The sequence below is a fragment of the Kaistia nematophila genome (genome assembly GCF_026343855.1).
GTDB classification, from domain to species: Bacteria; Pseudomonadota; Alphaproteobacteria; order Rhizobiales; family Kaistiaceae; genus Kaistia; species Kaistia nematophila.
In genome coordinates this window covers 626204-682696 of the sequence record NZ_JAPKNK010000001.1, presented here as the reverse complement: position 1 = coordinate 682696, position 56493 = coordinate 626204, and the positions used below count along the sequence as shown (strand labels likewise).

Below are 56493 nucleotides of genomic sequence, written 5' to 3'. Positions count from 1 at the left end.
TCCCTCGGGCTCGCACCAACTGAGAAACGCGTTTTCACCTATCGCGCCGATGTCCCGCTGTGCCATCGCCGTCACGTCTCGATCGTGATCGGCACAGCGATGGCCGCTTCCACGGGTGTGAATATGTCGACGGCTGCGCCAGGTGCCCTGATGGTCACGATCAATGCGTAGCGCGTAACGGCGTCGAACCGTTCCAGGTATGGCTTCTCCTTCCACCAACCGCCGACCGGGAAGATGCCGATCGCGTCTCGCTCGGCGAGGTCTGCCGCGCTGCCGGACCAGAAGTCGCTATGCAGCGAGCCACGATCGCGAAATGTGCCGAGCAGCCATTCCTCTCCGCCACCGGCCGGGGATCCCTCCTCTTCCTCGCGCGCGGCCAGGTTGATGCGGGCCCTGAACTCATCGACGGTTTCGGTCGCGGACTTCACCCGGAATCGGAGGCCGTGCGAGGCGTAACGATGTCGGCGCGTCCAGCCACGTTCGCCGGGGTTGGGTTCGATGTAGTACGACAGCGTCGCGCGAAGCTCGACCTGTGCCGCGCCGAGGGCGGCCAGCTCCTCCTTCGGCCAAGGCAGGCGATGCAACGCCATGTCGCGCGTTCTTGCACTGGCCCCAGCCTCTCGACGAAATGGCTGCAATTCGTCTTCGACGATGAGCGTGAGATCATTCACCGTCGACAAGAGCGCACGCCCGAGATCTGGCACGCCGTAGCCGTAGCGCCGCACCAACGCCTGAATTTGCCCCTTCGCTCCATGGCAGGCGTCAATCCGGGCGCGCATCGCTTGTGTCCACTCAGCCGAATGGACGATCAGGCCCCGGACTGTCTCAGGCCACAGTCCGGGCCGCGCTGCCAGGATTTGCCCCGCCATTCGCGCTGCGTGCGCGGTCGCGGCGCTGGTATCGCCGATGGTGGTGAAGTGGCGGAGGTCTGGACGGTAGAACGTCGTTAGAATCTGCAGATCGTCAATGGGCTCCCCCGGCAACGCTCCGTCATGGCCGAGATTGCCGCCCTCGAACACGACGTCGGGTTTCACCGGCCACTGCCTGTCCCATAAAACCGAAGTCCGACTGCGTGGGGAGAGCTCACCGGCCGGCGCGATTGGCGCATAGCCGGCAAAGGCTGCGTCGATGATATCGACCTTCTCCGTGAAGGCCCCGACCGTCAGCGCGTTCCAGGCCTGGGCAGGATCATCCACGGCCTCCAAATCGTTGCGCGTCAGATGATCGGCCGGCATCAGGTCGTCCCCGATGTTGCCGGCCGAGAGGATTATCAGCCGTCGTTGGTCCTCGTCGAAACAGAGCTGGTCGACTGCCGCGGACCATGAGGTCGGTCTTCCGCGTGCCGGATTTGCGCTGGTAACAGCCATTGCGATCGCGCGGCGCCGGTTCGGCGCCTGGATTTCAACGCGGGCTATCGCTTCGCCGGTGATCGCGCCATAGAGCTCCGGATCGTTCGCGTGGTCCGCGGGCGGAAGAATGCGAACACTTTCCAGCCGGAAGGGCAATGGAACAGGATCGCCACCGGCCAGAACGGGGACCAGATCTCCGTAGAGGCCCACACCCGCCATGCGCGTGCCGTGGCCATTCCAGGCCGGCGTGTCGTCGCTACCCCAAGCGGGTCGGATTGTGTGCCAGTCCTCGGCGGCGAGCGCAGGTTCGATCAGCGGATGCGTCCGCCTCACGCCACTGTCGAGGATACAGACGGCGACGTCAGCCTTCGGCGGCGTCACGCGCTCCAGAAGTTCGGCGCTCCAATCCCGTTGCTCCGCACCGCCCACGCCCATGAAGAAGGACGGTACGTCTTTGGCGCGTCGTAGCTCTGCGACGACGTCACTGTGCGCGACCAGCCGATCGAGCATCGCCGCGCTAGCGAGGGCCAACATGACAGTACGCTCCGGAAACCTGACGGCATGCGCCCTCACGGTCAGGTTCATGGCCTGGGCAATGCGCTCGAAGTCCTCGCGCCGGTCCTCGCGTAACCAGACCTCCCACCAGACCTGCTCGTCGGCGGCTTCAGGAAACAGCACGGCGTCATCGGTAAAAAGGGACCGCGCCGTCGCCAGACGCACAGTCTCCATGCGCGAGACGAGCGGTTCGTTCCGGGGACGGCCGCGGTCCGTGTCATCGTCCCGGTACGCCTCCACCTTCCGCTGATAGTAGGCTTCCGCGCGTTGGGGCACGAACACGGACGCTGTGATCGGCGCGCCGGGTCGGACGGGCTCGTGGACGGCAACAAGCTCCATATGCTGTCGACGATCAGCCAGTTGGTCGAGGCCGGCCCGCTCCGACGACGGCAAGTCGATCTCAAGGTAAAAGCCAGGAATGCCAACCGCCAGCTCTGCATCGCGTCCGGCAATCTGCTGGCGCGCACTTTCAACCGCCTGTTCGATCGATTGTAACAGGGCGGCGGCGTGGCCTGCCCGGTCACGCACAGGAAGCGGCGATGGCTCGATGCGCTGGTTCGGCCGCCCGTACGCTTCCCGGACGCCGTTGTTGAGGAGGTGGATGTGGGGGCGGTCGCGTGGAAAGTCGTCTGCCATTATGACCTATGCCGTCGTTAATCAGACAGCGAGGCCTGCCGGCGTTCCGTCAGCGCTTCGAGAAGCGCTTCCGTCGTGATCCGCTTCCCGCCCCGCAATATGATTGTTTTTGCTGCATCATCCGCTGCGCGGGTGATCTCCGCCTGGGACAATTTCTCGGCCTGCGTGATCGCATTGCTCCAGCCAAGCCCCCTGGTGTCGAAGCGATCGAGGCGGGCCCGCAGAAGCGCCTCAATGAGCTGCCGGTCAGGGACAGTATATTCCATGACGTCGTCGAAGCGGCGAAACAAGGCTCTGTCGAGGAGCTCGGGGTGGTTCGTTGCTGCGATGATCAAGCTCTGGCTATAGTCCTGCTCCAAGAACTGCAGGAACGAGTTCAGCACGCGACGGATTTCGCCGACATCCTGGCGTTCTCCCCTACGCGCGCCGATGGCGTCGAACTCGTCGAAAAAGTAGACGCCTCGCGTCGTCTGGATCGCGTCAAACACGAGGCGCAGTTTGCCGGCGGTCTCACCCATGAATTTGGTGATGAGCCCATCGAGCACGATCGTGAAGAGCGGCAGATGAAGCTCCCCGGCCAGCGCCGAAGCCGTCATCGTCTTGCCGGATCCGGGGGGGCCGACCAGCAGAAGCTTGCGGCGGGGCAAGAGACCGTGCTCACGCAAGCCGGCTTGCTGGCGCTGCTCGCCAAGCACGCGCTGCAGGCGACCCCGCAGGCCATCCGGCAGGACCATGTCGGTCAATCGCAGGTCTGGATAACGTGCATGCAGAAGAGCAGCGAGTTCACCCTTCGGCTGAATGAGGGGAACCGGCCGCGCGCTCTTGGTGATCCCCGCATCCCGGCTCTTGGCCGCGTCAACTAGGTCCTTGAGCTCCTGAGCGAGCTTGCCATGGCCCTGACGCGCCTCATGCGCAGCGAGCTGCATTGCGGTCGAGAGGAAGCGGTCCTCATCGCCGGCAATATGGCTCTTGAGCAACGTCACAATGTGGCGGGCGGTGGTCATAGGCTCTTCTTCTCAGGTCTCCGTCTGCGCGCCCAAGGGCTCGTCACGTTAAACTTTCCAACCGCGATTTGTATCGCGTAATCGTATTTTTTTCCCTTGTCGCTTTCTCCAAGATTGGTTTTACCCCCCTTGAGCGCCTCACGGTCTCTCAGCCACCCGGGGCGACTGACTTCCGTACCGATCGCGGATCGCCGCGACCTCGCGCAGCATCGCCGCCAGCCGGCGCGGTTAAGCAACGGTGAAGCCCATCGGCTTCCGCTTGAAGAGCGCGAATCACACCTCGTTCGGATCGTGCCTGAAAGATAGGCGATGCCGTCTGGCCGCTCGGGATGAGCCCAGAGCGCGTCCAGCCACGACCCGCAAGGCTCGGAAGTGCCAGTAGAGACGGTAAGTCGATTCGTGATGCCTCGCCCGGGAGAGGTCCACTCGTCTAGCTGTGCGGAACGTCCGGAATGGGGCCGTAAGCGGACAGTCGATTGTGGGGTAGCAAACTCCGTTTAGCTGCCCTTCTGTCCCCAACCCCGATTCGACTGTTCAGTGACACCGAGCATTTTCCTAGAAGCGGACATGAAAGCACCCGCGGCTGCGTATTTTCTGACCTAAGCACTCGGGCCAAAGAAGACAGCGCTTAGATTTTGGTGCTGGTCCGACCTCCGATCTGAACGAGGTAGTAGGTGACGACCGCCGGCAAGGCGAGCACGCCTCCCCAGTGCAGGAAAAATGGTGCGACGGAGTCGGCGAAGTCCCAGAATTCCAAGCTGTAGTTCCAGGTCAACTTCGTGATCAGGTTTAGCACGCCGCAACTCCAGAGCCCGAAGGCGGCAAAAGCAGTGGCCACCATCCGCAGAATCCAAGCTCGTAGCCCACTCTCACCGCGTATGCGGAGAATGGATCTGGTCATGGCCATCACGCGAGACCAATGAAGGCCGACATGGACGCCGACCGTCATCACCAGCCAGTAGGCTGAGACCCAATGCAGGTCCCGAACGGTCACTGTCTCGCGGATCGGAAGCCAGGCGAATACAGACTGTGAGATGGCAAGGCTGGTCGCCTGCAGGACGAGCATGTTGGCGATGAACATCAGGTGCAGCCCCGATACCAGGCGCCGCTTCACCCCGCCTCGCCTGCGAAACATGTTCAGCAGCGACACCCGGTTGACATAGACGTGACGACCGACGAGGGCGAACATGGCCACGCCAGCCAGTTCGTGAACGAGATTTGTCTGCCACCAATAGGCAAGGGCGAGTAGCAGGCAAAGGCTCGCTCCCGCCGTCAGCGCCAACCGACGGACCGGTTTCCATTTGATCATGCGCGGGCCTACTCGCCGTAGCCCACTGCGCCGCTATGGGTGAACATGAACTGATTGGCTTCGCGGGAGCGATGACAGGCGTAGCACTGGGCAGTGCGCTCGTCGGCTTTGATTGTGCCGTCGGGCCAAAACCATTGGTAACCCCAATCGGCTGCTCCATCACCGAGCTTTTGGGCAATGAGGTAGCGGTAGAGGTCTCCGCTCTGGAAGTCCTGAAGAACCACATGGGTACCCGTCGGCACAGGGGTGCCTGCCTTGATGGCGGCGAGGGCCTCCGGCGTGGTCAGCATGTGTTCGACGGTGACACCACGCTCGACGGTAGTGTAGTGCGTCAGCGTATTGATTTCCGGAAAAGTGACGCCGTTCTGCTCAGCTTCCGCCTGCCATACGGCAAGGCCCATTCCGGCGAGAACAACGGCAAATCCTATTGATTTAGTCACTAGGCCCACGGGCATCTCCTTGGCGTGTAGTCAGGCTTTCCTGCGATGCGGATCTTGTTGACCCGCTCGTCATCGCTCTGGAGAAGGTGGTTCTTGGCTAGCCCGGCGATTAGCCCCGCAACTCCGCACGCGCCTATCGGGAAGGCGGCATAATGGCTTCCTCGAACTCTATTCAGCCTATCGAAAATACGATATTATCGATGCCGGTTATGCTGAATTCGTCATAAATAAAAACGAAAGGGAAGCTGTTGGCGCGCGAGGACTTCAACGACTACCTGGCATTCTTAGCGGTCGCACAGGAGCGCAGTTTCACCAAAGCCGCCGCCAAGCTTGGCGTCTCCCAGTCTACCCTGAGCCACATCATCCGGCGCCTCGAGGAGCGTTTGGGCCTGCGCCTGCTCATGCGCACGACCCGTAGCGTGGCCCCGACGGAAGTCGGCGAGAAGCTCATGTCGTCACTGCAGCCTCGAATCGAGGAGATCGAGGCAGACATCACTTCGCTGCTTCTTCTTCGCGATACACCCGCCGGTACAGTGCGTTTGACTGTCTCGGACAACGGCATTCATGAATGCGTCTGGCCCAAGCTTGCGCCCGTCCTGAAGAATTACCCCGACCTCAAGGTCGAGCTGGCGCAAGAAAACGCCTTGGTCAATGTCGTCGAGGGGCGCTACGATGGCGGTGTGAGACTAGGCGAGAGCGTCGAGAAGGACATGATTTCCGTCAGGATTGGTCCGGATTGGCGCCTTGTGGTGGTGGGGTCGCCCGATTATCTCGCCAAGGCCGGCGTGCCGCAGCATCCCAGCGAACTGGTCAACCACCAATGCATCAATATGCGACATCCCGGATCCGGCACGATCTATGCCTGGGAACTTGAAAAAGACGGTCAAGCCATTCGGGTCCGAACCGACGGGCAATTGACCTTCAACAGCGTCTATCCGATGTTTGCCGCCGTGGCGGATGGCTACGGCCTCGCGTTCCTGCAGGAGACGCTTGTTGCCGAGGGAGTGAAAGAAGGCCGCTACCAGATCGTCCTCGACGATTGGTGCCCATTTTTCGCTGGCTACCACCTCTATTACCCGAGCCGCCGCCAAATGTCCTCGGCGATGGCCGTCGTCGTCAATGCCTTGCGACATCGTGGACCTGTCCGGGCGATGTAGCCATGGGCAGGGCAGGCGGCTCTAGCCGCCTTTAGGTGCCCATGCCCAGAAGTGAGACTGTGTCAGTCCGCTAGACGTGGTTTGCCTTCGCTGGGGTAGCGAATGCGGCAGTCCCGGCAGAGGCGGTCAGCAGAAGTGTTGCTAGCGCGAATGGAGCCCACCATCCGACGGCGTCGAAGAGAAGGCCACCGCCAAACGCGCCCGTAGTGATCGCGAACTGGATGAGCGCAACCTGAAGCCCACCGCCGGCTTCAAGATCGTCGGGAATAACGCGTGCCATCCAGGTGTTCCAGGCGACCGGGATAGGGTTGGCGAAAAGGCCCCACAGGATGAGCATAACGACTGTTGCGAACGGAACGTGGCCGAAAGTGATCAAGAGAAGAGAAAGCACCGCGAGCCCTGTAGGTAGTCCAATCACCGCAATGGCCAGATGAGAGCGAAGCACAAATCCAATAACAGCAGTACCGAGCAGACCGGCTAGCCCCAAACCCAAAAGCGTCAGCGATAGGGCATTAACGTCGAACCCGGTGACGACCTCTAGGAACGGCCGCAAATAGGTCGATAGGGCGAACTGTCCCATGAATGCCAGCGTGGTCGCGACGATGCCGATCGCAAAAGTGTGGTTGCGCATGAGCCCGAACATGTAGCCAACCGAGACGCTGCGCTCGGCGGGCAATTTCGGGATGACCGCGAGTTGCCAGATGAGCCCGATCAGCCCCACCGGCACCACGGTGAAGAAGGCGCCTCGCCAGCCAATCAGACCGCCAAGGAAGCTGCCCATCGGCGGTGCAATCACCGTGGCGAACGCGGTACCGCCCTGAAGCATGGCGATCGCCTTGGCCAGGTCGCGAGTGGGGACGATACGGGCAAGGATCGCAGTCGACAGCGACCAGAAACCTCCGATGGCGACACCGATCAGCGCACGGCCGATCATGAACACTGCGTAATTGGGCGCGAAGGTCACGACCAGACCGGAGACGATGGTGAGGCCGGTGTAGAGCAGGACTGCCGAGCGACGGTCAAGCGACGACAGGAGCGAATTGCCGAATAGGCTGGCTACGACCGCGAAGATACCGGAGATCGCGATGGCTTGGCCGGCCTGGCCTTCGGTAATCGCGAGATCGTTGGCGATAGGCGTCAGCAGGCTGACCGGCATAAATTCTGAGGCCACCAAGGCAAAGCACAAGAGGCTGAGACAGAAGACGGTGCTCCAGCTGGATCCAGTTGGCGCACGCGTGCCGGTTCCCGAGGTTGCAGGGAAGTCCATGAACTGATCTTTCAATTGGGATTGCGGCGCGAATGCTCGCTGCCAGCGAACGGGAAACTTAAGCCGTCGAGTGTGGGGTGACTTTGCAAAATATCCGCATGGACTTATGGCGTATTGCTCATAATCCGGGCTCTGCTTGGCGCTTTCGGGCGAATATTATGCCGGAATCTCCATAAGCGCATACGGGATTGTGGATCTAATCGCATCTCCGGTTGCGTCCTACTTCATGGCCATCATCAACCATGAGGTAAAAGTCATGAGCGACCAGAACCAAAACGACACGACGGCAGGCGCAAACCGCCGCGACCTCCTTAAAATGGCTGGGATCGGCGCGACAGCGCTCGGCCTGGCCTCTGTTTCCGGAACATCCGCTTCCGCTCAGCCCTCTTCGGAATGGGACAAAGTCTTCCCGCGCAATGACGCCATCGGCCATGAGAAGGTCAGCTTCACCAATCGCTACGGGGTCACACTGGTCGGCGACCTCTATACGCCAGAGGGCGCAGCCGCCCGTGGGATGCCCGCGATTGCGGTGTGCGGTCCTTTTGGTGCCGTCAAGGAGCAGTCTTCGGGTCTCTATGCCCAGACGATGGCCGAGCGTGGCTTCATCGCCTTGGCCTTTGACCCGTCCTATACTGGCGAAAGCGGTGGCGAAGTCCGCAAGGTGGCATCGCCGGACATCAATACCGAGGACTTCAGTGCTGCCGTCGATTTCCTCGGTCTGCACCCGGCCGTCGACCGCGAGCGCATCGGCATTATCGGTATTTGCGGCTTTGCCGGCATGGCCCTGAATGCCGTGGCCGCTGACAAGCGCGTCAAGGCCGTGGCCACGACCAGCATGTATGACATGTCCCGTGTGAATGCCCGTGGCTACTACGACGCCATGACGCTTGAGCAGCGCACCGCCCTGCTGACGGATCTCAGCCGTCAGCGCTGGGCCGATGCCGAAGCCGGTACTGCCGCCCTGGCGGGTGGTGTTCCCGAAACTCTCGACGGGATCGATGACCCGGTCGTCCAGATGTACTGGCACTACTATCGGACCAAGCGGGGCTTTCACGAGCGCTCGGTGAACTCGACGACGGGTTGGGCAAGGACCAGTGCCCTCTCGCTGATGAACATGCCGATCCTGACCTACATCAAGGAAATCTCCCCACGTCCGATGCTGGTCATCGCCGGCGAGAAAGCCCATTCGCGCTACTTCACCGAAGATGCCTACAAGGCAGCGGCCGAGCCGAAGGAGATCATGATCATCCCAGACGCAGACCACGTCGACCTATACGACCAGATGGACAAGATCCCCTTCGATCGCCTGCAGTCGTTCTTCGGAGAGCACCTCAGCGCCTAATTCCAAGACACGATGCGCCCTAGCGGGGCGCATCCCCCTTTGGAGAGAGAACTGAAATGATCAAGGATAAAGTAGTCATCATCACCGGCGCATCCTCGGGCATCGGCGCGGCCTCAGCCAAGTCACTCGCCGCCAAGGGCGCCAAGGTCGTGCTCGGCGCGCGCCGGACTGATAACCTCAAGCGGATCGCCGCCGATATCGAACGCGCTGGCGGCTATGCCGTCTTCCAGGAACTGGACGTCACCAAGCAGTCGGACAACGACGAGATCGTCGAGTTGGCCAAGGCCACCTACGGTCGCGTGGACGTCATCTTTCTAAATGCCGGAGTCATGCCAAATGCCATGCTCTCGGCGATGAAGACCGACGAATGGCACCAGATGGTCGACGTCAACATCAAAGGCGTCCTCAACGGTGTTGCCGCAGTCTTGCCAACCTTCACGGCGCAGAAATCCGGCCATGTGATTACCACCTCTTCCGTGGCCGGCCTGAAGGCCTATCCGGGTGGCGCCGTCTATGGCGGCACCAAGTGGTTCGTGCGTGACTTCATGGAAGTGCTGCGCATGGAGTCTGCGATGGAAGGAACGAACATCCGCGCCACGACCATCTATCCTGCGGCCATCAACACCGAGTTGCTCACCACCATCTCGGACCACGCTGTCGCCGATACGATGCAGGGCATCTACGACAAATATGGCATCTCTGCCGAGCGCATCGCTTCCGTAGTGGACTTTGCGATCGACCAGCCCGAAGACACTGTCATCAATGAGTTCACCGTCGGCCCCGCCAACCAGCCCTGGTAAACCCTGACCAATGGTATGGGAGGGAGAGCGGATTGGGCCGCTCTCCCTTTCCGACAAATGGCCTTGATCGCGCTGGTCCCCCGAGGGGTGAATCGCAACAATGGCTGCTGTTTCCAGCCAACGTCGTGAAGGCTGACTGTCCGCCTTCCACCCCAAGACTGACAGACAGGCAGTATAGCCTGCACATCGAAGCGGTCATCCGCGATGAGACGGATAACCGCTTGAATTCAGATTTCGGTTCGCTCCGCCAGGAGCAGCGCATCCTCGACGTCGACACCAAGGTATCGGACCGTGTTCTCTATCTTGGAGTGGCCGAGCAATATCTGGATCGCACGGATATTACCCGTCGCCCTGTAGATCATGGATGCCTTCGTGCGGCGAAGTGAGTGAGTTCCGTATTCCTCAGGGTGCAGACCGATCGCAGTCACCCACTCGTCAACGAGGCGTGCATACTGCCTCGTACTCATGTGCTTTGCGTGATCGACTCGGCTCGGGAATACATAGTCATCGACTGAGCCGCCTCGCCGTTCCAGCCAGGCCAAGAGGCTGGCTCTCACGTCGCTTGTGATCTCGAATTGGACGGGACGACCCGTCTTCTGCTGAATGACAATAGCCCGGGTTCTGATTTCCGATCCTGCGACGACGTCACGGATCATGATTTTGACTAGGTCGCAGCCGCGGAGCTTGCTGTCTATCGCAAGATCGAACAGAGCGCGGTCACGAATGCGGCGCTCACGATCAAGAAAGAATCGAACGGCCCAAATCTGCTTCTGCGTGAGCGGACGTTTCGTCCCCACTTTCTTGCCAGCGTTCCACGCTGCGCGCTCGCGGCTGGCATCATCATATTGAGAATGGCCCATGTGAGTTCTCCTCGGCCTTGATTGGCCGAGTATGAAACGCACGACTCACAACCGTTCGGGGGCCGGGAGCGGAATGGCGGCTGTCTAGCATCCGCCCAAGAGAAGCTGACATCGCAGTTTAGGCGTCGCCGATATACGCAGCGGGCTCGGTAGGTGACCATCCACTCTTAGCCACCCAATTATGATAGCTCTTGTTCGGCGAGCTATTGCCCGGTGTCGGGTCTCGACCCGTGTTGGTCCATGGCGCTTATTTACCTTAGCGAGGACGTCTGGCCAAAGCGGCTAACTAGCTCCGTGTTCGTTGGCACAACTCAAAGCCAGATCTTGAAGTCATGCGTGAGAGGGTGACCCGAAGATCTACTTGTGCGCACCATAGCCCGTTGCCAACGCAAATGCCGCTGACTCGCGTATTGCCAAACTCAGCGCTGGCAACCCACTCGGGAAACTGCGTGGACAACGGCCCCAGAAATGGATCCCTCAGTGTGGGAGGATAAAGTCCGGCCAAAGAGACTCGTCGGGGAGCAAGGAGACCGGTATCCATGTCGCGGACTGCGGATGCTCTGACGCGGATAGCGCTATGAGTGCCGCATCGCCAGCCGTCAGGCTGTCTTCGACGCGCGTAAGGCCGGTGCCGCGGGTCACGACGATGCTCGCTCCGCCGCCTTTGATGGCAATGCGCGTCACGTTGGACCCGAGCTCCGTAGCAATGAGATCGGGACGACTGGAGGGGCGCAGATCAGCATCGTCACTAGCCCCTCTCCCGGACAAAATGGCTTGATAGAGTTCGAGAAGCTCCGGTCCCTCGCTCTCCTGTGGCCAGAGCACGGCATCGGCAATTCCGCGCTTGCGGGTCATCAGCCGCTGCAGCAGGCAATCGAAAGAGTTCGGGCCGAGGCGTGGGTGTACGGCAAGCGGGATATGGATTGTAACCGGCTTGCCCTGACCGATGCGATGGGTGCGATCATTGCACTGCTCCTCCACCGCCGGGTTCCACCAGCGCGTCAGGTGGATGACGTGATTGGCCGCCGTCAGGGTAAGTCCGGTGCCAGCCGCACGCGGCCCCATCACGAGCACATCGAAGCCCTGGTCATCGATCAGATGCCGCTGAAACCGATCCGTAATGTCCTTTCGCAGGTCTATGGACGTGTCACCGTTGATGACGGGAACCCGCTCCAGCCCGAACTCGATCTTGATGAGTTCAGCGAACCAAGCCTGAACATCACGGTTTTCGATGAAGACCAGCGCGCGCTCACGGCGCGATTTGATGTGCGCCAGAATATCCATCGCTGCGGCGAGACGAGCCGATGCCGCCGTGAAGGTCTCCGGCACCTCTCCCTCGACGAGGCCGGGATGAAGCGAGGTGCGGCGAATATGGTGCAGGAGCGCGAACATGCCGCCGCCCTTGCCGCGGATCTCGTCATACCGGATCGCCTGTACCTCGGGCATGATGCGTGGGTGAAGGATGCGAACCTTGGGCGGCAGGTCGGAGGCAGCGTCCTTCTTTAGCCGGCGCAGGACGAGCGGGGAACGACCGAATTGACCCGAGAAAAGCGCGGCATGGAGTTGTTTCATGCGCTCTTCCCTCGGCTCGTCGAAAACCCGCCGAAATTCGGCGAGCGGGCCGAGTGCCAGCGGGAAGAGCTGATCCATGATCGCCCAGATGTCGCGGGTGGCGTTCTCCACCGGCGTCCCGGTGAGGCCGATGCGGAAATCGGCAAGGACCGCCCGAGCCGCCTCCGAGCGCATGGCGAACGGGTTCTTCAGGTTCTGGATCTCGTCGAACACGGCGACAGCGAAACGCGTCTGCGAGAAGGAGACGGCATAATTGGCGACCGTCTGGTAGGTGGCAATCACGAGACAGGGCGTATTCTCGATCGGGGAGAGGTCAAGCCGGGCCACGCCGTCGTCGATGTCCCGACCACGATGCGCCCGGCTCTTCCATCGCTGGAGGCCTTGGCCGTAGAGCCGGACCGGCTCGCCCCAGAAATCCGGATCGACATGGGTTGCACATTCCGCCTCCCAGTTTCGCAACAGGGAGGTCGGCGCGACGATGAGGAAGGGCTGGGAGGGCATGGCGCCCTCAATCATCCTCTGACGCAGCCAGGTGAGGAAGCTCAATGTCTGCAGGGTCTTGCCGAGGCCCTGCTCATCCGCGTTCAAGATGCCGGGCAATCCGGCCGTCCATGCCTCCACCTGCCATTCGAAGGCCTGAACCTGATAAGGACGAAGCGTGGTCGAGACTTGCGGCGGGAGGCTGAACGCCTCGATCGGCCGGCGCGGGGTGATCTTGGCCCCGAAATCATTGTCCCAGAAATTGCTGTGCGTGAGCGGCAGAAACACCGTCTGGGGGTCACCCGGCGCGGGGGCATCCTTGCGGTTGCGCAGCATCTCCAGCCGCCGCGCCAACGCCTCGATCACCTCGGCGATGGCGGGGATCGGGCCTACCCGGTGCGGCACGATGTCCAGGCTCGCGGCTCTCGCCTCGACGAGGGCGCGCAGCAGGGGCTCGACCTCCTCATCGAGCAGCATGCCGAGCCGCTCGCCGAGTTCCTCGGTCATCGTGGCCGGTAGCCAGTTGGTGCCTGAGCCGTCCATCATGGCGGGAGCGGGGCGCGCCCATTCCGCGATGGCGATGACCCGTGACGTCCATGTGGAGGTCTCGGTCCACGCGCCGGATACGGCCCGCTCCAGCGCCTCCTGATAGCCGGCAGGGCTCATCAACTCGTTCAGTCGGCCGTCATCTCGTGCCTGTCGTTCGACGGCTTCAGTGATGACACGCTCGGCATCGCGAATGAAGGCGCGGCGGCCCTCTGCGTCCTGCCGGCCGGCAGCGGCAATCGCTTCCACCACCGGCATGGCCGAGCGATCCAAAATAAGGAATTTCGTCGCCCCGATCCGGTAGGCCGGCTGGGCTCCGCGCGCCATGGCCTGCCGCTGGAATTCAGCCAGTTCCCCGGCCTGCACGGCGGAATGCGCCGCCTCGACGGGAGAGTCTGTTGCCAGGCTGGCGCCGACAAAAGGAAGCGGCACGAATTGGCTATCGTCCGCATCGTCGACATCGAGACCGACCCGATCGCAAGTGACGATCTCGATCTGACCGAGCGCACCCTCAAGACCCATCGGCACATTCCCGGCATCCTCAACGCCTAGTGCGCGACGGAATGCGCCGAGCGCCAGCCAATGGGCCTGCAGCGAGGCACCCGGGTCGAAGCCCTCCGCAATCTCGATCGCCTCGAAGATCGGCGCCGCGATCCTGAGCAAGCCGGTATCATCACGGAGGAAGGCTCCAGTCCTCTGCAGGGGCACGCGGCGGCCGCCCTTTTCCCACCACCAGTCGAGGCGGAAATCCGAACTTCCGAGGGATCCGCGCATCGCTGCCTTGAAGGCATAGCTCGTATTCAGCCCCGGCAAGCCGAGTGTCCGCGCTGAGCCACTGTCCAGCGCGGCGACGAGACGATGCGACAAGCGGATGCGCTCGCCCTCGATCGCATGTTCGCGTCGGTCGCGATCGAGCACGCGCAGCCGCGCCAGAGCCATGGCCACCGACCGTTCCTCGCGCGGAAGGGCGTCGAGGTCATACTGCCGCCGAGACCCGAGAAAGGACAGCAGACCACGCTTCGGCTGCACGACGGACAGGATGCAGCCCTCCGCATCAGGGAGGCATGTGAAGCTCAGGCTCATCGTATCTTCTCGCGGACCCAGTTCATCCAGTTGCCGACGTGCCGTCGCGCATCGGGGTGAGGATCGGGCAACATGAAATTATCGACGTCATATCGGAGCTGGTATAGCGCAAGCGGCATGTTTTCACGGTGGTGGAAGACATGCACACGGAAGTTGTGCGAACCCTCGACCACGATGTGCGGTCCAACCCGCATGATCAGCAATGACGTGTTCTTGCGCGAGAGCTGCCGGCCATAGGCCGAATAGGTGAGGTCGCCCGTCGTTCGCGCGAGTTGGTCCGCGATGGCCTGCGCGTCGGTGCCATAGGAGGGCCACGCCTCGTCGATCCGTCCTTCTTCATAGAGCCCCATCCAGAACCGCCGCCGGGCGGGCCACTGGTCACCCGCCTCCAGCTTTTCTTCCGAACGCGACACGACGTCGAGGAAGGCTTCCATGCGCTGGCCGGCCAGCCAGCGCAGCATGGTCCGTTTGCCGTCCTCCCCCACCTGCGCCCAGAAATGTTCGTTTTCGCGACGGGGATCGCCGCGATTCCGGATAAGCTCATCGAGCAGAAGCGTGCGAAGCGGCTTCGGGGGCATGGTATTGGCCCACGGACGCAGGAGACGCGCAACCACCGCTGTCGCCCGATCCCCCTCCAGCTTGGGAACGCCGGGCGGGTGTATCCAGGCCAGCATCCTCCTGATCGTCGTCTCGTCCCTGGGTTCCGGCAGCGCTGCCAGCCAGGCGCCGTGAACCTCCGACATGAAGCCCGGACCGTGAGGGGTGACGATGCCGCGTTCGATGACGGCACGATAGGGAGCGGACTGTACGGCCAGCCAGCGGCCGAGGCGGACAGCTCCCTCATTGGTATCGAGGCTCTCAGGGGTGGCTCGAAACACGATCTGCCAGGATTTCGGCAGCCAGGCCGCGCGGTCCTGAATGATATGGGCAAGCTCCGCGGTCCGGGCGTTTTGCGTGACCCACCCGATAAAATAGCCGTCACACAGTGCGCCGAGTAGGGACCGACGCGTGCTGCGGCCAAGCTCGCGCAGGAGAAAGTCCTCCACATCCGCCGCGACACGAACAAGGCGGCTCGCCCAGGCCCGCACGACCTGCGCGATCTCCCCTTCGGTCAGCCGGCTCCAATCCCACTGCCGGATCGCCTGCGTCAACCGGTCGACGAGCACATCGAGGGCGTCCGGCTTCACCGGCCGCCGGTCGCCGAAACGCTGCCGGATGCGCTCTGCCGCCTTCACCAGCCGTTCGGGCAAGCCCGGCGAGGACGGTGCGGAGGGCAAGCGTGCAAGGCGGTCGATGAGGCTCATGGGCAGGCCTATGGCACGGGACCGGCAACAAGGAGTTGCCTCAGACGGGGCAGATCCTCGATCCGCTGCGGCACGAACTGCTCCTCCGGCGGCGCGAACATGATGAAGCGCAGGTCGATGCGGCGATTGGCATCGCGAGAGAGGTCGGAGTCATTGTCACGGATTGGCCGCCCCTTGCCATATCCCGCAACCGAGACGATGGGCTGATTCCTGAGGTTGCGGAAACCGAGCAGGTCCGGGCTTGCCGTCACCATGATGGCATAGATGGAGGTTCCCCGTCGCGAGCTGAGGTCCATGTTCAGGACATCCGTACCGGTGCTGTCGGTATGACCTTCGACCTGGAGAGCGTCGATCAAGGCGACCGCCGGATTGCAGGCGGACGTAAGTGTCGAGCGTTCGCCCAGCGAGAAACACCGGAGCTCGTCCCTCAGGATTCCGGCGATAATCTCCATCTTGCGGCGGCCCGTTACGCTCGGCGCGTCGCTGCCCGATCCGAACAGACCGTCGCCCTTGAATTCGAGGGCATCGCCGTTGCGGCTGATGGAGACGTCGATGGAGGTATCGGCCGCCTTGATGCGCTTCTGGATACGGTCGAGCATCTTGCCGCGCAGTTCGGCGGACTGGAAATTGTATCGCTCGATCGGGTTGCCATCCTGCGCGCTCACCAGGCGCCGAAGCCGCTGGTTTTCCGCCTCCAACGCCTGCACCTGCTTTTCCAATTCCGTGAGCTTGCTGGCCTGTATCTCAAAGCGTTCGCGCGACTTAGGAGCGATCTGGGTGGCGAAGAAGGCGAGCAGGATGATGATGATGAACAGGAAGCTCACCATCAGGTCGGTCATCGAGACGAAGGCGGATTCCTCCTCCTCCTCGGCCCGCCGCGGGCGCCGCGCGGCCCTCATGCCGTCAATCGTCCTCGCGGCGGATCGCTCTCGGGCACGAAAGTGCGGGCGTTATCGATGACAGCCTGCAGCACCTGAAGTGCGTCGGCATAGCGGTCGTGCACGCCATCGCTGTGCTGCCGCAGCTCGCCTAGAGTGCGCTGGACTTGTTCCACGTAAGTCGAAAACGCCTTCTCCAGCTGGCCATCATAGGCTTTGGCACGGGTCTCGAACGTGCGGATCAGTTCCTCGATCGACTGGGCGGAGGCAACCACGATTGTCCGTTCCGCATCGATTGCCCCCTTCGCCGCATCGACGAGGCTTCGTGTTCCGTCAGCCATCGCGCGGGCCTGGTCCGCGGTCGCGCGGGCACTTTCTAGAACAGGAGTGGACGCTTCGTTCATGCTGTCAGCCGAGGCCGCCAATTGTCCCGCCGCAGCCTCGACACGCTGGATGAGCATATCGAGGCTCAAAGCCGAACGATCAAGCGTTGCGCGGAACTGCTCGGATGTCGCGCCAAGGGCGGAAGATAGCTCCGCCAGCTTGTCCGCCGCGCCGTCGATCCGCTCCGCCACCTTGTCGAGGGAAGCGCCGATGCGGGCGGTAAGGGTCTGTCCGAGTTCATGGACCATACCCCCGATAGCTTCCGTCCCCGTCGCCGTCATGCGCTCCAGCGGCTTGCTCAATTCAGCGATGAGCTGGGTATTCAGCAATTGCTGCTGGGCAGTCTGCTCCTTGATTGCAGCCAGCTGCTCATCGGCCAGGGCCTCGAGGCTGACGAATGCCATCTTCGTTTCCAGCTCGTGTGCAAGACCTGCAACGGACCGCTCGAGAAAACCGCTCCACGAGCGGTAGGCAAAGGTGAAGAGGATGGAGCAGAACAGCCCTGTCACCGACATGATGAATTTGGCCGACGCTGTGCGGAGCAACCCTTCGAGGGCGGCCATCATCTGCGCTTGGTCACCGCCGCCAGCCTGCAAGCTGGCCTGGGTCTGGGCAAGTGCAGCAATCAGGCCGAGAAAGGTGCAGAGCAGGCCTATCGAGACGAACAAGCCGGGCCACATTCGCCAGCCGCCCAGGCCCATATGCAGATCATCCAGATTAAAGTACGTGGAAGGCCGCACGGAATTGCGTACTGGGCCTCCGCCGTGATGCGCCGGCTCAATCAGCGTCTCGCGATATTCAGCGAAGCTCTCGGCGAGATGCCTGCCGGCGGCCCCACCGCCACGCCGGATATCGCGCTGGATCTCATTTAGCTGCCTCTGGAACCCAGCCGAATCGCCAGCGTACTCGACACGCCGCCTCGCTTGGCCAATCAGTCTCAAGCGCCGCAACGCAACGATGCTCATGAAGCCGAGCAGCACCACCAGAAGCGCGAGCAGGACGAGGCTGATAAGGCCGGGGACAAAATCCCAGGTGATGAGCTGCGCGACGAAAAGAATGCCGTCTTTGACCCGAGTCCCCCAGATGGCTCCGTCCATAGCTCCCCCACGCAGTCCACGCGTAGAAATTGGACGATTATATCGATGCAATCAAGCTAGGGGCTATAATCGCAGCCAGCTCATCGGCAGACGTCAAGGCAGGTCTAGTATTCTCCGCCGGCCGACGCGCCTTCGTTTGCATCTGACGAAGAGACGCTACCCATGTTCAAAACACCACTCTTTGGGCTTCTGTGCATGAGCATTCGAGACTGGTATGAAGAAATGACCGGCGAGCAGTTGAGTGAACCGAAGACCCCTACGGTTCAGTGGTGGTTGAAGCTAAGGGGCGTAGTGTCTGTAACAGCCCTCGGTGATGTTGTTCGCTTTGATGCGAATACTGCGGCCATCAGGCAGCAGTAGGGACCTGTGGGCTGCCCACCTTCACCTGAAGTCTCCAATGGCAGCTTTTGGGCACAGTGCCCAAGAACCTGAACGACTGGAATGAGGGCGCAAAGCCGCCGTTGAACCCTGAGGCAATGACAGGTAGGCGAAGCCGTGTCGCCCCGACTGGTCACGAAAGCACCACGGCTCCCGGATCTCCATAAGCACCAGCGCCCGAGGGCGCTGGTTCCATTTTATTCGCCCCTGCAAGGCGTGTCGTGGCGAGCTACGCCCGCGAGAGAAGGTGCAGCACTGAGTCCCGCGTCTTCGGAGGCGCCCGCCGGAACAACATGAGCATTTCCTGCTCTGCGCGCACCGTCAGATCGGTCCGCACGAGGCTCTGCATGAGGTCGGTCTGCCGGTTGGTGTCGAGCTTGCCGTAGTGGACCATCGAGGTGTCCAGCTTCTCATGACCAAGATTCTGGCTCCACGCCTTGAGCTCCTCCCAGGTCGCGCACATCTCGAGACCCAGCAGCATCAGCGTGTCGCGGACAGAGTGAGGATTGATGTAGTCGATGCCTGCGGCCTGGCAGGCTTCCTGAAAGACCTCGCGCACGGGCTCGGAGGTTTTCCAGAACGCGTCCTTCTCCGGGGTCTCATCCCCCGGCAGCCGATAGCGAGGCTTGGCCGGGAACAAAGGGGCGTCAGGCTTCGCACCACTCTCGAGGCGCTCCTTGACCCAGGCGACCACGATATGCTCGATGTCATCGCCAACCGGGAACCAGCTGGTGAGCATATTCTTGCCGAACTTGGTGTTCACCTCTCGCGCGTCTTGCATGACCTGCCGATCCGCGAGCTTCACATGCTTGCACCGCAGCGAGATGACGGCACCCACGCGCATGCCGGTCAGAAAGATGAACGCGACCAGCGCCCTGTCACGCCGCTCTATCACCGTCTGATCGTCCATGGCGGCGAGCACCCGCCGGATGTGATCTGGGGTGGGCGGCGCCTTGTCTGGCTGCGTCCTGAGCCCCATCAGCACCCTCCGGGAGGGCGTAAGCCGGGCTACAGCCTCGAGATCGACCTTCCGGTTCTTGATGGTGGTGAGCCAGCCATAGAACGCCCTCAGATCGGACAGCGTATGGACGATGGACGAGTCCGAAAGCGTCTCGGCGCCAGCCTTGGACGGGCGCTGATGGACGCGCTCCGAGAACGCCTTGGCCTCAGACTTGGTGAGGCGCTCAAAGTCGTTGCCATCCAGGAACCGTTCAAGCTCGCTCAGGTGGCGCATGGCGGCGTCGATGGTCTTGTCGCTGTACTTCTTGGCGTCGCGCAGATGCTCGATATAGGCGTGCCGCAGCCGTTCATTCGACGGGTTCATGGATGACCTCAGATTTGGGGGTGATTTGCACAACCTCACCGGGGCGGCGAGAAGGAGAGTAGTCGTCTTCGACGGAGGTCAGGTTGACTCCCTGCTCTTCAAGAATCCGGACCTGAGAGCGGGACTGGAAGGTCTCGTTCGGCTTGCTGCAGGTGGGGCGGGGGCAGAACCAGCGGAGCGTGCATGTATGGTCGCTGTGCCAATGGACCTCCGCCGCTGCCCCTTTCAGCGAGGACACCTTCTTGCAGTGAAAGCAGAGGAACTCGCCCGGAGAACAGTTCCTCCGCGCCCCAGCACGTCGTGCCTCGTGAAACGTGTTCAAATCTTCGCCACGGAACAGGACCGGATGACCGGGTACTGTGACCAGTCCCTCCTTCATCCAGTTGGTCACCGTATTCCGGCCGACACCATAGAGATCCATGACGTCGGCACGGTTATAGGTCCTATCCTGCTTGGCCTTGCGCGGATGGAAAATCTTGAAGGGCTTTCGGGCTCCTTTCCCCGACTTTGCTGTCGCCGGCGCCGACGCCGCAGGAGCAGATCCGCTGCTCACTTCCGGCGGATTGTTGAGAACGGGCAGGCCGAACAGATCCGCGATCGGCGAAGTATCGTCCCGCTTGCTGCGCTGCTTCGTCATCGCGCAAGAGGCTCCAGGATCGCGGGCGTGAGCTTGCCGGCCATGAGGAGACACTGAAGTTCATCGAGATCACCCGGAAAGACACTCCGCTCCAGCAGCCAGACGCGCGCTGCGTCCGGATCGGAAATGGCGGGATAGGGAATCTGGTCGCCAGCCTGAGCCGAACGGGAAGCCTCGCCATCGCGCGGCAACGCATCAGGCTTAAGCCCGGCCGAAGCCAGGCTTACAGCCTGGCTTGTGTCGAGGCCTACAGCCTGCCTTGTAGCCAGGGCAGAAGCCAGGCTTGCATTGGGCTTGGCCTTGCCCTGCGTTCGCCCGCCCTTCCGGCCTGCCTTTGACAGCAGCGCGCGGGTGGCAGAAGCTTTCTCATGAGCCTGCTGAGTAACCTCGTGAAGCCAGTTCGGACCAAACCGCGACCGGATCTCCGCCGAGACGGCAGGCCACCGATCGGTGGCCACATGGGCAATCCGTGCCAGCCGATCCTCATCGGTGGGGAGCGCCCCATACTCCCACTGGTACAGGCGAAGCAGGATACAGGCGCCGTATTCTTCCGCGGTCAGAGCCGTGGCTGCGGCCAACTCCTCAGGGGCCGAGATCGACATGCGGGGCGAGCCACTCACGAGAGCGCTCCCCCTACGATGCCTGTCACGCCGGAGGACATGCCGGCGCCATCGGTCGTCAACCCGCCGCGGACGCAGGGCGAGGAGCAGACGGAATGGCGGGTGAGAAGCCGCGCGCGCACGGCTTTACTCCGCGCGACCATCGTAGGGCGGCAGCGCGTCCAGATAGGCCTGGAGATCTGTCTCCAGGACGATCGTCTTGCTGCCGATCTTGCGAGCCTTCAACCTGCCGGCATTGATCTCCTGATAGAATTTTGTGCGGCTGATGCCGACACGGCGCAGCACGTCCGCCACCGTGTTGGCCACAGGCCGAGAACCGTTCGCACTCATGGATCGCCTCATTCGCTGCGACACTTAGGGATGTGTCTGAACGAACGAGACATCGGCGACGACAGCGACTGGAAATAGCCGCGTCGATTAAAATGGTGCGTCGATTAGGCCTGCGTTGATTTCCCTTTGCGCCCAGCCTGGCCCCTCGGATGGAGGTCAGCCGCGTGACGCGCCTCTGGCCAGATCTCGGTCTCGAAGCGCCGACTGCGGACCGGCCAGCCGACAAGCTCAGCCGCGGCCGCTTTCGACATGCCCGGATCTTGGCGCAGTGCCCGAGCGAGAACCCGGATCGCTTCTTTGGTCTTGAGCTGATCCTGGGCACTGGCTGCGTTCAGGACGGAGGGATAGGTGACCTTCAAAAATCGCAGGAATGAGACTCGCTCTACGACGACGTCGCGATAGGACACATAGCGGCCCTCTGCCGATGCCTCGTCATAGTCAGGCTCTGAGGCCTCTGGCCCGATGGCAGAGATGCAGCTGTCCTCGTCAAAATCCCGATCCACGCTGAAATAGGCGGCCAGAATGTCCTGTGGCAGGGATCCGAATGTGCTCGGTTCCAAGGTCCACGGTCCATCGACGGGGATTCCCATGAAGCGCACATCGCCGGATCGGGCTGCCATATTCAGCTTGCTGTAGAACCCCGTCTGTCTTCGGGCGATCTCAGCCCTCCAGAACGGAGCGATGGCATCGGGATCGTGTCGGCGAGGGGAAGGCGCAAGCGCCAGATCCGCCTGCCTATCTACCGGCTGCTCTGCCAGCCACTTCCGGTGACGTTCCAGGCGCGCAATGTACTTTTGTTCGAGTTCGGCGCTCCTGGTAGGATCAGGCTCCGAGTTGTCCTCGATATCGAACAGAATCGCGCCAGGCCTAGCGACGTTGACGCATCGCGGCCCGAGAACCCGTCCATGCTCCGTGTCTAGGAGCCATGTGCCTTGCGCAATGGAAAGCATCCCGTCCTCGATGGCAGAGGACGGAATGGAGCCCTCGTAGCGGATCGAGAGCACGCCGCCATATAGCGCCAAGTTTAGCGCGTCGGACAGTTTTACGAATTCGGCCCGCGGCAAGTCGCTGAGTGTGAATTCGAATCGGTGTTCGGATACTTCCTGCATGCCAGCCTCCCCTATCGGAAGCCTAGCTGAAGTCTGGCCGCAGCTCACTAGCTAGCACTATGCTCGAGCCTCGGAGGCAGCCATGCTATCCCGTGCCAGCCCGTCATTTGCGCCGGAATCCGTCAGACACCAGCGGGCAGGCCACAGGACAAGTAACTACCTGCGATTTCCGTACGACTTTCGTACGAAACGCGGCCAAGACATCTAAGCCCTTGAAAAAATTGGCGCACCCGAAGGGATTCGAACCCCTGGCCTCTGCCTTCGGAGGGCAGCGCTCTATCCAGCTGAGCTACGGGTGCATGCCGGAGGCGGCCAAGGCCGCGTGCCGGTCTTCTTAAACGAAGGACCGCCATGCAGCAATGGCGAAAGCCCGCCTTTCACCGAAGAGTTCGTCGCGCCCCGAACCCGCCTCCCTGCCGCGCCGCATGGGGCGGATTCCGAAGACGGTGCAAGCGGGCGCGACAGCCGGGCGGACTGTGCGCCCGGCCGGGAGCGGTGGCGGTGTCCGGCGGCCAGGGCCGGCTGCGCCAGCGGGCGGGCGCGGCGCGGCGGCCGAGCCGCATCGGCGAGATGGGCAGCCGTGGCCGACAGGGAGCCGCGGCGGTGTCAGGCGGCCAGGGCCGGCTGCGCCAGCGGGCGGGCGCGGCGCGGCGGGCGGGCGGCGTCGGCGAGATGGGCGACGAACCAGAGCAGCAGCAACCCGCCGCCGAGGAAGCCGATATCGAACCAGGCGCTGCTGCGCACCGTGCTGACCAGCACCTGGCCGAGCGCCGAGAGCACCGAGAGCAGCGCGAAGATCAGGAGGCCGTGCCGGCCGATCGTCGCCAGCGGCGCGAACACCGGCAGACGGCGGCAGAGCGCGCTCAGCCTCAGCGCATAGACGAGATAGGCGAGCGCCAGGAAATGGCTGAGCCGGGTCAGGCCGAGCATCGACTTGTCGGTATCGAGATGGCCGTTGGCGGCGATCCAGCTGCGGGTCGCCTCCGGCGCATAGGGCGACATCAGGAAGCCGATCGCGACGACGATGGCGGCGAGCGCCACCATCGGCCGCGTCACCGGGATCTCGCCGCGCTCCTTCAGCGCCAGCCCGGCGGCGAGGCCGATCGCCATGACGAATTGCCAGGCGAGCGGGTTCAGGAACCAGCCGCCCTGGGCCGGCCAGTTCGGCAGGTTCCAGCCGGTATAGCGGGTGACGGCATAGAGGAGCGCCGAGACGGCCAGCATCAGCGCGACGTCGATGCGGGCCAGCCAGAGCAGCACCGGCACCGCCACGATCAGCGCCATGTAGAGCGGCAGGATGTTGAAATAGCCGAGCTGGTGGCCGAGCGAGACGATGCCGATCAGACAGGTCCAGGCGTCCTTCACATAGAGCGAGCGGCCATGCGACATCAGAAGCTCCGGCTGGCGCCAGTAGAGCGCGCCGGCGGAGAAGATGGCGATCGCGGCGAAGGAGAGCGCGACATGCACGCCATAGAGCTTCAGCACGCGGCGCAGCATGGCGACCATGACGCCGACCCGCTCGCCCGGGCGGAAGCGGTGGCCATAGGCGAGCGCCAGCGAGACGCCGGAGAGGAAGACGAACGCCTCGGCCGAATCCGAGACGCCGAAATTCCGATGCGTGATCGCCTCGAGGATATTGCCGGGCACATGGTTGATCAGGATGGTGCAGAGCACGAGGCCGCGCCAGAAATCGATGCCGTCGAGGCGGGCGCTCGCCTGGGCGCGGCTCTCCGCCCGGAGGGCGCGCCGGTCGCGGCTCAACGCGGCGCGCGTCCATTCGCTGAGGCCGACGACGCTGGCGCAGACCAGCGCATAGAGCACCAGCGGCGGCACCTGCTGCGGCGACAGGCGGAAGGTGTAGATCGGCTCGATCCAGAAGAAGACGGCGATCACCGCCGTCAGCACGGTGGCGAGGATGGCGGGGCCGCGGCCGAACAGGGCGGCGCCGAGCACGACGGCCGGCGCGAACAGGAAGAAGGAGAAGCTGTGCCACGGCCAATGCAGGCGCAGCGCGAAGCAGGGCAGCACGAAGAGGAGCGTCAGCGCGTATTGCGCAGGCGTCGTAAAACGCTGCCCGAATGGAGCAATCACAGCTGTCCTCCCGGCCGTCGACCAGCCTTCAATCGGCGGCAGCCCAAAGGATGCCTGACAATCGATCTAAACCACGGATCGGACGGCTTTGAAACGGCAATAGCCAGCGTTCCCGCCATTTCGATACGATCTTTCGACATTCCCCGGCCCCGCCCCCGCGGTGCGCCGCCTTATGACCCCGGCGACGGCCGGAGCTAAGCGAGGGGAGATGGCAAAATTGCGCCGGCTGCGCAAACACGGACCGGAAAGCCGGGTCTTTCGCGCGGCGCCTTCGCGCCCTGCCGGCGCGATCATCCGGCAGGCCCCGCGGCAGAACTCCGCCGGCAAGGCGACATCGGCGGGCTAGTCGGCGACGCGCGCGAGCGTGCCGAGATGGTTGTCGTCGAGGAACTCGATCGTCACCGACTCGGCCCTTCCGTCGGGACCGATCGCGAAGCGGACGGCGCTGGGCGTGTCCGGCATTTCCGCCGTCGGATAGACGAGGAAGCAGTCGCGGTCGAAGTGCGTCAGCCTATAGGACTGCTCGCCCTTCGGCCCGAGCTCCAGCGTCAGAGCCGCGTACTTGTCGCTGATCACGACATCACCGACATAGTCGTTGCGATAGCGCCCGGCATAGGCGGCGAGCGGCAAGGCCGGGCTCGGCGCCGGCTTCGGGGCATAGGTGGCCTTAGCCATGGTGCCCGCCGGACCGAACAGGGCGCCGTACATTCCGTCCCACGCGGCCAGCCAGTCCTGCCGCTGGCGCCCCTCGAACACCCAGTCGAAATAGCTGTCGGCCAACCCTTCCGGCGCGCCGCTTGGAAAGGCGTTGGCGAGGACGACGATGCCGATCGACGATTCCGGATAAAGCTGGACCAGCGTGCGGGCGCCGGCGCTGAAGGCACCGGCATGACCCCAGCTCAGGCCGTGCCGGCCGAATTCGATATTCCAGCCGAGGCCATAGAACGAAGCGTCGCCGGTGACCGGGTTCGTGCCCCGCGCCATCAAGGGCTCGTGCGTCGCGGCGAGCGCCTCGGCGCTGATCAGCCTCTTGCCGCCGATCTGGCCCTTTGCCAGCTCCAGGCGCATCCATTGCGCAAGGTCGCGCGCGCTGGAGCTGACGCCGCCGGCCGGCGCCTGGACGTCGGCGTTGCGCTGCACCCTCGCTTCCCAGCCACTGCCGACATCGACATGCAGCGCCGCGCGATCGGAGCGGGAGATGAAATCGACCGCGCGCGCTGGTCGACGCCATGCCGAGCGGCTTGAACAGCCGCGTCTCGGCGACGTCTTCCCAGGCCTGCCCCGTCGGACGGGCCGCCGCGAGCGCGCCCGCGGTCAGGCCGGCGTTGCTGTAGGAATAGCCGGCGCGAAAGCTCGACGATGGCGGCACGAGACGAAGCCGGTGCATCACGGTCTCGCGGTCGAAGCCGATCGCCTCCAGGTCGTTGCCGGCGCTGCCCGGCAGGCCGCTGCGATGGGCGAAGAGGTCGCGCACCGTCACCTCGGCGCTCGGATAGGGGTCGTGCAGGCGGAAGGCGGGATCGAGATCCGCGATCCTTGATTCCCAGTCGACGACGCCGGCGCTGACCAGGGCCGCGACGACCGTGGCCGAAACCGGCTTGGAGAGCGAGGCGATCTGGAACACGGTGTCCGGGTCGACGGCGCCGACCTTGCCCATCTCGCGCAGGCCGAAACCCTTCAGGAAGACCACCTGGTCGTTATGCACCACCGCGATGGCAAGGCCCGGAACGCTGCGATCGGCAACCAGTTGCTGCGCCATGGCGTCGAGCCTGGGCAGCGCCGCCATCACCTTGTCGCGGTCGACCGGTTCCGCCGGCGCCGAGCCACAGCTCAAACAGAAGGCGGCAGTGACCGCCGCATATCGCCAGGCCATGACCATGCCGCCCCTCCCGCTACGGCAATTAGTTTGCCAGAGCCCCGCCCAAGAACAAGAGGCAAAAGCGGACCCGGCGCCGCCGTGGGCAAGGCCGGCGCCGCCCGGCGCTGCCCGCCAAAAGAACGGTGACGACGGTGGCCCGACTTGGCTATCGTGGCCGCCAACGAAGCGGCCGGCGCATCAAGCCGTCGCGCCCATACGGGGGAACCATCGCGATGACCAGCAAGACCCTGCTCTATGTCGGCGGCTGCAACCGGCCGACGCCCTATTTCGCCTCGGCCCATGGTCGCGGCATCGCGATCTTCGGCTTCGACGGGGCGACGACGACGCCGCTCGGCGTGCAGGGCGGGATCGAGAACCCGACCTTCCTGACGGCCGCGCCCGATGGCGGCACGCTCTATGCGACGAGCGAAGTGCCGGAGTGGAACGAGGGCCTCGTCAGCGCCTACCGGATCGACCCGGAGACCGGTTCGCTGACCTATCTGAACCGCCAGTCGACTCTCGGCAGCATCACCGCGCATTCGAGCCTCGACCGGGCCGCGCGCTTCGTGCTCGTCGCAAACTACATGGGCATGCCCGAGAGCGAGCGACCGAACCAGTCGGTGGTCGTCTTCCCGCGCCGCGCCGATGGCGGCCTCGATCCGGCCACCGCCTCGGCGGCGCATCCGGGCCACGGCCCCGATGCAGGCCGGCAGGACCGCTCGCATGCGCATTGCGTCCAGGCGACGCCGGACAACCGCCACATCGTCGTCAGCGATCTCGGTATCGACCGGCTGGTCAGCTACCGCTTCGACGCCGAAACCGGCGCCATCACCAGGGTCGGCGAGACGGAGCTGCCGCCCGGCTCCGGCCCGCGCCATTTCGCCTTTCATCCGGCAAAGGCCTTCGCCTATGTCGTCAATGAGCTCGCCTCGACCGTCGCCTCGCTTTCCTTCGACGCGGAAAGCGGCGGCTTCACCGTGCTCGATGTCGCGCCGACGCTCGACGACACGACCGGCAATCACTGCTCGGAGATCAAGCTTGGACCGGACGGGCGCTTCCTCTATGTCGCCAATCGCGGTGACGACAGCCTGTCGATCTTCGCGATCGGCGAGGACGGCATCGCCCGGCGGCGCGAGGCGGTGCCCTCGGGCGGCAAGACGCCCCGCCATTTCGCCTTCTCGCCGGACGGGCGCCTCCTCGCCGTCGCCAACCAGGACAGCGACGTCGTTACGCTGTTCGCCGTCGATCCGGCCGATGGCTCGCTGACCCGGCTCGACCGCGACATCGCCGTCGGCACGCCGACCGCGATCTGCTTCGTGACGGTGGGGTAGATCGCGAGGCAGAGAAGCAAGCCGCCGATCGTGGCAGCCGAAACAAGGACGGGATATTGGTCGAACCACATGCCGTGTTATAGCTCTCGCTTCAACGGAGCCGCACGCATGCTCACCTTCCTGCCTTCGCTATCGGTCTTCCTCGCCTATCTGGCCGCTGTCATTGCGCTCACTCTGACGCCGGGGCCGGACATGACGCTGTTTCTCGGCAAGGCGATCGGGCAATCGCGAATGGCGGGCGTCGCCGCCTTCGCCGGTGCCTCGACCGGGCTGGTGGTGCACACGGTGCTGGTCGCGGTCGGCCTCTCGGCGCTGCTCGCCGCCTCGACCACGGCCTTTACCATCCTCAAGGTGGTCGGCGCCGGCTATCTCGTCTATCTCGCCTTCCAGGCGATCCGGCACGGCTCGGCGCTTTCGGTCGGCGGCAAGGGTTCCAGCGATCCGATCGGCAAGGTCTATCTGAAGGGTTTGATGGTCAATCTGCTCAACCCGAAGATCATCGTCTTCTTCGTGACCTTCCTGCCGCAATTCGTGACGCCGACCGACCCGCATGCCGCGGGCAAGCTGCTGTTCCTCGGGCTGATGTTCGTCGTCGTCGCCACACCGATCAGCATCGCGATGATCTGGTCGGCCGGCTCGCTCGCCTCGTTCCTGAAGCGCTCGCCGCGCGCGACCCGCGCCGTCGACTGGCTGTTCGCCAGCGTGATGGGCGCCTTCGCCGTTCGTCTTATTCTGGCTCAGGGGAAGTAGGCGGAGCCGGCGGGCCGGAGACCGCACGCTCCGGGACGGCACGGACGATCGTTCCCGAACCGTGGCCGGCGACGACCCAATAGGCGAAGCCGGCGACCAGTCCGGCGGCCAGCGGCGGCAGGACGGCAAATTCGGTGCTGTTCGCCGAAAGGAAGATCCCGAGCCCGATCGCGCCGCCGAACAGCGACCACAGGATCACCGAGCGCAGCGCGAAGATCTCGGCGATGACGATGCCGACCAGGAACGGCAGAACCGCGAAGCGGGTGATGCCGGCCACAACGACGATCACCGGCTCGATGATCGCCGTGATGTCGCCGCCGGGACCGACCCAGCTGTCCGTCTCGAAGAAACCGAACGAGCCGAGATAGACGACGATGGCCGCGATGATCGCCGCGATCAGCCCGAGCGGGATGACGAACAGGATGCGGAGAAAAGTCAGCATCAGTCTTCGTCGTTGGTGACCATCGCCTCGAGCGCCAGGCGCTCGCGGACGCGCATGCGCTCGCTCTCGCTCTTCAGCTGGCCGCAGGCGGCGAGGATGTCGCGGCCGCGCGGCGTGCGGATCGGCGAGGCATAGCCCGCGCGGTTGACGATGTCGGAGAAGGCCTCGATCGTCTCCCAGTCGGAACACTGGTAGTTGACGCCCGGCCACGGGTTGAACGGGATGAGGTTGATCTTGGCGGGGATGCCGCGCAGCAGGCGGACCAGCTCGCGCGCATCGGCCGCCGTGTCGTTGACGTCCTTCAGCATCACATATTCGAAGGTGATGCGGCGGGCGTTGGAGAGGCCGGGATAGTTGCGGCAGGCGTCGAGCAGTTCGGCGATCGGATATTTCTTGTTGAGCGGCACCAGCATGTCGCGCAGGTCGTCCCGCACGGCGTGCAGCGAGATCGCCAGCATCGAGCCGATCTCCTCGCCGGTGCGCGGGATCATCGGCACCACGCCGGAGGTCGACAGCGTGATGCGGCGCTTCGACAGCGACAGCCCCTCGCCGTCGGAGGCGATCAGCAGCGCCTGCTTGACGTTGTCGAAATTGTAGAGCGGCTCGCCCATGCCCATCATGACGATGTTGGAGACGAGGCGGCCCTCGGACGGGACGGCGGCGCCGACCGGCGTCGTCTTGTCCGGGAAATCACCGAGGCGGTCGCGCGCGACGAGGATCTGGCCGACGATCTCTTCCGCCGTCAGATTGCGCACCATCTTCTGCGTGCCGGTGTGGCAGAACGAGCAGGTGAGCGTGCAGCCGACCTGCGAGGAGACGCAGAGCGTGCCGCGGCCGATCTCGGGGATGTAGACGGTCTCGATCTCGACCGGCCGGCCGGCGCCGCGCGCCGGGAAGCGCAGCAGCCACTTGCGCGTGCCGTCCTGCGAGATCTGCTCGGTGACGATCTCGGGCCGCTTCAGCGTGAAATTGGCCGCGAGCGTGGCGCGCAGGTCCTTCGACACGTTGAGCATGTCGTTGAAGTCGGTGACGCCGCGCGCGTAGATCCAGTTCCAGATCTGCGCCGTGCGCATGCGGATCTGCTTCGGCTCGATGCCGATGCCGGCGAGCCTTTCGCCGATCTCGGGGCGTGACAGGCCGACGAGCGAGGGCGTCTCCGTCAGCGAGAGCGGAGCCTTGAGCGGGGCGGTGGTGGCCACGGCGAGCGGTGCGGTCATGTCGGTATCCGGGTGAGAGGCCGGGCGCGAAACGCGCGCATCAAGGCCATCCATCATTGTTGCCGGCCTCATATCACAATTTCACAGAAATCAGGAATGCTTCAAATGAGCCGCCGCCCTGCGCAGGACAAGGGGCAACGGGCCGCCGGACGGCCGGCCGGGCGAATTCGGGCGCGATGACAGGTTCCCAATTCCCGGGGCTTCGGCTAGGTTTCGCGCCGAGCACCGTCTCATCGAAATTCCTCCGCAGGCCTCGCGGCGACCCGGCACCGTCCGGACCGCGAGCGGCGCTGCGCAATCGAGATGAAACGATGACCGATCCTTCCTCCCCTGCCCCGACCGATCATGGCGTCCGCTTCGGCCGCATGGCGCCCGGCATCACCGTGCGCGACATCGAGCGGGCGCACGCCTTCTATCGCGACGTGCTCGGCTTCAAGAAGACCTTCGAGAACGGCGATCCCGTCGGCTTCATGATCCTGAAGCGCGACGGGGCCGAGTTGCATCTGAACCTGCGGCGTGACCACAAGCCCGGTCTCCACAATGTCGCGCATCTGATGGTCGACGACGTCGACGCGCTGCATGCGCGCTGCCAGGCGCATGGCGTGCGCATCATCAAGGGATTGCGCGACCAGAACTACGGCCTGCGCGCCTTCGTCTTCGCCGATCCCGACGGCAACCGGTTCGACGTCGGCCAGCCGAGCCAATAGCCGCCGGCCATCAACCCTGCGTCGAGGTCAGCGCGTCCCAGCCGCGCATGGCGCTATGCGCCACCGAGAGCAGCGTCTCGCCATCGGCGCCGTCGCGCGCCTCGATCGACATGCCCTTGATGATGGTGCCGAAATAGGCGGCGATGCGGTCGAGATCGAGGCCGGGCGGCAATTCGCCATCGGCGACGCCGCGCTGCAGCCGCGCCCGGATCCGCCGCGCCATGTCCTTGCGCTGGTCGCAGAGGAACTGCTGCGCCGCGTCGGTGTCGGGGCCGCCATTGGTGGCGCCCAGCATGACGAAGCAGCCGGTCGGCTTGTCGGGCCGGGCGCAGGAGCGGGCGCTCGCCGCCAGCATCGCCGCGATCGAATCGCGCGTCGTCAGGTCGCCCTCGAGCATCTGCATGGTGCAGGCGTCGTCGGTCGCGACATAGAGGGCCACCGCCTCGCGAAACAGCTCTTCCTTGGAGCCGAAGGCGGCATAGAGCGACGGCGAATTGATGCCCATCGCCTCGGTCAGCTCCGAGATCGAGGTGCCGGCATAGCCGCGAGCCCAGAACACGTCCATGGCCCGTTCGAGGGCGACGGAGCGATCGAAGCTACGGGGACGTCCGCGTGCATTCATGGCTTGCGTGCAGCCCTTTTCTTTTTGTAACGATCAACAAATAAAGCGCTTGACGCCCGGAATCAAGCCATTATGATTTGTGTATCGACCGACACATAAATACGTGTGTCGGTGATGACCCTGAGCCCGCGACGCCTCTCCCGTCGCGGGCTTCAGCGTCTCCATGGGCCGCGCCCCGCGCCGGCCCCGCCCAACAGATCGAGACCACCATGACCGACGCTTCTCACCAGGCGGCTCCGGGCCGGCACCTCGTGCTCGCCGCCGTTTTCCTCGTCGCGGTCACCATGCCGCTCTCCTTCACCGGTCCGGCGGTCGCCACCCCCGCGATCGGACGCGATCTCGGCGGCGACCTTGCCTTGCTGACCTGGATCGTCAACGGCTTCATGCTCGCCTTCGGCAGCACGATCATGCTCGGCGGCGCGCTGGCCGACCAGTTCGGCCGCAAGCGCATGTTCCGCATCGGCGCCATCAGCTTCACCCTGACCTCGCTCGCCGTGGCGCTGTCGCCGAACGTGCTGATCCTCGACTTCCTGCGCGCGCTGCAGGGGATCGCGGCGGCGATCTCGATCTCGGCCGGATTCGCCGCCGTGGCGCAGGAATATGAAGGCGCCGACCGCACGCGGGCTCTCGGCCTGCTCGGCACCGGCTTCGGCATCGGCCTCGCCTTCGGACCGCTGGTCACCGGCGCGCTGATCGGCTCGTTCGGCTGGCGGGCGCTGTTCGTCGCCACCGCGCTGGCGGGGCTGGTCATCCTCGTCGTCGGCGTGCCGAGAATGCGCGAAACCCGCGATCCCGGCGCCATCGGCATCGATCGCTGGGGCGCCGGCAGCTTCACCGCCATGCTCGTCGCGCTCACCTTCGGCATCATCCTCGGGCCGGAACGCGGCTGGGACGACACGCTGGTGGTGACGCTTTTGACCGGCGCCGCCGTCCTGCTCGTCGCCTTCATCGCCATCGAGAATCTGCAGACGCGGCCGATGCTCGACCTGTCGCTGTTCCGCTATGCCCGCTTCGTCTCGGTGCAGGCGCTGCCGGTCGCGGTCGCCTATTCCTTCATCGTGCCGTTCATCCTTCTGCCGGCCCGCTTCATCCGCATCGAAGGCATGAGCGAGTTGGAAGTCGGCGTGATGCTGCTGCCGCTCAGCCTGCCGATCGCGACGATCCCGTTCGTCGCCGCCAACCTGGCGCGCTGGATCCCGTCCGGCATCCTCGCCGGCCTCGGCCTGCTGGTCGCCGGCGCCGGCGTGCTGCTGCTCGCCTTCGTGCCGGTCGGCGGCGCGCCGACGGCCTTCATCCTGCCGCTCGCCATGATCGGCGTCGGCGCCGCCCTGCCCTGGGGCCTGATGGACGACCTCGCCATCAGCGTCGTGCCGACCGAGCGCGCCGGCATGGCGACCGGCATCTTTGGCACCATGCGGGTGGCGGGCGAAACCGTCGCGGTCGCCGTCGTCGGCGCCCTGATGGCCGCCTTCGTCTTTGGTGGGCTCGGCGAACTGCCGGGCGACGTCGCCCCCCATGTCGCCAGCGCGCTGGCGGGCGGCAGCCTCGACCAGGCAAAGGCGCTCGCGCCCTCGATCGGCCACGACACCGCGATGGCGGCCTATGGCGCGGCGTTCCGCAACACGATGCTGATCTGCGCGGCGATCACCTTCACCGCCGCGCTGGTCACGCTGGTGACGCTGCGCTCGCGCAAGCCGAGAAAGGCCCGCGAGCCGCGAATGCTGGAGATCGGCGCATAGGCGGCGTGCGAAGGTCACCTCTCCCAAGGGGAGAGGTCGACGGCCGCAGGCCGGCGGGTGAGGGGCTGAGCCCTCCCCGCGCGATCGCAGCCCCTCACCCGGAGCTTCGCTCCGACCTCTCCCCCTGGGAGAGGTGAAACGGCGCGGTTGATCGATCCCGCCAAAAAAGAAGCCCCCGGCCGCGGCGCGGCCGGGGGCTTCTTCATTTCAAACGCCCGAGGGCTGCCGGATCAGTCTTCTTCCGGCTCGTCGCCGAGATTGGCGAGATCGGCCAGGTCCTGGTCACCGGGCTCCGCGTCGGCGACGCCGAGGCTCTCGGCCGACAGCCAGAACACCTCGCCCTCGCTCTCCTCGGTATCGAGCCAGAAGAAATCGAGATGCGGGTATTCGGCTTCGAGGATCTCGCGACCGGCGCCGATCTCGCAGAGCAGGCCACCGCCGGGATTGAGATGCGCCGGCACCGCCTCGAGAATTCGCCGGACGATATCGAGGCCATCGAGACCGGACGCGAGCGCCATCTCCGGCTCGTGCCGGTATTCCTCCGGCAACTCTTCCATGGCGATCTCGTCGACATAGGGCGGGTTGGTCAGGATCAGGTCGTAGCGCTTGTCGCCGAGTGGGGCGAACAGGTCGCCTTCATAGAGCTCGATGCGATTGCCGAGATTGTGCTCGGCGACGTTGATCTTAGCGACCTCGAGCGCATCCGGCGACAGGTCGACGGCGTCGATCTCGGCATTCTCGAACACGCCGGCGGCGAGGATCGCGAGCGAGGCCGAGCCGGTGCAGAGATCGAGCACGGTCTCGACCGACGACATGTCCTCGATCAGCGTGAACTCGTCGCCGCCGAAGAATTCGGAATGCAGGAGTTCGCCGATGAAGGAGCGCGGCACGATCACGCGCTCGTCGACATAGAAGGGCACGCCCTGGATATAGGCGCGGTTGAGCAGATAGGGCGTCGGCTTGCGGGTCGTCACCCGCGCCTCGATCAGGTCGGCGAGACGCTGGCGCTCCTCCGGCAGCAGGCGCGCATCGAGGAACGGCTCCAGCGTGTCGATCGGCAGCTTCAGGCCTTCCAGCACCAGATAGGCGGCATCGTCGAACGCGCTCGAGGCGCCATGACCGAAGGCAAGTCCGGCCTGGTTGAAGCGGCTGATCGCGTAGCGGAGGAAATCGCGGATCGTCAGGAACTGATCGGCGGGGCGGCTTGTTTCGGTCACAGCGGGCTCGTGCGTAAGGGACGGTTTCGCCCCGTCCTAGCAGGTCGGGACGCTTCGCGCATCTCTCCGCGCTGCGATCTCGGGTGCCATGGGGACGGCCGGCGCTTCGATCGAGGCATGAAAGCGCGAGGGCCGTCTCGAATCACGCACGATACGCACGACCAGCCCCCTCACCCTGCAGTCTCCCGCAGGCGGGCGAGGGTTCCGGCCGGCGCTCCGCCACGGAGGTGGCGCGATTGCCGAACCACACGAAAGAAAGCCCTCTCCCGCACGCGGGAGAGGTTGGGGCGAGGGTCTTGCACCGCACCCAAACAAGAAGCGCCCGAACTCAGCCGGGCGTCGGTCCCGCCGGCGGCGCCAGCGTGCCGTTCGGGCTCAACTGGTCGACGGTGGGAGGCAGGACCTTGGCGAGGATATCGCTGACCTGGTCCATCGGAATGCCGAGCTGGGTGCCGAGTTTCTGCAGTTCCTCGTTGCCCAGCGCCTCGCGCAACTGGTCGGCACTGATCGGCAGGTTGTTGCCCTGGCCGAGCCAGGAGGCGACCTGCGCCCCGAGGCCGGAACTCTGCAACTGGCTGAGCACGCCTTCGAGACTGCCGAACTGGGTATTGGCGAGCGCGCCGTTCAGAGCCTGGCCAAGGGCGTCCGGCTGGACGCCCTCGCCTTGCTGGCCCTGAAGCGCCGCGAGGACATTGCCGACAAGACCGTCAAAGATTCCCATGATGGTTCTCCTTCCAAGCGGAACGTCGTTCTCTGCCCCCGACCGGAACGAGGCTACATGCCTATGACTACACCAACATTGCAGGGGCTACTGCCCCTTGGCCTTCAGCCGCTTGTTGCAGTCGCTCCAGTATTGCGGCCACTTGGCGCCCTCCGGCAGCTTGCCCGCCGCCTTCTTCGCCTGCCACTCCGCGCCGCAGGCGCGGATGCGGACGACGGCGGCCTGCTGGCCCGGGGTCATCTGCCGCTTGCCGGCAGTGGTCTTGCCGGTGTCGAGCTTGGCGGCGGCGTCGGGATCGGGCAGCGCCATGCCGAGATCCTCGTCCGTCGTCGCCGCCTTCGCCGAGCCCGCCTTGGCGGCAGGCGCAGCGGCGCCGTCCGGATTGGCGGCGGCATAATCCTTGGAACACTGGCTCCAGAACTTCGGCCAGGTCTGGCCGGCGGGAACCTTGTTGGCGGCCTTCAGCTTGGCCCAGTCGTCGCTGCAGGACTGCATGGCGCCCGACTTGCCACCGGCCTTGGCGTCGGCAGCGGCCGGCGCGGCGGGCGTCGTCTTGGCCGTCGTGTTGGCCGTGGTCTTGGCGGCCTTGGTGTCGACGGCGGGCGCGGCAGCGGCTGCATCCGGGTGCGCAGCGGCATAGTCCTTGGAGCACTGGCTCCAGAATTTCGGCCAGGTCTGGCCGTCCGGAACCTTGTTGGCTGCCTTCATCTTGGACCAGTCGTCGCTGCAGGACTGCATGGCGGGCGACGAAGTCGCGGCGGACGCCGGCAGGGCCGACGTCAACAGGCCCAGCGACATGCTTGCGCCGACCAGGATGAGTGCGGATCGCATCTTCATAGTGCCGATCTCCCTTGGATGTCTCAACGACATCACCTTCCAACGAAGCCGCGACGGCGTCGCGCTTTCCCCGCGGGTTGAGGGAACATCCGCGCGTTGCAGGTGTCAATCTCCCGAAACGCGCCGGGCCAAGAATCGTTGGCAGGATCGGCCAAGATCGCAACCGCTATTCACGCGGCCGCGATCTTGATTCTCTTCTACGGCTTATTACCGGCTGATCTTGCTACGGCGCGTTCTTGGCCAGCCAGGCCTTCATGAAGGCGATCTCTTCCTTCTGCGCCTTGATGACGGCTTCGGCCAGCTTCCGCGCTTCCGGGTCCTTGCCGTATTGCAGCTCGACCTCGGCCATGGCGACCGCGCCCTCGTGATGCGGGATCATCGCGCGGAAGAAATCGACGTCGGCATTGCCCGAATATTCGATCGCCATGTCCTGCATCATCGCCTTGTCGGCGGCGCGGAAGGCCTTGGTCGACGGGCTGTCGCCCGGCTGTTCCTTCGCCATGGCGCCATGGTCCATCTGGCCGTGATCCATCTTGGCGTGATCCATCTCGGCATGATCCATGGCTTCCTCGGCCGAAGCCGGCAGAATGGCGAGCGAAAGCGCGGCGGCGGCCGCCAGTTTCAGGATGGTGTTCATGATCGTTCGTCTCTGTATGAAAATGCGGGCATGGGGATGGCCGGCGCGGCCCGCGCGCTTCCGGCCCATGGCTTGACGACGGGGACGATCAGGCGCGAGGCGGCGGCAGGTCGGGACCGATCGACCGCTGCGCCGGCATGGCGTCGGAAAGCGGCCGCAGCCGCGCACCGGTCTCTCCGGCCGCAAGCGCGGGCCCGGCGTCGAGCGCCGGGACGGTAGAGGTGATGGCGATGCAGCAGGCGGGCAGCGACGGCGCGGCGGCGGGAAGCGGATGCGGGGCGCCGGAAACCGCGACGACCGGCATGACATGCGCCATCGCGCCGCCATGCGACGCGTTGCCCGATGGCAGGACCATCGCCGCATGCGGACAATCCGCCTGCCCGGCGTGATCGGCCATGGCCCAGGCCGACCCGGAACCACCCGGAAGCAGCAGGCTGACGACGATCAGGACGAGGGCGGCGAAACGCCGTGCGATAGTCACGCCGTAAAACTGGCCACTCCGGCCGTCGCCGTCAATGTCCCAGATTTCTGTTCACGTCGGCCAGACGGGTGTTCAGCTGTCATTCAGCACTGATAGGCTGCAATGGCGAAGGTTCGAGGGAATGGCATGACGCGGAAGCAGGGACAGATCGATCGGCGGCGACTGATCGGGTTCGGCGCAGCCGGGCTCGGCGCGGGCCTTGCCGCCACCCCGCTCGCCGCGCCCTCGATCGCGCGCGCCGCCGACAGCCTCGTCTGGAAGATGGCGACGGCCTGGCCGAAGGATGCGCCCGGCGTCGGCGAAAGCGCGCAGCGCCTCGCCGACCGCATCGCGACGCTTTCCGACGGCCGCCTCAAGATCCAGGTCTTCGCCGCCGGCGACCTCGTCGCGCCGACACAGGTCTTCGACGCCGTTTCGACCGGCAAGGCCGAGATGGGCCATGGCTCGCCCTATTACTGGGCGGCCAAGGACCCTGCCTTCCACTATTTCTCCGGCGTGCCCTTCGGGCTGACGGCGAGCGAGCACATCGCCTGGCTCGATTTCGGTGGCGGCCAGACGCTCTGGGAGCGCGCCTACGAGCCGTTCGGGGTGTTGCCGCTCTATGTCGGCTCGACCGGGCCGCAGGCCGCCGGCTGGTTCAAGCGCGAGATCCGCACGGCAGAGGATTTCAAGGGGCTCACCATCCGCATCACCGGCCTCGGCGGCGACGTGCTGAAGCGGCTCGGCGCCAGTCCCGTGCTGCTGCCGCAGGGCGACATCGCGGCGGCGCTGCAGACGGGCGCGATCGACGCGGCCGAATGGGTCGGCCCGTGGAACGACCTCGCGCTCAACCTGCCGCGCGCCGCGCCGTTCTGCTACATGCCGGCCTTCCACGAACTGGCGACGGCGATGGAGCTGATGATCGGCAAGGCGGCGTTCGCTGCGCTGCCGGCCGACCTGCAGGCCGTGGTGCGCACCGCCGCCGCGGCGGCCGCGCTGGAGGTCTCGGCCGATTTCACCGCCAACAACATCCTCGCTTTGCCGACGCTGATCGAGCGCGGCACGGTGGTGAAGAGCTTCCCGAACGGGGTGATCGACGCGCTCGCCAAGACTTCGGCCGAGGTCCTGGCCGAGGTCGGCGAGGCGAGCCCGATGGCGCGCGAGGTGCATCCGGCCTTCATCGCCTTCCGCAAGAAGGCGGTCGCCTATGCCGCCGTCGCCGAAGGCGCGGCGCTTGCCATGCGGGCGCGCGCGCTGGCGATCTAGTCCAGCTTCTTCTGCAGGAAGACCAGGTCGAGATAGCGGCCGAACTTGAAGCCGAGCTCGGGCATGCGCGCCGTCTCCACAAAACCCTGCTTCTCGTGCAGGCGGATCGACACCGCGTTGCCGGCCTCGATGCCGGCGACCATCATGTGCTTGCCCTGCGCCCTGGCGGCCTCGACGAGGGCGGCAAGCAACGCCGAGCCGGCGCCCTTGCCGCGCGCCTCGCCCGCGACATAGATCGAGTTCTCGACCGTGAAGCGATAGCCCTGGAAGGCGCGGAAATCGCCGTAGCTGGCATAGCCGAGCACGCGCTCGCCCTCGACCGCGACCAGCACCGGGAAGCCCTGCCCGGTGCGGGTGCGGAACCAGGCGATGCGGTTGTCGAGATCGACGAGATCGTCGTTCCAGATCGCCGCCGTGTTGACCACCGCGTCGTTGTAGATGGCCAGGATGGTGGGGAGGTCGGCCTCGGTGGCCGCGCGGATCGTCGTCATGCTCAAACCTGCTTGTAGAAGAATGTCGCCGCCGCGAGCCGCCCGTCCGGCGTCAGCGAATGGCCGGGCATGACGCCCATCTCCGTCCAGCCGCGCGCCCGGTAGAGCGCCTCGCCGGCCGAGCCGGTCTGGGTGTCGAGATGCGCCAGCGTCCGGCCGGAGGCGCGGACCACGTCTTCCGCCGCCTGCAGCAGCCGGCTGCCGAGGCCGCGGCGGCGGGCGCTCGAATGCACCAGCATCTTGCCGATCTCCGCCCGGTGCGGCCCGTTCGGCTGCGGCGCGAAGGTCACCACCACGGTGCCGACGATGCGCCCGTCGAGCTCGGCGACCAGCAGCACGCGGCTGCCGGCCTCGATCGCCGCCATCTGGCCGCCCCAGAACACCTCGCCCTCGGCCTGCGAAAAGCCGGCGAGGAAATTGACCGAGGCGCCATGCGCCACGGCGTCGACGAGGATGCCGGCGAGCGCCGGGATGGCGGCGCGCGCCGCCGGCCCATCCAGGGACAGGATCGAAACCATCATGGCTCCATCGGTTGGTCTTTCGCCCAAAAACAAGCTTTTGCATCGTTTATGTCAATGATAATCTATCAGAATAGGAAAATTTGAACCGATGCATAAGTAATTTTTATGGATATCGACCAGCTTCGCAGCTTCGACCGGATCGTGCGCGACGGCAGCTTCACCAAGGCGGCCGCCCGGCTCAACGTCACCCAGGCGACGATCTCGATGCGCATCCGCACGCTGGAGAGCCATGTCGGCGGCGCGCTGTTCACCCGCGGCCGCAAGGTCGAGCTGACCGAGCGAGGCGCCACCTTCCTCTCCTATGCCCGGCGCATCCTGGCGACCCTGCTCGAGAGCGAGGACGCCATGCGCAGCGTCGATCGCGGCCGCATCGCCTTCGCCTCGCTCCGCAGCCTGATCGAACCGCTGGCGACGCCCGCCGTCGTCGACTTCATGCACGCCCATCCCCGCGTCGAAGTGCGCTTCGAGGAAGGCCGCCACCGCGACATCGCCGAATGGCTGCATGACCGCAGCCTCGACCTCGCCATCATCGGCTGGCCGAACTTCGATCCGCTGCTCGAGGCGCTGGAGCCGGTCGCGATCCTGCGCGAGAAGGCCGTGCTCGCCGCATCGCCGGCGCTGGCGCGGGAGATCGGGCCGCAGCCGACGCTCGACCGCATCTTCGCCGTCGCGCCGCATTTCCTCTCCTTCTTCTGGTGGCAGGTGACGCCCGACGCGATCGTCAGCCTGCGCCATCGCGCCCGCACCAGCTCGCAGGTGCTGTTCAGCTCCGGCCGCGCCCTGATCGAGCGCGGCGAGGCGATCGGCCACTTGCTCGAGGCCTCGATCACCCACGACCTCGCCGAGGGCCGGCTGATCGACCTGGCGCCGATCGACATGCCCGTGATCTGGCGCGATTCCGCCCTTGTCACCGGCAGTCCGGAGGCGCTCTCGCGCCCGCTCGTGGCCGAACTCGCCGACAGGATCGTCGCCCGCGCCGATGAACTTGGCGTGCTTCATGCCGGCCGGCGTTGAAAAGGCGCGTTTCAGCGCTTTGCGGCCAACATCCTTGATGCTATTGAGCGCGCCATGAGCACCGCGCCGCAAGACAACATCCGCAATTTCTCCATCGTCGCCCATATCGATCATGGCAAGTCGACGCTTGCCGACCGATTGATCCAGGCCACCGGCGGTCTGAGCGACCGCGAGATGAAGGAACAGGTTCTCGACTCGATGGACATCGAGCGCGAGCGCGGCATCACGATCAAGGCGCAGACCGTCCGGCTGGACTACAAGGCGAAGGATGGCAAGAACTACATCCTGAACCTGATGGACACGCCCGGCCACGTCGACTTCGCCTATGAGGTGTCGCGGTCGCTCGCCGCCTGCGAAGGCGCGCTGCTCGTCGTCGACGCCTCGCAGGGCGTCGAGGCGCAGACGCTGGCGAATGTCTACCAGGCGATCGACAACGACCTCGAGATCCTGCCTGTCCTGAACAAGATCGACCTGCCGGCGGCCGAGCCCGACCGCATCAAGGCGCAGATCGAGGAAGTGATCGGCATCGACGCCTCCGAGGCCGTGCTGATCTCGGCCAAGACCGGCATCGGCATCCCCGACGTGCTGGAAGCGATCGTCACCCGCCTGCCGCCGCCCAAGGGCGACGCCGACGCGCCGCTGAAGGCGATGCTGGTCGACAGCTGGTACGATTCCTATCTCGGCGTCATCGTGCTGATCCGCGTCATCGACGGCCACCTGAAGAAGGGCATGCGCATCCGCATGATGGGCGCCGACGCCGTCTACGACGTCGAGCGGGTCGGCTATTTCACGCCGAAGCTGGTGCCGGTCGAAAGCCTCGGCCCGGGCGAGATCGGCTTCCTGACCGCCTCGATCAAGGAAGTCGCGGATACGCGCGTCGGCGATACCATCACCGACGACAAGAAGCCGACCGCCGAGGCGCTGCCGGGCTTCAAGCCGGCACAGCCGGTGGTGTTCTGCGGCCTGTTCCCGGTCGACGCCGCCGATTTCGAGGAGCTGCGCGCCGCGATGGGGCGCCTTCGCCTCAACGACGCGTCGTTCTCGTTCGAGATGGAATCCTCGGCGGCGCTCGGTTTCGGCTTCCGCTGCGGCTTCCTCGGCCTCCTGCATCTGGAGATCATCCAGGAGCGGCTGGAGCGCGAGTTCAATCTCGACCTGATCGCGACGGCCCCCTCGGTCATCTATAAGATCCTGCTGACCGATGGCAGCGAGATGGACCTGCACAATCCGGCCGACATGCCGGATGTGATGAAGATCGAAGAAATTGCGGAGCCGTGGATCCGCGCCACGATCCTGACGCCGGACGAATATCTCGGCGCCATCCTCAAGCTCTGCCAGGAGCGGCGCGGCATCCAGTCCGACCTCTCCTATGTCGGCACCCGCGCCATGGTCACCTACGACCTGCCGCTCAATGAGGTGGTGTTCGACTTCTACGACCGGCTGAAGTCGATCTCGAAGGGCTATGCCTCGTTCGACTATCACCTGACCGACCACCGCCCCGGCGACCTGGTCAAGCTGCAGATCCTCGTCAATGGCGAGCCGGTCGACGCGCTGTCGATGCTGGTGCACCGCACCCAGGCAGAGCGGCGCGGCCGCGCCATGTGCGAGAAGCTGAAGGACCTGATCCCGCAGCACCTGTTCGTCATCCCGATCCAGGCGGCGATCGGCGGCAAGATCATCGCCCGCGAGACGGTCCGCGCCATGCGCAAGGACGTGACGGCGAAGTGCTATGGCGGCGACATCACCCGCAAGCGCAAGCTTCTGGACAAGCAGAAGGAAGGCAAGCGGAAGATGCGCCAGTTCGGCAAGGTCGACATCCCGCAGGAAGCCTTCATCGCCGCGCTCAAGATGGACGATTGAGCCGCGATCCGTTTCTTTCCGCTACACGGCCGTTCCGAGCCATCGGGACGGCCGTTCTGTTTCTGGGGCCGCTCTTCCTTCCGCGACTGGTTCGGTCGTCAACCCAAACTCCGTCGTCATCCCGGGCGAAGACCCGGGATCCATGCAGCCGTGAAACTGGGCAGCCTTCGGACAATCTCTGGAGCCACACGGCCATCCAATGCCGACTGCGGCGGAGCGCAATCATCCCCCCGAGACATGCCTCGGCGGAATGGATCCCGGGTCAAGCCCGGGATGACGGCGAGGGTGGGGTTAAGGCAGAGGTTTCCCGTCCTCAACATGCTGAGGAGGCCCGGAGGGCCGCTCCTTCACCTCTCCCACGGGGAGAGGTCGGACCGCAGGTCCGGGTGAGGGGTTGAGGCCTTTCCGGAGGATTCCCTACGCCCTCACCCGCCGGCTTCGCCGTCGACCTCTCCCCACGGGAGAGGTGAAGTCCGCGTTCACGGTCAGTGCCACTGCCGCCCGTCCCCCTCGCCAAGGCTCCCATGCATCCCCCAAACTCCGTCGTCATCCCGGGCGAAGACCCGGGATGACGGCCAGGTTGGGGTTGGGGCAGAGGCTAGCCTGCCAAGGCCAGCCCCTACCCGCCCAGCATGTCGTGCACGGCCTTCAGCACCGTTTCCGGCTCGATCGTGTCCATGCGGCGCTTGCCGTCGATCTCGGGCGCCTGGACGATGATGTTGCGGACCGCCTGCGGCGCCCAGCGCTCGGGCTCGCCGGGGCCGAACAGGCTGACCATCGGCACCAGCGAAATACCCATCAGGTGGCCGAGCCCGGTATCCGGCGCGACGCCGACGGTCATGCGCCGGGCGCTCGCCGCCGTCAGCTCCAGCCGGTAGACGCTGTCAGGCTCGCCGTCATAGCGCGCCGGCGTGAACATCGCCTCCGGCACGGCGGCGCGGATCGCGGCGATTTCCTCGCGCTCCGACGGGCCGGAGAAGAAGACCGGCGTCAGCCCCTCGGCCAGCAGCAGCCTGGCGAAGGCGATGTTGCGCGGCACCGGCCAGCCCTTGCCGCCCTTGGTCGTCACCGCGATGCCGACATGGCGGCGATCGGCCGGAAACAGCTCCGCCGCCAGCGCCTCGGCCTTCGGCGACAGGTGGAAGCCATCCCTGGCGGAAAGCGTCCAGTCGAGCTTGCGGCCGGCATCCGCCTCGATCGTCGACCAGCTGCGATCGACGATCAGCGCCGGCCGGTGCAGCTTGCCGATCGGGATGCTGCTCTGGAATCCCTTCGACTTCAGGAAGGCGCGCGCCAGCAGCACGTCGCCGACGCGCGAGCGCACGTCGAAAACCCTGTGGAAGCGCGGCAGCTTCAGAAGCGCCGAAATGACCGGAACCGGCCAATAGCGGGCGCGCGGAAAATGCACGAAGGTCGGCGCGATGTCGGCGACCAGCTCATAGACCGTGCGGGTCAGCTTGTCGGGGCAGGAGGAGATCCACCAGATCGGATGGCCGGGATAGCGCTCCGCCACGGCCCAGATCAGCGGGCAGACCATCAGCGCGTCGCCTAGTCCGGCCCGGTCGCTCAGGACGGCGATGGGCTTGAGGGCGGCGGCAGAATTGGATGTCATGGATCGGCCAGGATGCGAGGAGGAAGGCGGCTTCCATAGCCGGTTTTTCCGCGCTGCCATAGCGTTTCGAATTCTGGCGCCCGGCCGTCGTCGATTTTTCCGCGCGCCGGACAAGTCGTCCCCACGAGCCGGTGGACGGCGCGGGCCGGGAACCCTACCCTCCCCGCATGAGCAGGGCCTTCGTGAAGGAAGACGACGCGGACCAGGGCGATGACGGCTTGCCGGAGCGCCCTGTCTCGCCGCATCCAAACCTGGTGACGCCGGAAGGCCTGGCGGCAATCGAGGCCGAACTCGCCAGCCTCGCCGCCGGGCTGGCGGCGGCCCGGATTGCCGATGACAGGATGACGGCGGCGACGCTCGCCCGCGACCTGCGCTACTGGCAGAAGCGGCGCGCCAGCGCCGAACTCGTATCGGCGCCGACCGACGGCGCGACCGTGCAGTTCGGATCGACGGTGACGATCCTGCGCGAGGATGGGCGGCGGCAGAGCTACCGGATCGTCGGCGAGGACGAGGCCGACCCGAATGCCGGCACCGTCTCGCATGTCTCGCCGCTGGCGCAGGCGGTCATCGGCCGGAGCGTCGGCGACGAGATCGCCATCGCCGGCCAGGAGGCGGAGATCGTGGCGATCTCCTGAGACGGGGGTGTGGCCGGCAAGCCCCTCACCCCAGCCCTCTCCCGCGCGCGGGAGAGGGAGCGCACCGAGCCCTGTCTCCACGCCGACAAAACGCCGGCCCAAAGCCCTCGCCCGCCTGCGGGAGAGGGTTGGGTGAGGGTCTTGCTTACCTCTCCCACCGAAACGCAGCCCCAACGAAAATGGCGCCGGCCGGGGCCGACGCCATTTCAGAACCGGAACCGCCCGATCAGACGGTCTCGTCGACCTTGGGCTGCGCCACGACGCGAAGATAGGGCTTCACGGTCTTCCAGCCGCCCGGGAACTTCTCCTTGGCCGCCTCGTCCGACACCGACGGCACGATGATCACGTCGTCGCCGTGCTTCCAGTCGACCGGCGTCGCCACCGAGAACTTGGCCGTCAGCTGCAGGCTGTCGATGACGCGCAGGATCTCGTCAAAATTCCGCCCGGTCGATGCCGGATAGGTCAGCGTCAGCTTCAGCTTCTTGTCGGGGCCGATGATGAAGACCGAACGGACGGTCGTCGTGTCGGAAGCGTTCGGATGGATCATGCCGTAGAGATTGGCGACGTTCTTGTCGTGATCGGCGATGAGCGGGAAGTTCAGCGTCGAGCCGGTGGCGTCGCGGATGTCGTCGACCCACTGGCCGTGATTGGAGAGCTGATCGACCGAGAGGCCGATGACCTTGACGCCGCGCCGGTCGAATTCCGGCTTCAGCTTGGCGACGGCGCCGAGCTCGGTGGTGCAGACCGGGGTGAAGTTCTTCGGATGCGAGAACAGAACGCCCCAGCCATTGCCGAGATACTCATGGAACGAGATCTTGCCTTCGGTCGAGTCGGCGGTGAAATCGGGGACCACGTCCCCCAGATTGAGTGCCATTTTCTGAATGCCCTGTTGCGTGCCGGCTGCCGCGACGAGACCCGCGGCCGTCTAGGGTGCGAGTATCGCACGGCATTGCAACCGGTCAATTGCGGAATCATGACGGTTTCGAGCATGGATTGCCTACGTTCGACGGACATCAGGCAGTTCATTCCATCTCGAAGGCGAGACAGGTCCAAAACTGGAATATTCGTCCAAATGCCGGTGCGCTGCGGCAAGCCGGCGATGGTTGATAGATCGTCAAGATTGATCGGCGATACTGCCCGCCGGGGAGCGCTGACCAGGAAGGTGTCATCATGCTGAAAAGGCCGATCCGCGCGCTGGCGCTTTCGATCCTGCTGCCGGTTCTGGCCGGCGCGCCCGCCTTGGCGGACTCGATCGACACGACGCCGGCGAAGATTCTGTTCGGGGACGTCAAGACGCCGATCCCGCTCGAGGCGCGCTCGATCGGCTCCTATGCCAAGGGCTGCCTGGCCGGCGCGGTGGCGCTGCCCGTCAACGGGCCCGACTGGCAGGCCATGCGCCTGTCGCGCAACCGCAACTGGGGCACCCCGGAACTGATCGCCTTCACCGAAAAGCTCGCCCACGACGCCAAGCGGCAGGACGGCTGGCCGGGGCTCTTGGTCGGCGACATGGGTCAGCCGCGCGGTGGCCCGGCCCGCACCGGCCATGCCAGCCACCAGATCGGCCTCGACGTCGACCTCTGGCTGACGCCGATGCCGAGCCGCCTGCTCTCCCGCGACGAGCGCGAGACGATGGCCGCGACCTCGATGGTCAACGAGAAGGCGCGCATGATCGACCGCTCGGTCTGGACCCAGGGCCAGGTCAGGCTGATCCGCCGCGCCGCGCTCGACCCGCGGGTGGCGCGCATCTTCGTCAACCCGGCGATCAAGAAGGCGCTCTGCGAGGATACGCGCGGCGACCGCGGCTGGCTCAACAAGGTTCGCCCCTGGTGGGGCCACACCTACCACTTCCACGTCCGGCTCGACTGCCCGCCCCACATGGCGAGCTGCGTGCCGCAGAAGGCCCCGCCGCCGGGCGATGGCTGCGGCGCCGAGCTCGACGCCTGGCTGCAGCCGCCGAAGCCGCCCAAGACGCCGACCAAGCCGACCAAGCCCGCCGTGAAGCCGCGGCCGATGCTGCTGGCCGACCTGCCGGCCGCCTGCCGGCAGGTGCTGATCGGGGCCCCTCCCGGCATGACGCCGGAACCCTCCGCCGCGGCGGCGCCGATGGCCTATGACGCGCCGCCGGCCGACATCGAGAACCCGACCGACGAGCCGCCGGTCACCGGCACGCTCCACTAAAGCGTTTTCAAGCGAAGTGGATCCCGGTTCGCGTGAAGAAAACGCGACCGAACAAAGAGCCAGAGCCTTTCCGTGTTTCAATGAAACAAGGAAAGGCTCTAGGGTTAACGGATCGCTAACAGAAACGGCCGCTTCGAACGCCTCGAAACGGCCGTTTCTGTTTCCGCCGGAGCGTCTTCGCGCGAAGCGGGGACCGGTTGGCGCGGAAGAAGACCCGGTCCGATCCTAGTCGTCATCCTCGTCGACGACCCAGTGCTTCACCGTCGTCAGGCTGCGGAGATATTGCGGCGGCGCATAGGCCTCGGCGCCGAGTTCATAGGCGGCGCGCCACGGCCAGCGCGGATCGGCGAGGATGGCGCGGGCGAGCGCGATCATGTCGGCCCTGCCCTCCTGCAGCACCGCTTCCGCCTCGGCCGGCGTGGTGATCAGGCCGACGGCCCGCGTCACGATATCGGCGCCCTTGCGAATTTTCTCCGCGAATTCAACCTGATAGAGCGGGCCGAGCGGGATCTTCGCGTCATGCGCGTTGCCGCCGGTCGAGGCGCAGATATAGACGACGCCCGCCGCCTTCAGCGCCTTGGCAACCTCAACCGCCTCGTCGACGTTGAAATTGTCCCGCTCCACCCATTCCGCCGCCGAAAGCCGCGCGCCGACGAACATCCGTTCCGGCAGCGCCGCGCGCACCGCCTTCGCCACCGTCACGATCAGGCGCATCCGGTTCTCGAGGCTGCCGCCCCACCGGTCGGTACGCTGGTTCGAGATCGGCGACAGGAATTCGTGCAGCAGATAGCCATGCGCGCCGTGCAGCTCGACGAAATCGAGCCCGGCCCGCTCCGCCCGCCTGGCGGCGGCGACGAAGGCCTCGACGATCGTCTTGATGCCGGCCTCGTCCAGCGCCGTCGGCGTATGCCAGCCGGGCGCGAACGGGATTGCCGAGGGCCCGACCGTCTGCCACGGGTCCTGCTCTGCGGTCAGCGGCCCGCCGCCGAGCCAGGGGAGCTGCGTCGAGGCCTTGCGGCCGGCATGGCCGAGCTGCACGCCGAAAACGGCGCCCGGCGCCGCCACGCGCCGCGCCGTCGCCAGCGCCCGCGCCATCGCCGCCTCGTTGGCGTCCGAATAGAGCCCGAGGCAGCCATGCGAGATGCGGCCGCGCCGCTCGACCCCGGTCGCCTCGAAGGTCACCATGCCGGCGCCGGAAATTCCCAGCGTCATCCAGTGCTGGATGTGCCAGTCGGTCGCCGAGCCGTCATCGGCGGAATACATGCACATCGGCGCCACGGCGATACGGTTCGGTATCGTGAACTCGCCGAGCGTGATGGGAGTGAAGAGCGCACTGGTCATCGATCGATCCATTCAGGGAAGATTGGCAATAGGCGGGGATCCGCGCCCGTTTGGCGCGAAGGCGGTCAGCGCGAGGTGTCGAGGCGCTGGCCGGTCGAAGCGTTGACGCGCCACCAGCCGGCGACGGCATGGCGCGGCCGATGCGCCGGGAGCACTTCGTGCGGGATTTCCTCCGACATCATCAGGACGATGCGGCCGGCCTGGGGAACGACCTCCACCGTGCCGGCGTCCTCTTCCGTCGTCTCCCACAGGCGCAGGATGCCGCCATAGTTGGCCTGCCAGCCGGCATCGAGATAGATCACCATCGACACGACGCGATTGCGCGCGCCGGAAAGGCTATCGAGATGGCGACCATAGAAGCCGCCGGTCGGATAGGCGATGAAATTGCACTCGAAGTCGAACAGGCCGAGGAAGAGCCGGCGATTGATGGCAATGCGCAGCTGCTCGGCCACGTCCAGCAGCCGCCGCTCGGTCGTCGTGCTGCCGTCGAACCAGCGGATCGCCGCCCGCCGGATCTCGGCCGCCTGGCGGCGACCGCCCTCGCGGCCGACCGCCGCGGCGGCCAACGCCCCGGAGGCTTCAAGCCCCGCCAGCTCGCCGGCCAGGCTTCGGATCAAATCTGGATGGAGAAGGTCGTCGACGACGCAGTAGCCTTTTCGGGCAAGACCCTCGATGGCTGCGTCGCCGACGGACCTGTCGAAATCGTCCGTCTCCGCCTCGACAAGTTCATTCAAGATGCGGCAACCCCCGTACCGATGGGACAAGACACGCCGGTGCCGCCCAGCCCGCAATAGCCGCCGGGATTCTTGGCGAGATATTGCTGGTGGTCGTCCTCGGCGAAATAGAAGGGCGGCCGGTCGACGATCTCGGTGGTGATAGGGCTGAAGCCGCGCTGCACCAGCGCCGCCTGATAGGCGTCTCGAGCCGCTTCCGCCGCCTGCCGCTCCGCCGCGTCGGCGACATAGATGCCGGAGCGGTACTGCGTGCCGACATCGTTGCCCTGGCGCATGCCCTGGGTCGGATCGTGGCTCTCGAAGAAGACCTTCAGCAGATCGTCATAGGAGACCACCGCCGGATCATAGGCGACGAGCACCACCTCGTTGTGGCCGGTCATGCCGGTGCAGACCTCGGAATAGGTCGGGTTCGGCGTCTCGCCGCCGGCATAGCCGACCGCCGTCGCCCAAACGCCCTGGGTCTGCCAGAACTTGCGCTCCGCCCCCCAGAAGCAGCCGAGGCCGAACAGGGCCGTGCGGACGCCGTCCGGATAGGGCCCGGCGATCGGGTGGCCGTTGACGAAATGCAGGCCGGGCTCGACGATCGGCTGCGCGCGGCCGGGCAAGGCTTCGCCCGGCGCGGGCATGCGGGTCTTGCGCGCGAAAAGGTCGAGGAGATTCATGGAAAGTCTCCTTGTCTGAGAGAGGATGTCAGGCGACGACGGAGTGGTAGCGGCGCCGCCGCCCTGCGAGAAGAAGGCAGGTGCCGATGGCGCCAAGCACCAGCCAGGTCGGCAGCGTCAGCAGGAACTGGATCACCGGCGACCACACCCACGGACCGACATAGACCTCGACATGGGTGGCGACGGCGGCTTGCAGGGCGTTCAGACTGGCGGGATCGAAGGCGAACCACGCCTGGCCCAGCGGCGTCACCGTCAGCGTCGAGGCGGCGATCGACTTGGTGCCGTCGATGACGAGCCCGACCACCGCTCCGGCGATGGCGAAAAGGCCAAGCAGGCGGACGAGAAGTGTGAACATGATCTGGTCCCTCGTCGCGGCCCGGCAGGCCCGTCTGGTCAGCGGCGACTGGCCCAGAGATAGTGTGGCGGCGCGAATTCGGCAACGCTTGCCGAAGCGACGGCCACGAATACGCGACGATCCCCGGCTGATTTCGCCGGGACCCTTGCGGCGGCCCATGGCTTCGTGATACCGCACCGCCTGTCTTGCCAAGAGCAGGACCTGCCCGCCCGCACGATGCGCCCGCCGCCTCGAATGCTGCGCCGGCAGACTTCCACGCCGCAAGGCGTTTGGTACGGAGGGGTGGCCGAGTGGTTGAAGGCGCACGCCTGGAAAGTGTGTATACGGGAAACCGTATCGCGGGTTCGAATCCCGCTCCCTCCGCCACTTGCTGTTGAAATATCCAACTGACTGACGAATCTCTGCGGCTACCCGCCCGGTGTAGTCGCCGACCTGGCCTGCGGTCATGAACAGCCACTACCGCCGTCCCTCGGCATCGGCGATGGCGTGCAGCTTGGTGTTCAGGCCAGCCTTGGCCCGTCCGATCGGGCGACCGCGCCCCCCTTTCTTCCCCGCCGCACGTCGTTTCGGGAACATGTACTCGATGTAGCCCAGGGCGCCCTCGGTCGAGGACAAATGCAACATGGACACTCCTCCCGTCGCCCTCGGATCCCGATGGAGTCGGCACCGAGCCAATCGCCAACAACCTTGCGGGACGCCGCGAATGCAGTCGCAGCGTGAACGTGCGGCCCTAACTGACCGATCGATAGGTCTTGAATGCTGCATCGCGGCATTCGCCTCAGGGGCCCATCGCGCGACGCGCGGAGAGGTTTTGGACCTTAGGCCCGAAAGGCCGGACGATGCTGGAGCGTTCTGCGTTCCGCTGGAAATCAGTTTAGGCAAGCTTGTGGTCGCGCTGAAATCGAGTCCTAAATGTCGCGGAAGATCAACGTCACTGACTCATATGTGCCCCGCCCTCGCAGCCGAAAGGGGCTTCACATGACACGTCGAATTTTTCTTCTCGTGCTTTCCTCGACCTTCCTTGCCAGCCCTCTTGCGGCGCAGGTCAATACCGATGCGGGTACGATCAACCCCAAGATGGTCGAGCGCTTTTTCAACCAGCCGGGCTATTCGCCCTATGCCGGGCGCAAATTCGCGACCCAGCCGCTTTGGGGCGAGATCCACCTGCATACAAGTTGGTCGGCAGATGCCTTTGCCGGCGGCACCCGGGTCGGACCGGATGAGGCGCTGAAATATGCCGAGGGCGAGACGATCGAGTCGAACACCGGCCAGCCCGTGCGCCTGTCGCGCCCCTATGACTTCCTGATGGTGGCAGACCATTCCGATGCGCTCGGCACCGTCGCCAGCATCTACGACGGCGATCAGGCGATGATGGCCGACCCGGTGCTCAAGCGCTGGCATGACGAGATGCGGAAGGGCGGCGAGTCTGCCAGCAAGGTCATGATGGAGATGATCGCCCTGCAGGGCGAGGGCAAGATCCCGAAGCCGATGACCGATCCAGATACCCAGATGGATATCTGGCACAAGATGACCGAAATCGTCGAAAGCCACAACAATCCGGGCAAGTTCACCGCCCTGATCGGCTATGAGTGGACCTCGAATTATGGTGGGGGCAACAACCTGCACCGCAACGTGGTCTATCGCGACGGCAAGGACAAGGCCGACATGGTGCGGCCCTATACGACCTTCGAAAGCGAGCTTCCGAACAAGTTCTGGGAATGGCTGCAGGCGTATGAGGACAAGACCGGCGGCAAGGTTCTGGCCGTGCCGCATAACGGCAACCTGTCGAACGGGCTGATGTTCGCGACCGAAACTCCCGACGGCAAGCCGATCGATGCGAAATGGGCCGAGGCCCGCGCCCGCTGGGAGCCGCTCTACGAGGTCACCCAAGGCAAGGGCACCTCCGAGCAGCACCCCTCTCTGGCGCCCAGCGACGAGTTCGCGGATTTCGAGATCTGGGACAAGGGCAACCTGAACGTCGTGCCCAAGAAACCAGGCATGATCGACTACGAATATGCCCGCGAGGCCCTCAAGCGCGGGCTCAAGCTGGAAGGGGAACTGGGCACCAACCCCTTCAAATTCGGCCTGATCGGCTCGACCGACGCGCATACCGGCATCTCCTCGACCGAAGAGAACAACTTCTGGGGCAAGTTCCCGGCCAGCGAACCGGGTCCGGAACGCTCGACCGGGAACGCCTTCGATTTCGACGGCCGCACCGTCAAGGACTGGAAGCTTGGTGCCTCGGGGCTCACCGCCGTCTGGGCACCCGAGAACACGCGCGCCTCGATCTGGGACGCGATGAAGCGCAAGGAGGTCTATGGCACCACGGGGACGCGCATCACGCTGCGCTTCTTCGGCGGCTGGGATTTCCTTCCCGAGGATGCGCTGGGACGGACCCCGGCCAATATCGGCTACGGCAAGGGTGTTCCCATGGGCAGCGATCTGATGCCCGCGCCCGAAGGCGCAGCAGCGCCCAATTTCCTGGTCGCGGCGCTGAAGGACCCCTTCTCGGGCAATCTCGACCGCATCCAGATCATCAAGGGCTGGCTCGATGCCGCGGGCGAGATGCAGGAAAAGATCTATGACGTGGCCTGGTCGGGCGACCGCAAGCTGGGCGCGGATGGCAAGCTGCCCTCGGTCGGCAACACGGTCGATGTGAAGAAGGCGACCTTCACAAACACGATCGGCGCGCCCGAGCTGATCACCGTCTGGACCGATCCCGATTTCGACCCGGCGCTCAAGGCCTTCTACTATGCCCGGGTGCTCGAGATCCCGACGCCGCGCTGGACGGCCTATGACGCGGCCTATTTCAAGGACGCGAAGTTCACCGATGACGTGCCGATGACCGTGAACGAGCGCGCCTATAGCTCGCCGATCTGGTACGGCCCGGCCAAGTGACGACGCGGCGGTCGAGGCAGTCTCGGCGCGGGCACCATCGAGCAAGGCGCCGGTAACTGCCTCGTCCGGATTGTCGATGCGGGCACCATGATGGGCATGGGCGATCTCGGCGAAAACCCGAGATCGCCGAACTTGCCGCGGCTCGGCTGTGCCGCGTGGCGCAGGCCCTGCAGGGCGGGGCGGAAGGCTGAGGGAAGATGCCGAAGACCAGAATTCGGGCGCTGCTCGCCTCGCCGCTCTTGCATTTCTTCCTGCTGGGAGGGCTTGCCTTCGGCTATTACAACCTCCGGAACCCGGCCTCCGAGCGCCCCGCGCCCGATGACGTGCTGCGGCTCGGGGCGAGCGACGCGCAGCGGCTGGCGCTGGATTTCGTCACCACCCGGCATCGCGCCCCGACCCCCGAAGAGCTGCGTAGCCTGATCCGCGACTGGGCCATCGAGGAAGCCTCGGTGCGCGAGGCCCTGGCCCTTGGCCTCGATCAGGGCGATGCGATGATCCGCAACCGGCTGCGCAACAAGATCGAATACCTGGCCGAGGCCCCGGCCGCCGCGCTAACCCCGGACGAGACCACACTTGCCGCCTACTACCAGGCCAATGCCGCGCGTTTCAGCCATGACGGAGAGCTGAGCTTCACGCAGGTCCTGCTGCCCGCAAATGCCAGACCGGAGGAGGTCGCGGCGACGAAGGCGCAGCTTGAACAGGGCGCCGACCCCGGCGCGCTGAACAATTCGAGCCTGCTCCCGCCCGAGGTCGAGGGCATGGCCGCGCCCGCGGTCGAGCGCGTCTTCGGCAAGGGCTTCGGCAACCGCATCGCGGCCCTGCCGCTGGACCATTGGTCCGGCCCTCTGCAAAGCGGCTATGGCGCGCATCTCGTACGGCTCGAGAAACGCCAGACGGGAGTTCTGCCCCCGCTTGCGCAGGTGCATGATCGCGTGCTGGCCGAATGGCGCGCCGAGGAAGCCCGCAAGCTGCGCGATGACTACCTCGCCAAGCTCTTGCAGCGCTACCGGCTAGAGCTGCCCGAGATCCCCGACGAGGCCCAACCATGACGCCTCGCGCCGCCTTGCTTGTTCTTCTGATGCTGCTCCTGCATCCCATATCGGCTTTGGCACATGCCCTGGATCCCGGCTACCTCGAGTTGTCGGCGATGGGCGGAGATCGCTGGCGCGTCACCTGGCGGATGCCCGATCTGGGTGGCAGGCCGATGGCCATCACGCCTGAACTGCCGACGAATTGCACCGCCGACGCCCCGCCGGAACCGCATTTCGACGGGCGCGGCTGGAGCACCGCCTATGTCGCGACCTGTCCCGGCGGTCTGGCCGGCGGGCAGATCCGCATCAAGGGGCTGGAAAATACCCGCACCGACACCCTGGTCCGCTACGAGACGGCGCCGGGCAAGGCGGTGACGCAACGCCTGACCTCGGGCGCACCCGACTTTACCGTGCCCGAGGACCCCGGCCGCCTCGAGGTCTTTACAAGCTATGTCTCGCTCGGCGTGACCCATATCCTGGAAGGGGTCGACCACCTGCTGTTCGTTCTGGCGCTGCTGCTGCTCGTGCGGGACCCGCGCCGCCTGCTCTGGGCGGTCACCGCCTTCACCCTCGCGCACAGCATCACGCTTGCCGCCGCGACCATGGGCTGGCTCGACCTGCCCTCGGCACCGGTCGAGGTCGTGATCACGCTGTCGATCGTTTTCCTCGCCTGGGAGCTTGCCAAGCCGGCCGAGCGACGCGACCAACTCGCGGTGCGATTTCCCGCGCTGGTCTCCTTCGGCTTCGGCCTCGTGCACGGTCTGGGTTTCGCCGGCGCCCTGCGCGAAATCGGACTGCCGCGAGGCGACATCCCGATGGCGCTGCTGTCGTTCAATATCGGTGTCGAAACCGGTCAGCTGATCTTCATCGGGGTCGTGCTCACGCTTGGCTGGATAGCCCGGCGCCTGCTGCCCCACGTCCTGACTGCCAGCCTTTGGACAAACCGCGTCGCCAGCTACGCGATCGGCAGCATGGCCGCATTCTGGATGCTCGAACGCCTCTACGCATTCTGATGCCGACGGTCAAATCTCATCCAGGCGCCCCCGTTTGCACGCCAATTCCCCGTCGCGGGATGCGCCAGGACTATCGACGGGGATCAAATGCTGCGAAGCCTCTGCGCGGTATCCGGCCCATCGTTACTGGAGCGCGCGGCCGTAGTCGCGTGTGGCGCGCAGTTCTGGGTCGAATGCGACGTCCGTTGAACCGATGGTCATGAACGAAGAGCGAGGTGGAGAAGGTTCGACAGCAGCCCCAATCGCTCCGCCAGCATTCCTGACCAAATGTTCTTTCAGCAATCAGGCGCAATCGCCCTCGCCTCGAGCCTGCGCTCCTCCCGCCGGCTTTTTCTGGCGTCTCGGCGCTTGAATCTCTCGATTAAAATCAATAGATCCAATAAATAATTACTTGAATATTAGACATACTGAATTATATTTTTCGCTATGAACTATTTATGATTATTCATATCTGAAATATTCAAGAGATACTATACGTACGGCAGAGTGATGGGGCATGGAATCTCGTGGCGAATTGCGTTCCGACCCGCCCCAGCCGACAAGGCGCTACGCCTTCATGCTGACGCGCGCCGACGCCCTGGCCTACGAGACGCTTCCCCGAGAAATCATGGGCTGGCGCCGCATCCTGCTCTTTCTCTGGGCTGGCTCGGGCGGAATGGCTGTGGCTTTCCTCCCCGAGGGCTGGGTGGGCGGCGAAGGCAGCTTGCGGTTCTGGGCAATCCTGCTCGCCTGCGTCGCCATTCAATTTGGTCTGGCGACGGCCGCCATGACCGCCTGGGCGTATGTCAAGGCGGCGCGGCGCCTGCCCCGTCCCGTTGCCGTGACAATGCTGGACCATGTCGACCGTCTGGAGTGGCAGGAGCAGGGCGTGATCTCGGTGTTCGCGTCCGAGACGATCGGCCCCGTCATCCAGACGCTCACGCACCTGTTCGTCCATGCGGGCGGCCGCGTCCTCATCCTGCCCGTGCGCACCTTCGACGGCATGGCCGCAATGTCCGCCTTCGCGAACGAACTCGACAAGCGCATCATCGACTGAATAGCCAGGCGGCTCGCGCTCGGCCTTGGCTATCGCGCGGGAAGATGAGCCTTGTGCAGGCAGATCATGCATGGCGGGACGTCCCGCTTCCCGGAGGATCATTCCCAGATGCCGACTTTCGCGGCGCGCGCCCGATCCTCGAGAGCCTGATAGTCGCCGGAAGCCCGGGCGAGCCCTTCCTTCACCAGCAGCGCTCCGATATCGATGCCGCCGATCCGGCATATTGCCGTTTCTCGCTCCGCAGGGCGGCAGACGACCTCGTCCAGCGCTGCCGCCCGGGCCAATTCTTCGCGAACATGCCGTCCACATGGCCATTTACGGCCACCCGATGTCGTGCAGACCGCGTCCGCAGACGGCAGATCGACACCGTGCAGGGCGAGCCTCTGCCCATGAATCATCACGATATCGTCGCCCGCCATGCGCCCCTCCGCAGCGAAAAGCGGACTGGAACCCAGCAGCAGGGCCGCGAGTGTCAGGACGGTTCGGGAAAGCATGCAGGCGGGCCCTGGAAAAGCGTATGCGGGTCGTATCGAGGCGATTCGCTGGTCGCCGCCGCTAGCGGACGGCCTTTTGCAGACGGCACTGGAAATAGGCTTGCGATCCGGGCGTGGTCCCCTTGGACTTGCAGTAGGCATCGTCTCGCTCGTTGAGCATGCGCGAGACGCAGCCGCTGGTCGAAACGGCCAGCAGCAGGACGAGAAGCAGTCGGATCATGGCGGGTCCGTTGGTTCGGTCGTGTCGATTGGCTGCCGTCTC

General features: G+C 65.1%; 51 protein-coding genes, 2 tRNA genes and 2 pseudogenes (1 of these 55 running past the window's edge). 17 read left to right on the top strand and 38 right to left on the bottom strand.

Features of this window, described 5'->3' with window-relative positions; genetic code table 11:
* The 5 genes from OSH07_RS03145 to OSH07_RS03125 form a co-directional block, all read right to left on the bottom strand.
* Positions 1 to 75, bottom strand: the 5' portion of a protein-coding gene (locus OSH07_RS03145) for a hypothetical protein (RefSeq protein ID WP_266337136.1). The gene continues 1506 nt to the left of window position 1, outside the view; the window shows 75 of its 1581 coding nt (coding positions 1-75); its start codon is at positions 73 to 75; its stop codon lies beyond the left edge, outside the window.
* Positions 72 to 2540 (bottom strand): S8 family peptidase, encoded by a 2469-nt coding sequence (locus OSH07_RS03140; protein WP_266337135.1) that lies wholly within the window; start codon positions 2538 to 2540, stop codon positions 72 to 74. Before OSH07_RS03140 ends, OSH07_RS03145 begins: the two co-directional genes overlap by 4 nt.
* Positions 2541 to 2557: 17 nt before the next feature.
* A complete protein-coding gene (locus OSH07_RS03135) occupies positions 2558 to 3544 on the bottom strand; it encodes an AAA family ATPase (protein WP_266337134.1) in 987 nt (328 codons plus the stop codon).
* Between the two features lie 628 nt (positions 3545 to 4172).
* Positions 4173 to 4853, bottom strand: a complete 681-nt coding sequence (locus OSH07_RS03130; RefSeq protein ID WP_266337133.1) for a DUF4405 domain-containing protein — start codon at positions 4851 to 4853, stop codon at positions 4173 to 4175.
* 8 nt (positions 4854 to 4861) lie between these two features.
* A complete protein-coding gene (locus OSH07_RS03125; RefSeq protein WP_420909585.1) occupies positions 4862 to 5308 on the bottom strand; it encodes a cytochrome P460 family protein in 447 nt (148 codons plus the stop codon).
* Between the two features lie 233 nt (positions 5309 to 5541).
* Between OSH07_RS03125 and OSH07_RS03120 the strand changes: the two genes are divergently transcribed.
* Positions 5542 to 6450, top strand: coding sequence for a LysR family transcriptional regulator (locus OSH07_RS03120; protein ID WP_266337132.1), 909 nt, complete (start codon positions 5542 to 5544; stop codon positions 6448 to 6450).
* A gap of 70 nt (positions 6451 to 6520) precedes the next feature.
* On the opposite strand, the gene OSH07_RS03115 is transcribed toward OSH07_RS03120, so the two are convergent.
* Complete coding sequence (locus OSH07_RS03115) at positions 6521 to 7717, bottom strand: MFS transporter (RefSeq protein ID WP_266337131.1); 1197 nt, start codon at positions 7715 to 7717, stop codon at positions 6521 to 6523.
* Positions 7718 to 7973: 256 nt separating this feature from the next.
* Between OSH07_RS03115 and OSH07_RS03110 the strand changes: the two genes are divergently transcribed.
* Both OSH07_RS03110 and OSH07_RS03105 read left to right on the top strand, forming a co-directional pair.
* Complete coding sequence (locus OSH07_RS03110; protein ID WP_266337371.1) at positions 7974 to 9059, top strand: alpha/beta hydrolase; 1086 nt, start codon at positions 7974 to 7976, stop codon at positions 9057 to 9059.
* 56 nt (positions 9060 to 9115) lie between these two features.
* The gene (locus tag OSH07_RS03105; protein WP_266337130.1) at positions 9116 to 9859 is read left to right on the top strand and encodes an SDR family oxidoreductase; all 744 of its coding nucleotides are present in this window, start codon (positions 9116 to 9118) and stop codon (positions 9857 to 9859) included.
* Between the two features lie 227 nt (positions 9860 to 10086).
* On the opposite strand, the gene OSH07_RS03100 is transcribed toward OSH07_RS03105, so the two are convergent.
* The 13 genes and pseudogenes from OSH07_RS03100 to OSH07_RS03040 form a co-directional block, all read right to left on the bottom strand.
* Entirely contained in the window at positions 10087 to 10719 is a 633-nt protein-coding gene (locus OSH07_RS03100; protein WP_266337129.1) for a tyrosine-type recombinase/integrase, read from the bottom strand.
* Between the two features lie 477 nt (positions 10720 to 11196).
* Entirely contained in the window at positions 11197 to 14400 is a 3204-nt protein-coding gene (locus OSH07_RS03095) for a DEAD/DEAH box helicase (RefSeq protein ID WP_266337128.1), read from the bottom strand.
* Entirely contained in the window at positions 14397 to 15704 is a 1308-nt protein-coding gene (locus OSH07_RS03090; protein ID WP_266337127.1) for an EH signature domain-containing protein, read from the bottom strand. The genes OSH07_RS03095 and OSH07_RS03090 overlap by 4 nt, the downstream gene beginning before the upstream one ends.
* Positions 15705 to 15712: 8 nt before the next feature.
* On the bottom strand, positions 15713 to 16603 hold the full coding sequence (locus OSH07_RS03085) for an OmpA family protein (protein WP_266337126.1): 891 nt from the start codon (positions 16601 to 16603) through the stop codon (positions 15713 to 15715).
* Positions 16600 to 18063: a methyl-accepting chemotaxis protein gene (locus OSH07_RS03080; RefSeq protein ID WP_266337125.1), complete on the bottom strand. Its 1464-nt coding sequence runs from the start codon at positions 18061 to 18063 to the stop codon at positions 16600 to 16602. Before OSH07_RS03080 ends, OSH07_RS03085 begins: the two co-directional genes overlap by 4 nt.
* A gap of 607 nt (positions 18064 to 18670) precedes the next feature.
* On the bottom strand, positions 18671 to 19765 hold the full coding sequence (locus tag OSH07_RS03075; RefSeq protein ID WP_266337124.1) for a tyrosine-type recombinase/integrase: 1095 nt from the start codon (positions 19763 to 19765) through the stop codon (positions 18671 to 18673).
* The gene (locus OSH07_RS03070; protein ID WP_266337123.1) at positions 19749 to 20402 is read right to left on the bottom strand and encodes a helix-turn-helix transcriptional regulator; all 654 of its coding nucleotides are present in this window, start codon (positions 20400 to 20402) and stop codon (positions 19749 to 19751) included. Before OSH07_RS03070 ends, OSH07_RS03075 begins: the two co-directional genes overlap by 17 nt.
* Positions 20399 to 21004 (bottom strand): hypothetical protein, encoded by a 606-nt coding sequence (locus OSH07_RS03065; RefSeq protein WP_266337122.1) that lies wholly within the window; start codon positions 21002 to 21004, stop codon positions 20399 to 20401. Before OSH07_RS03065 ends, OSH07_RS03070 begins: the two co-directional genes overlap by 4 nt.
* A gap of 144 nt (positions 21005 to 21148) precedes the next feature.
* Entirely contained in the window at positions 21149 to 21352 is a 204-nt protein-coding gene (locus tag OSH07_RS03060; RefSeq protein WP_266337121.1) for a helix-turn-helix domain-containing protein, read from the bottom strand.
* A 104-nt stretch (positions 21353 to 21456) separates the two neighbouring features.
* The gene (locus tag OSH07_RS03055) at positions 21457 to 22461 is read right to left on the bottom strand and encodes a hypothetical protein (protein WP_266337120.1); all 1005 of its coding nucleotides are present in this window, start codon (positions 22459 to 22461) and stop codon (positions 21457 to 21459) included.
* A gap of 222 nt (positions 22462 to 22683) precedes the next feature.
* Positions 22684 to 22760 (bottom strand) — tRNA-Arg (locus tag OSH07_RS03050).
* Positions 22761 to 23067: 307 nt separating this feature from the next.
* Positions 23068 to 24552: an OpgC domain-containing protein gene (gene opgC, locus OSH07_RS03045; RefSeq protein WP_266337119.1), complete on the bottom strand. Its 1485-nt coding sequence runs from the start codon at positions 24550 to 24552 to the stop codon at positions 23068 to 23070.
* A 342-nt stretch (positions 24553 to 24894) separates the two neighbouring features.
* Positions 24895 to 26425: pseudogene (locus OSH07_RS03040) on the bottom strand (serine hydrolase).
* A gap of 218 nt (positions 26426 to 26643) precedes the next feature.
* Here OSH07_RS03040 and OSH07_RS03035 point away from each other — a divergent pair.
* Both OSH07_RS03035 and OSH07_RS03030 read left to right on the top strand, forming a co-directional pair.
* Positions 26644 to 27741 (top strand): lactonase family protein, encoded by a 1098-nt coding sequence (locus tag OSH07_RS03035; RefSeq protein ID WP_266337118.1) that lies wholly within the window; start codon positions 26644 to 26646, stop codon positions 27739 to 27741.
* Positions 27742 to 27849: 108 nt separating this feature from the next.
* A complete protein-coding gene (locus OSH07_RS03030; protein ID WP_266337117.1) occupies positions 27850 to 28491 on the top strand; it encodes a LysE family translocator in 642 nt (213 codons plus the stop codon).
* Here the strand turns inward: OSH07_RS03030 and OSH07_RS03025 are convergent.
* Positions 28469 to 28933, bottom strand: coding sequence for a hypothetical protein (locus OSH07_RS03025; RefSeq protein ID WP_266337116.1), 465 nt, complete (start codon positions 28931 to 28933; stop codon positions 28469 to 28471). The genes OSH07_RS03030 and OSH07_RS03025 overlap by 23 nt on opposite strands.
* On the bottom strand, positions 28933 to 30150 hold the full coding sequence (gene rlmN / locus OSH07_RS03020) for a dual-specificity RNA methyltransferase RlmN (protein WP_266337115.1): 1218 nt from the start codon (positions 30148 to 30150) through the stop codon (positions 28933 to 28935). Before rlmN ends, OSH07_RS03025 begins: the two co-directional genes overlap by 1 nt.
* A 311-nt stretch (positions 30151 to 30461) precedes the next feature.
* Here rlmN and OSH07_RS03015 point away from each other — a divergent pair, with 311 nt between their 5' ends.
* Complete coding sequence (locus OSH07_RS03015) at positions 30462 to 30857, top strand: VOC family protein (RefSeq protein WP_266337114.1); 396 nt, start codon at positions 30462 to 30464, stop codon at positions 30855 to 30857.
* 10 nt (positions 30858 to 30867) lie between these two features.
* Here the strand turns inward: OSH07_RS03015 and OSH07_RS03010 are convergent, their stop codons facing one another.
* Complete coding sequence (locus tag OSH07_RS03010; protein WP_266337113.1) at positions 30868 to 31422, bottom strand: TetR/AcrR family transcriptional regulator; 555 nt, start codon at positions 31420 to 31422, stop codon at positions 30868 to 30870.
* A 266-nt stretch (positions 31423 to 31688) separates the two neighbouring features.
* Between OSH07_RS03010 and OSH07_RS03005 the strand changes: the two genes are divergently transcribed.
* Complete coding sequence (locus OSH07_RS03005; RefSeq protein ID WP_266337112.1) at positions 31689 to 33218, top strand: MFS transporter; 1530 nt, start codon at positions 31689 to 31691, stop codon at positions 33216 to 33218.
* A gap of 230 nt (positions 33219 to 33448) precedes the next feature.
* Here the strand turns inward: OSH07_RS03005 and prmB are convergent, their stop codons facing one another.
* The 5 genes from prmB to OSH07_RS02980 form a co-directional block, all read right to left on the bottom strand.
* Positions 33449 to 34435 carry a 50S ribosomal protein L3 N(5)-glutamine methyltransferase gene (gene prmB, locus OSH07_RS03000; RefSeq protein WP_266337111.1) on the bottom strand — a complete coding sequence of 329 codons (987 nt, stop codon included), beginning with the start codon at positions 34433 to 34435 and terminating at the stop codon, positions 33449 to 33451.
* Between the two features lie 328 nt (positions 34436 to 34763).
* Complete coding sequence (locus tag OSH07_RS02995; RefSeq protein WP_266337110.1) at positions 34764 to 35156, bottom strand: YidB family protein; 393 nt, start codon at positions 35154 to 35156, stop codon at positions 34764 to 34766.
* An 87-nt stretch (positions 35157 to 35243) separates the two neighbouring features.
* Complete coding sequence (locus tag OSH07_RS02990; RefSeq protein WP_266337109.1) at positions 35244 to 35993, bottom strand: hypothetical protein; 750 nt, start codon at positions 35991 to 35993, stop codon at positions 35244 to 35246.
* A gap of 223 nt (positions 35994 to 36216) precedes the next feature.
* Positions 36217 to 36630 carry a CopM family metallochaperone gene (gene copM, locus OSH07_RS02985; RefSeq protein ID WP_266337108.1) on the bottom strand — a complete coding sequence of 138 codons (414 nt, stop codon included), beginning with the start codon at positions 36628 to 36630 and terminating at the stop codon, positions 36217 to 36219.
* Between the two features lie 88 nt (positions 36631 to 36718).
* Positions 36719 to 37111, bottom strand: coding sequence for a hypothetical protein (locus OSH07_RS02980; RefSeq protein ID WP_266337107.1), 393 nt, complete (start codon positions 37109 to 37111; stop codon positions 36719 to 36721).
* 126 nt (positions 37112 to 37237) lie between these two features.
* Between OSH07_RS02980 and OSH07_RS02975 the strand changes: the two genes are divergently transcribed.
* Positions 37238 to 38356, top strand: coding sequence for a TRAP transporter substrate-binding protein (locus OSH07_RS02975; RefSeq protein WP_266337106.1), 1119 nt, complete (start codon positions 37238 to 37240; stop codon positions 38354 to 38356).
* On the opposite strand, the gene OSH07_RS02970 is transcribed toward OSH07_RS02975, so the two are convergent.
* A complete protein-coding gene (locus tag OSH07_RS02970) occupies positions 38353 to 38847 on the bottom strand; it encodes a GNAT family N-acetyltransferase (RefSeq protein ID WP_266337105.1) in 495 nt (164 codons plus the stop codon). The genes OSH07_RS02975 and OSH07_RS02970 overlap by 4 nt on opposite strands.
* A gap of 2 nt (positions 38848 to 38849) precedes the next feature.
* Positions 38850 to 39368, bottom strand: a complete 519-nt coding sequence (locus tag OSH07_RS02965; protein WP_420909584.1) for a GNAT family N-acetyltransferase — start codon at positions 39366 to 39368, stop codon at positions 38850 to 38852.
* Positions 39369 to 39473: 105 nt separating this feature from the next.
* Between OSH07_RS02965 and OSH07_RS02960 the strand changes: the two genes are divergently transcribed.
* Together OSH07_RS02960 and lepA are read left to right on the top strand one after the other, a co-directional pair.
* A complete protein-coding gene (locus tag OSH07_RS02960) occupies positions 39474 to 40382 on the top strand; it encodes a LysR family transcriptional regulator (protein WP_266337104.1) in 909 nt (302 codons plus the stop codon).
* A 54-nt stretch (positions 40383 to 40436) separates the two neighbouring features.
* Positions 40437 to 42242: a translation elongation factor 4 gene (gene lepA, locus OSH07_RS02955; RefSeq protein ID WP_266337103.1), complete on the top strand. Its 1806-nt coding sequence runs from the start codon at positions 40437 to 40439 to the stop codon at positions 42240 to 42242.
* A gap of 619 nt (positions 42243 to 42861) precedes the next feature.
* Here lepA and OSH07_RS02950 read toward each other — a convergent pair.
* The gene (locus tag OSH07_RS02950; protein ID WP_266337102.1) at positions 42862 to 43854 is read right to left on the bottom strand and encodes a glycosyltransferase family 9 protein; all 993 of its coding nucleotides are present in this window, start codon (positions 43852 to 43854) and stop codon (positions 42862 to 42864) included.
* Positions 43855 to 44021: 167 nt separating this feature from the next.
* Here OSH07_RS02950 and greA point away from each other — a divergent pair, with 167 nt between their 5' ends.
* Positions 44022 to 44489, top strand: coding sequence for a transcription elongation factor GreA (gene greA, locus OSH07_RS02945; protein WP_266337101.1), 468 nt, complete (start codon positions 44022 to 44024; stop codon positions 44487 to 44489).
* A gap of 226 nt (positions 44490 to 44715) precedes the next feature.
* Here the strand turns inward: greA and OSH07_RS02940 are convergent, their stop codons facing one another.
* Positions 44716 to 45363: a peroxiredoxin gene (locus OSH07_RS02940; protein ID WP_266337100.1), complete on the bottom strand. Its 648-nt coding sequence runs from the start codon at positions 45361 to 45363 to the stop codon at positions 44716 to 44718.
* A gap of 296 nt (positions 45364 to 45659) precedes the next feature.
* Between OSH07_RS02940 and mepA the strand changes: the two genes are divergently transcribed.
* Complete coding sequence (gene mepA, locus OSH07_RS02935; protein WP_266337099.1) at positions 45660 to 46667, top strand: penicillin-insensitive murein endopeptidase; 1008 nt, start codon at positions 45660 to 45662, stop codon at positions 46665 to 46667.
* Between the two features lie 225 nt (positions 46668 to 46892).
* Here mepA and OSH07_RS02930 read toward each other — a convergent pair whose 3' ends face one another.
* The 4 genes from OSH07_RS02930 to OSH07_RS02915 all read right to left on the bottom strand — a co-directional run bounded on the left by OSH07_RS02930 (position 46893) and on the right by OSH07_RS02915 (position 49759).
* Positions 46893 to 48008, bottom strand: a complete 1116-nt coding sequence (locus tag OSH07_RS02930) for an NADH:flavin oxidoreductase/NADH oxidase (RefSeq protein ID WP_266337098.1) — start codon at positions 48006 to 48008, stop codon at positions 46893 to 46895.
* Between the two features lie 65 nt (positions 48009 to 48073).
* On the bottom strand, positions 48074 to 48742 hold the full coding sequence (locus OSH07_RS02925; RefSeq protein ID WP_266337097.1) for a 2OG-Fe(II) oxygenase: 669 nt from the start codon (positions 48740 to 48742) through the stop codon (positions 48074 to 48076).
* Positions 48739 to 49404 carry a peptide-methionine (S)-S-oxide reductase MsrA gene (gene msrA / locus OSH07_RS02920; RefSeq protein WP_266337096.1) on the bottom strand — a complete coding sequence of 222 codons (666 nt, stop codon included), beginning with the start codon at positions 49402 to 49404 and terminating at the stop codon, positions 48739 to 48741. The genes OSH07_RS02925 and msrA overlap by 4 nt, the downstream gene beginning before the upstream one ends.
* A gap of 28 nt (positions 49405 to 49432) precedes the next feature.
* Positions 49433 to 49759 (bottom strand): hypothetical protein, encoded by a 327-nt coding sequence (locus OSH07_RS02915; RefSeq protein WP_266337095.1) that lies wholly within the window; start codon positions 49757 to 49759, stop codon positions 49433 to 49435.
* Positions 49760 to 50035: 276 nt separating this feature from the next.
* On the opposite strand from OSH07_RS02915, the gene OSH07_RS02910 reads away from it, so the two are divergent.
* Positions 50036 to 50125 (top strand) — tRNA-Ser (locus tag OSH07_RS02910).
* A 93-nt stretch (positions 50126 to 50218) separates the two neighbouring features.
* Here the strand turns inward: OSH07_RS02910 and OSH07_RS02905 are convergent.
* Positions 50219 to 50308: pseudogene (locus OSH07_RS02905) on the bottom strand (IS5/IS1182 family transposase); the annotation flags it as partial.
* Between the two features lie 429 nt (positions 50309 to 50737).
* Between OSH07_RS02905 and OSH07_RS02900 the strand changes: the two are divergent.
* The 4 genes from OSH07_RS02900 to OSH07_RS02885 all read left to right on the top strand — a co-directional run bounded on the left by OSH07_RS02900 (position 50738) and on the right by OSH07_RS02885 (position 55737).
* Positions 50738 to 52657, top strand: a complete 1920-nt coding sequence (locus tag OSH07_RS02900) for a DUF3604 domain-containing protein (RefSeq protein ID WP_266337094.1) — start codon at positions 50738 to 50740, stop codon at positions 52655 to 52657.
* A 197-nt stretch (positions 52658 to 52854) separates the two neighbouring features.
* Entirely contained in the window at positions 52855 to 53706 is an 852-nt protein-coding gene (locus OSH07_RS02895; RefSeq protein WP_266337093.1) for a peptidylprolyl isomerase, read from the top strand.
* Positions 53703 to 54701 carry a HupE/UreJ family protein gene (locus tag OSH07_RS02890; protein WP_266337092.1) on the top strand — a complete coding sequence of 333 codons (999 nt, stop codon included), beginning with the start codon at positions 53703 to 53705 and terminating at the stop codon, positions 54699 to 54701. The genes OSH07_RS02895 and OSH07_RS02890 overlap by 4 nt, the downstream gene beginning before the upstream one ends.
* Positions 54702 to 55257: 556 nt before the next feature.
* Positions 55258 to 55737 (top strand): hypothetical protein, encoded by a 480-nt coding sequence (locus tag OSH07_RS02885; protein ID WP_266337091.1) that lies wholly within the window; start codon positions 55258 to 55260, stop codon positions 55735 to 55737.
* Positions 55738 to 55835: 98 nt separating this feature from the next.
* Here OSH07_RS02885 and OSH07_RS02880 read toward each other — a convergent pair whose 3' ends face one another.
* Both OSH07_RS02880 and OSH07_RS02875 read right to left on the bottom strand, forming a co-directional pair.
* Positions 55836 to 56156 (bottom strand): thermonuclease family protein, encoded by a 321-nt coding sequence (locus OSH07_RS02880; protein ID WP_266337090.1) that lies wholly within the window; start codon positions 56154 to 56156, stop codon positions 55836 to 55838.
* A 136-nt stretch (positions 56157 to 56292) separates the two neighbouring features.
* Positions 56293 to 56451, bottom strand: coding sequence for a hypothetical protein (locus OSH07_RS02875; RefSeq protein WP_266337089.1), 159 nt, complete (start codon positions 56449 to 56451; stop codon positions 56293 to 56295).
* Positions 56452 to 56493 lie beyond the last annotated feature (42 nt).

Coding starts and splice junctions, on each gene's coding strand:
- OSH07_RS03140 (WP_266337135.1), bottom strand. CDS start 2,540: ATGGCAGACGACTTTCCACGCGACCGCCCCCACATCCACCTCCTCAAC.
- OSH07_RS03135 (WP_266337134.1), bottom strand. CDS start 3,544: ATGACCACCGCCCGCCACATTGTGACGTTGCTCAAGAGCCATATTGCC.
- OSH07_RS03130 (WP_266337133.1), bottom strand. CDS start 4,853: ATGATCAAATGGAAACCGGTCCGTCGGTTGGCGCTGACGGCGGGAGCG.
- OSH07_RS03125 (WP_420909585.1), bottom strand. CDS start 5,308: ATGCCCGTGGGCCTAGTGACTAAATCAATAGGATTTGCCGTTGTTCTC.
- OSH07_RS03115 (WP_266337131.1), bottom strand. CDS start 7,717: ATGGACTTCCCTGCAACCTCGGGAACCGGCACGCGTGCGCCAACTGGA.
- OSH07_RS03110 (WP_266337371.1), top strand. CDS start 7,974: ATGAGCGACCAGAACCAAAACGACACGACGGCAGGCGCAAACCGCCGC.
- OSH07_RS03105 (WP_266337130.1), top strand. CDS start 9,116: ATGATCAAGGATAAAGTAGTCATCATCACCGGCGCATCCTCGGGCATC.
- OSH07_RS03100 (WP_266337129.1), bottom strand. CDS start 10,719: ATGGGCCATTCTCAATATGATGATGCCAGCCGCGAGCGCGCAGCGTGG.
- OSH07_RS03095 (WP_266337128.1), bottom strand. CDS start 14,400: ATGAGCCTGAGCTTCACATGCCTCCCTGATGCGGAGGGCTGCATCCTG.
- OSH07_RS03090 (WP_266337127.1), bottom strand. CDS start 15,704: ATGAGCCTCATCGACCGCCTTGCACGCTTGCCCTCCGCACCGTCCTCG.
- OSH07_RS03085 (WP_266337126.1), bottom strand. CDS start 16,603: ATGAGGGCCGCGCGGCGCCCGCGGCGGGCCGAGGAGGAGGAGGAATCC.
- OSH07_RS03080 (WP_266337125.1), bottom strand. CDS start 18,063: ATGGACGGAGCCATCTGGGGGACTCGGGTCAAAGACGGCATTCTTTTC.
- OSH07_RS03075 (WP_266337124.1), bottom strand. CDS start 19,765: ATGAACCCGTCGAATGAACGGCTGCGGCACGCCTATATCGAGCATCTG.
- OSH07_RS03070 (WP_266337123.1), bottom strand. CDS start 20,402: ATGACGAAGCAGCGCAGCAAGCGGGACGATACTTCGCCGATCGCGGAT.
- OSH07_RS03065 (WP_266337122.1), bottom strand. CDS start 21,004: ATGTCGATCTCGGCCCCTGAGGAGTTGGCCGCAGCCACGGCTCTGACC.
- OSH07_RS03060 (WP_266337121.1), bottom strand. CDS start 21,352: ATGAGTGCGAACGGTTCTCGGCCTGTGGCCAACACGGTGGCGGACGTG.
- OSH07_RS03055 (WP_266337120.1), bottom strand. CDS start 22,461: ATGCAGGAAGTATCCGAACACCGATTCGAATTCACACTCAGCGACTTG.
- OSH07_RS03035 (WP_266337118.1), top strand. CDS start 26,644: ATGACCAGCAAGACCCTGCTCTATGTCGGCGGCTGCAACCGGCCGACG.
- OSH07_RS03030 (WP_266337117.1), top strand. CDS start 27,850: ATGCTCACCTTCCTGCCTTCGCTATCGGTCTTCCTCGCCTATCTGGCC.
- OSH07_RS03025 (WP_266337116.1), bottom strand. CDS start 28,933: ATGCTGACTTTTCTCCGCATCCTGTTCGTCATCCCGCTCGGGCTGATC.
- rlmN (WP_266337115.1), bottom strand. CDS start 30,150: ATGACCGCACCGCTCGCCGTGGCCACCACCGCCCCGCTCAAGGCTCCG.
- OSH07_RS03015 (WP_266337114.1), top strand. CDS start 30,462: ATGACCGATCCTTCCTCCCCTGCCCCGACCGATCATGGCGTCCGCTTC.
- OSH07_RS03010 (WP_266337113.1), bottom strand. CDS start 31,422: ATGGACGTGTTCTGGGCTCGCGGCTATGCCGGCACCTCGATCTCGGAG.
- OSH07_RS03005 (WP_266337112.1), top strand. CDS start 31,689: ATGACCGACGCTTCTCACCAGGCGGCTCCGGGCCGGCACCTCGTGCTC.
- OSH07_RS02995 (WP_266337110.1), bottom strand. CDS start 35,156: ATGGGAATCTTTGACGGTCTTGTCGGCAATGTCCTCGCGGCGCTTCAG.
- OSH07_RS02990 (WP_266337109.1), bottom strand. CDS start 35,993: ATGAAGATGCGATCCGCACTCATCCTGGTCGGCGCAAGCATGTCGCTG.
- copM (WP_266337108.1), bottom strand. CDS start 36,630: ATGAACACCATCCTGAAACTGGCGGCCGCCGCCGCGCTTTCGCTCGCC.
- OSH07_RS02975 (WP_266337106.1), top strand. CDS start 37,238: ATGACGCGGAAGCAGGGACAGATCGATCGGCGGCGACTGATCGGGTTC.
- OSH07_RS02970 (WP_266337105.1), bottom strand. CDS start 38,847: ATGACGACGATCCGCGCGGCCACCGAGGCCGACCTCCCCACCATCCTG.
- OSH07_RS02965 (WP_420909584.1), bottom strand. CDS start 39,368: ATGATGGTTTCGATCCTGTCCCTGGATGGGCCGGCGGCGCGCGCCGCC.
- OSH07_RS02960 (WP_266337104.1), top strand. CDS start 39,474: ATGGATATCGACCAGCTTCGCAGCTTCGACCGGATCGTGCGCGACGGC.
- lepA (WP_266337103.1), top strand. CDS start 40,437: ATGAGCACCGCGCCGCAAGACAACATCCGCAATTTCTCCATCGTCGCC.
- OSH07_RS02950 (WP_266337102.1), bottom strand. CDS start 43,854: ATGACATCCAATTCTGCCGCCGCCCTCAAGCCCATCGCCGTCCTGAGC.
- greA (WP_266337101.1), top strand. CDS start 44,022: ATGAGCAGGGCCTTCGTGAAGGAAGACGACGCGGACCAGGGCGATGAC.
- OSH07_RS02940 (WP_266337100.1), bottom strand. CDS start 45,363: ATGGCACTCAATCTGGGGGACGTGGTCCCCGATTTCACCGCCGACTCG.
- mepA (WP_266337099.1), top strand. CDS start 45,660: ATGCTGAAAAGGCCGATCCGCGCGCTGGCGCTTTCGATCCTGCTGCCG.
- OSH07_RS02930 (WP_266337098.1), bottom strand. CDS start 48,008: ATGACCAGTGCGCTCTTCACTCCCATCACGCTCGGCGAGTTCACGATA.
- msrA (WP_266337096.1), bottom strand. CDS start 49,404: ATGAATCTCCTCGACCTTTTCGCGCGCAAGACCCGCATGCCCGCGCCG.
- OSH07_RS02915 (WP_266337095.1), bottom strand. CDS start 49,759: ATGTTCACACTTCTCGTCCGCCTGCTTGGCCTTTTCGCCATCGCCGGA.
- OSH07_RS02900 (WP_266337094.1), top strand. CDS start 50,738: ATGACACGTCGAATTTTTCTTCTCGTGCTTTCCTCGACCTTCCTTGCC.
- OSH07_RS02895 (WP_266337093.1), top strand. CDS start 52,855: ATGCCGAAGACCAGAATTCGGGCGCTGCTCGCCTCGCCGCTCTTGCAT.
- OSH07_RS02890 (WP_266337092.1), top strand. CDS start 53,703: ATGACGCCTCGCGCCGCCTTGCTTGTTCTTCTGATGCTGCTCCTGCAT.
- OSH07_RS02885 (WP_266337091.1), top strand. CDS start 55,258: ATGCTGACGCGCGCCGACGCCCTGGCCTACGAGACGCTTCCCCGAGAA.
- OSH07_RS02880 (WP_266337090.1), bottom strand. CDS start 56,156: ATGGCGGGCGACGATATCGTGATGATTCATGGGCAGAGGCTCGCCCTG.
- OSH07_RS02875 (WP_266337089.1), bottom strand. CDS start 56,451: ATGATCCGACTGCTTCTCGTCCTGCTGCTGGCCGTTTCGACCAGCGGC.